This window comes from Gordonia jinhuaensis, assembly GCF_014639795.1.
GTDB classification, from domain to species: Bacteria; Actinomycetota; Actinomycetes; order Mycobacteriales; family Mycobacteriaceae; genus Gordonia_B; species Gordonia_B jinhuaensis.
In genome coordinates this window covers 1-57,671 of the sequence record NZ_BMGC01000003.1, presented here as the reverse complement: position 1 = coordinate 57,671, position 57,671 = coordinate 1, and the positions used below count along the sequence as shown (strand labels likewise).

Sequence of the window (57,671 nt, the reverse complement as noted above, 5' to 3'; positions counted from 1 at the left end):
GATGCGACGAACATTCGAAAAGTATTGGCGCGGCTGGGGTCAATGGTCGGTCTCGTGGACCAACAGCGTGTTGTCCGGAATTCCGGCACATGTCGAGAAGGTCCTCGCCGAAGCCGACGGGCTGCCCACGCTCGCCGATGCGGTGGTCCGCGGATTCGACGATCCACGCACCGTACAGGGGTGGTGGTTCGGCCCCGCCGATGCCGAACGCCTCATCGAGTCGGCGCGTCGTGAGGAACGATCACGGTTCACCGCCCGTGAACTGCGCCGCGCACTGGGGCACTACGCCACTGGTGTGGCCGTCATCACCGCGGTCACCCCGCAGGGCCGCAAGGTGGGGATCACCGCCAACTCGTTCACCTCGGTATCCCTCGATCCGCCGCTGGTGTCGTTCTGTCCGGCGCGAACAGCGCCGAGTCTGGCGGACTTCCATGCGGCGGGTCGATTCGCGGTCAACATCCTCGCCGCCGACCAGCATGACCTCTCGCGTCAATTCGCCACTCCCTCACCGGACAAATTCGACGGCGTGGCCTACACCCTCAGCGATTCGGGAGTGCCGTTGCTCGATCGCGTCGTCGCCCGGTTCGAGTGCCGAACCGTCCAGCACGTCGACGCCGGCGATCACGTGATCGTCCTGGGACAGGTGGAGGACTTCACCGCACCCGGTGGGGATCCGCTCGTCTTCCACTCCGGGGGGTACCGGCTCGTCTCCACCCACCCCGACTACACGTGAACCGCACACAGTCGTTTCACCCGAACACCTTTCACCACGCACACACGCCACCTGCCAGAAACGCCACCGTCTTGACCACTCGTGAAGGAGCAGACGACATGTCCGACGCCGTGACCACCACCGGAATACACACACCGGGGGCACACACACCCGGGACTCACGACACCGCCCGCACCGAGCTGTCGGCATTCACCGACGCGCTCAGAGATGGCACTCTCGACGTGGTCGACCTCACCACCCCGCTGAGCAGTGCCACCCCGGCGTTGCGATTGCCTGCCCCGTTCGTGAACCTGATCGACTTCAGCCTCGAGGAGGTCAGTGCCTACAACGAGCCGGGACCATTCTGGCGGCACAACAACATTCACACCGGCGAGCACATCGGTACACACGTCGACGCACCGATCCACTGGGTCACCGGACGCGATGGTCACGATGTGTCCCAGATACCGGTGACACGTCTGATCGCGCCCGCTGCGGTGATGGATCTGCGCGCACAGGTGGCCGCCGATCCCGACTACCTGCTGACCGTCACCGACGTCGAAGAATGGGAGCAGACCCATGGCCGACTCACCGACGGTGTGTGGTTGCTGCTGCGCACCGGGTGGGAGACACGCGGTCACAGCGCGACCGAATTCCTCAACACCGACGACAACGGTTCCCACACACCGGGTGTCGATGTCGACTGCGCCCGGTGGCTGGCCACCGAACGACCCGTTGCCGGGCTGGGTGTGGAGACGGTGGGTGTTGACGCCGGACTCGCCGGCGGATTCGATCCGGCCTTCCCGGTGCACAACTTCTTCCTCGGCAACGACAAGTACGGCCTCACCTCGCTGCGCAATCTCGGACGACTCCCCGCCACGGGCGCGGTGATCGTCGTCAGTCCGCTGCCGATTGTCGGCGGAACCGGCAGTCCGGCACGGGTGTTGGCCATAGTCGACAGTCATACCGCGTCAGTGGACAGTCACACCGCGTCATGAGCCGCGACAGTGATGTGGTGGTGATCGGTTCCGGCATCAACAGTCTCGTCGCCGCCGCCGAATTGGCCCTCGCCGGTCGCTCGGTGACCCTGATCGAACGCAACCGGACACTGGGTGGATTCATCGACTCCGGCCCGCGCACGGTGACGGGATTCGTCCACGACACCTACTCCTCGTGGCACCCACTGTTCGTGTCGTCGGCCGCATACGGTGCGCTCGGAGAGGAACTCTCGGCACGCGGCCTGCGATATCGCAACACCGACGAGGCACTGACGGCCGGGGTGAACTCGCACGGCTGTGCGGCGATCGCCTACCGCGACCCCGAGCGCACCGTCGCCGGATTCGACCAGACATCCGACGCGGACGCATATCGGACGATGCTCACCGAGTTACACGTCCACGGACCGGCCGTGTTCGGCGCTCTCGGCACCGAACTCGATCGACGAGGACTTGCGGCATTGGCCGTCTCGACAATCCGATCCCAGCGATCCGCCACGGAAGATCTCGTACGCGAAGCACTGTCGTCGGGACGGAGCTTTCTCCAGTCTCGGTTCTCGGGTTCGGAGACCGACCGGCTGTGGTCGCCGTGGCTGTTACACGCCGGGCTGACCCCCGATTCGGCAACCGGCGGCGTGATGTTGCCGGTGATGGCGGGCACGATGCATCAGTTCGGCCTACCGGTGGTCGAAGGCGGAGCGCGCAACTTCGTGAACGCCTTTCATCGCATTCTCGCCGACCACGGCACGCAGATGGTCCTGGGCGACGCGGCAACCGAGATCGTGATCGCAGACGGCCGGGCAGTGGCGGTGCGCACCGCGAACGAGGAGTACCGCGCAGGTCTGGGCGTCGTCGCCTCGGTCACCCCGCAGGCGCTCTACACACAGCTGCTCGCCCCAGGCACCGTCGACGAGCGGACGCGCGCGGCGGCGCGGTCGTATCGATTCGGTCGGGGCGCCATGCAGATCCATCTCGCTCTCGACACACCGGTGCCATGGGATGACGCACGGCTCGGGGCCGTCCCGCTGATCCATCTGACCGCGGGAGCCGCTTCCATCGCCGTCGCATGCGCCGAGGCGAGTGCGGGGTTGCTGCCACGCCGGCCAACCGTGGTCATCGGCCAGCAATGCGTGCTCGACCCGTCGCGCGCACCAGCGGGCAAGGCGACGCTGTGGATCCAGCTTCAGGAGGTCCCGTATACGCCGGTCGGCGATGCCGCGGCGCAGATAGACACATCCGACGGTTGGACCGAACAGGTGCGCACCGCCTATGCCGACCGTGTCATCGCCCAGATAGCCGAGCTGGCAACAGGATTCGAGCGAACCATCCTCGGACGCGACATCATCGCGCCGACGGACCTCGAAGCACACAACCACAATGCGGTCGGTGGTGATCCCTACTGCGGGAGCGCCGAGATCGACCAGAATCTGCGCTGGCGTCCGATCACCTCACACGGTCGCCATCGCACCGACATCGACGGCCTGTGGCATATCGGGGCGGCCACCCATCCGGGGCCGGGCCTCGGTGGGGGATCAGGCCATCTCGTCGCACGCCAGATCATTTCCGGCGGTTCCCGTCGGCGCCTGAGGAGGCTTCTGCCATGACCGGTTCGATCACCACCGACGCGTCAAACACCGCCGAGTCGGCACAGCGCTGTTACGGACCCACCGTAGCCGACGTCGTCGGTCGCACACTTGCCGATCTCGGGGTCGGGCACGGTTTCGGTGTGGTGGGCAGCGGCAACTTCGTGATGACCAATGCATTGCGCGCAGGCGGTGTCGACTTCACCGCGGCCCGTCACGAGGGTGGGGCGGCGACGATGGCCGACGCCTACACGAGGATGTCGGGCCGTGTCGGTGTGGTGTCGCTTCATCAGGGATGCGGCTTGACCAACGCCGTCACCGGTATCGCAGAAGCGGCCAAGAGCCGTACACCCATGCTCGTGCTCACCGCGGACGCGCAGGCAGACGCCCTTCGTTCGAACTTTCGCATCGAACAGGATGCGCTCGTGCGCAGCGTCGGCGCCCTCTCCTTTCGCGTGTACTCCGCACAGACTGCGGTCACCGATGTGATCCGCGCTTACCGAGCCGCGGTGACCGGCCGGCGAACTGTGGTACTCAACGTGCCCATCGACATCGCCGCGCAGGCTGCCGATGTCGAGGGACCGATCGTCGCCGACATCACCGTTGCCCGGTGCCGACCCGCTGTCACATCCGTCGCAATGTTCGCGGACATCCTCCAGCACGCACAACGCCCCGTCTTCGTCGCCGGACGGGGAGCACGGGGGGCCCGCGAGGAGATCCTTGGTCTCGCCCACAGCGTGGGCGCACTGGTTGCCACCTCGGCTGTCGCCAACGGGTTGTTCGCCGGCGCCGACGTCGACCTCGGCATCTCCGGCGGATTCTCCTCGCCCACCACGGCGGAACTGATCGCCGATGCCGATCTCGTCGTGGGGTGGGGATGCGCGTTGAACATGTGGACCACCCGGCACGGGCGTCTGATCGGCGCGGCGAAAATCGTCCAGATCGACGACGACAGCGATGCGCTCGGCGCTCACCGACAGATCGACCTGGGGATCCTCGGCGACTGCGCGCTCACCGCGACCGATGCGCTCACCGAACTCGGAGAGCGCAGGCACAACACCCGGGTCGGATATCGGACACCCGAGGTGCTCACGCGGGTGCGGGATTCGGCACGCTGGCGCGACGTCGCCGTCGACGACTCGTCGACCGACGAGCGCATCGACCCGAGAATGCTGACGATCGCGCTGGACGACCTGCTGCCGCGCGGGCGGTTGGTGTCGATCGACTCCGGGAATTTCATGGGTTACCCGTCCACACACCTGTCCGTGCCCGACGAGTTCGGCTTCTGCTTCACCCAGGCGTTCCAGTCGATCGGCCTCGGCCTGTACACAGCACTCGGCTCTGCGTTGGCCCGTCCGGACCGGCTTGGTGTGCTCGGTACCGGCGACGGCGGTTTCCTGATGTCGATAGCCGAGCTGGAGACCGCGGTCAGACTGCACATCCCGCTGGTGGTGATCGTGTACAACGACTCCGCCTACGGTGCCGAAGTGCACCACTTCGGGGATGCGGATATGACGACCGTGACCTTTCCCGACGTCGACATCGCCGCCATCGCACGGGGATTCGGGGCCGTCGGAGTGACGGTGCGTCGCCTCGGCGATCTCGACGCGGTGCGGGACTGGGTTGCCTCGACGGGCAACGCTGACCGATCCAGACCGCTGGTCATCGACGCGAAGATCACCGACGACGGCGGTGCGTGGTGGTTGACCGAGGCGTTCAGCGGGCACTGACGTTCAGCCGACCTGACCGCTCGCGGCTTCAGCCTTCAGCGCCGCCCGATCAACGACCCGATGATCCCCAGGACGAAGGCCACGACACCGCCGATGCCCACGTAGAGGGCGATGGTGCGCAGATCGGCGGCGGCATGGTCGATGAGGATGTCGGCAACGGTACGGGCAGAACTCTCCGCGTCGGAGACCTCGTCCTTGGCGCGCGAATCGACGACAACCGAGCCGACGAACGACACCGCGGCGGCGACGACCACCCCGAGTCCGAGCACCGAGAGTGTGAAGCCCCGGCGCCTGGCCACCAGCAGCGCGCCGAGTGCGGCGATGACGAAGGCCGCGAGACTCACATAGGCCCAGGTGCGGATCTGACCGCTCACCTCGTGATAGCGGCCGGCCCGCAGGCCGCTGCGCTTGCCCTCGTCGAGTGGAACGGTGATCTTGCCGGGCAGACTGATGCCGCTCAGGTTCGCGGTGTCCAGAGCCCGGCGGACCATCGAGGTGAGGTCGAGCTGCAGCACCCCCTCACGCTCGGCGGTCGTGGTCGGTTCGTCGAACAGGTAATCGTGCTGCTGTGCGACGGCATCACCGAAGTCATCGGGGAACATCGACGACGAGACATAGCGGTCGGCCGCACTGCGCACGAGTGAGGTGGGTGTCGCAGCACCCATGAGGTCGTCGACCTGCCGCACGATCTCCTCGGACACCGCCGACTGGAGATCTTTGTCGTGTGCGGCGTCGACGGACATCGTGCGGAATCCGTCGCGGTCGATCACCTTCTGCGTGGCCCACATCGACGGCAATGCGATGACGCAGGCGACCACGGCGACCAGAACGAGCAGTGCCGACAAGAAAGTACGCATGCTCGCGGTGGCTCCTACTCGCCGATGGTGTCCCGGGCGCGGCTGACGATGAGCGGGTCGGGTTCGCTCACGATCTCGTGGTCCTTGCCCTCGTATTCGAATTTGCTGAGCACATAGCGCATCGCGTTGATGCGGGCGCGCTTCTTGTCATTGCTCTTGACCACCGTCCACGGTGCCCAGTCGGTGTCGGTCGCCGCGAAATTCGCTTCCTTGGCCGCGGTGTAGGCATCCCACTTGTCGAGGGAAGCGATGTCCATCGGCGACAGCTTCCACTGGCGGACCGGGTCGACCTGGCGGATCGCGAAGCGAGTGCGCTGTTCCAGCGGTGTCACCGAGAACCAGAACTTCACCAGACTGATGCCGTCGTCGACGATCATCTTCTCGAATCCGGGAGTCTGACGCATGAACTCCTCGTACTGCGCGTCGGTGCAGAACCCCATCACCCGCTCGACACCGGCCCGGTTGTACCAGGACCGGTCGAACAGGATGACCTCACCGGCGGACGGGAAGTGCCGGATGTAGCGCTGGTAGTACCACTGAGTCGATTCCTTCTCGGTGGGCTTCTCCAGCGCCACCACCCGCGCGCCACGTGGGTTGGTGTGCTCCATGAACCGCTTGATGGTGCCGCCCTTGCCGGCGGCGTCGCGCCCCTCGAACACGATGATGTGGCGCTGTCCGGTCTCCTTGGACCACTGCTGCAGCTTGAGCATCTCGATCTGCAGCAACCGCTTGGTGGCCTCGTATTCCGAACGCTTCATGCGCTCGTCATAGGGGTAGTCCTCACGCCAGGTGTCCACCACGTTGCGCGTCGGCAACGTGATGAGCACCGGATCGTCGTCGTCGTTGTCGTCGACCTCGAAGTTCGTGGTGTCGTGCAGGTCCACGAGATCCTGCAGTGCCTGGCGGCCCGAGACCTTGCTGAAGTCGGGGTAGAGGGGTGCGTCGATGTCGACCTGCGGTGCAGTCTCACTCATGAGGTAAGCGTAAACGCTGATGCACGACTACCCGACGCCGAAATCATCAGCGCGGCTGGGTTACCTGACCCACAGGCTTCACGCCGCCGGTCGGATCGCCGAGCCACAGCGAGCCACCGCCGAGGCAGAACTGCCCGCTGGTCGAGTCGAAGGCACCGGCGAAACCACCGGCGCAGCGCGCGCCGCCGTCACCGGCATAGGAGCGGCCGCCCCAGCCGGCCAGTGCCACCGACACTCCGCCGTTGTGTGCGCGGGCCAGCGAGTTACCACCGGGGCCGGTGGTGACCGAGAACGAGTAGCCGCGGGTGTCGGCACCTGCGAGCGCGCTGGAGTTGGGCTGCATGTTGATCGCGTTGGCGTTACCGCCGGTCTTGGCGACCGCCACGGCCATACCGCCGTCCCCGAGGTTCATCGCGCGCGCCGAGCTGGTCGCGTCGGCGATCGCACCGCAGCCACCGTCGTCGGTGAGGTGATGTTCTTGAGAGTTCGCCGCCGAACAATTCGGTGCGGCCTGTGCCGCACCCTCCCCCAGAACCGCCAAAGTCGTTGCAGCCGAACCAATCAGCCCTACTGCAAGAATACGGCGGGCCAGCCGGCCCCGGCCGCTTCGACGACTTGCTCCACTATTTCCGACGACCACGCCGCGAACACCCACGAACCACTCCACCTGTTGCTGTCGATCTGACACCCGCACTCGGTCGGGCATCACGAGGCTACCCTCCCGCCGACCGCACACCCGGCTCCGACGGCATCGGTCAGGTAACGAATTCAGGCGGCGGCGGTGCGGCGTTGCACTTCCTTGGTGAGCCCTTTGGCCGCAGTGTCCACGGCGATCTTCTGACCACGCTTGACCACGAGGCCGGGCACCTTGATCTTCAGGTCGATCTCCAGGGTGAACTCCACATGAGATCCGTCACCACTGGGTGTCACCTCGTAGCGACCATGTTGTGTGTCAAGGATTTTCGACTCCACCAGCTCCCACTCACAGGTGTTGTCGGTCCACGAGTAGCGCAGCGTCTGCTGGTCGGAGAGGCCGATCATCGACACCTCGATGCGTACCAGTGACGGCCGGGAATCGTCGTCGCGTTCGAGCACCTCCACCGACTTGTGCGGGTCCGACCATTCGGGCAGCGATTCCACGTCCAGCAAGACGCCCATCACCGCATCCGGGGTTGCCTCGATCTCGAAATCGGTCTTCGCGCTCACAGTCATGGAAGTGCAATCTACCGGTCGGGGCGCTCGCCTCGACGCAGGTTCGACAAACGCTTCCCGGCACGTCACCGGTGACCGGAGGCGGCCGGTGGTGGTCAGTGTGTGCGGCGCTCGAGCCGCAGCGGCCACGCCTCGTCGGGGATGTCACCGATGGTGCAGGGCCGGTCGACGGCGGTGAACCAGCCGCGGTAGTGGAACACCTCGCCGATGATCGGGTTGGTCACCACGGCCTCGCACCGAAAGCGGTCCTCGTCGTCCTGCCACCATTCGCGATACCGCATCGAGAGTTCGAGCAGACCGCGCAGTCCGATGTTGGGGCCGACGGTGCTCGTCCAGCGCATCGGTCCGGTCTCGAGAAGGAGTCCGCCGTCCACGGTCACCGAGGGGGTGATCGGGTAGAGGTATTCGGGTCCGTCGCCGAAGTAGTCGACGAGTCCGGTCGGGTCGTCGACGAGCACCGAGTTGAGGTACTGATCCCCCGGACCGAAACCGAAGGTCCGCAACACCGCGAGGCATTCGCGGCCGAGTTCGTCGCGGTAGCAGTAGTTGCCCTGTTCGAAGGGCACGAGCCGGCTCGAACGGATGGCCAGCGAATGCCGCCGACGATGGAAACTCTTCACCGGACCGGGCAGCTTCGGCGAGCAATACACCGAGTCCATGATCCCGCTGACCATCTGCGCGACCCCCGACGCGGAGTCGATGCTGTAGCGCCACTGCAGATTGGGGTGCAGGTTGTCGAAGTCGCCTCCGAGTGCTGTGCGATAGACCGCGGTCATGGCCCGAAGATCACCCCCGTCGCAGACATCTCCTCGGCCGACCGGTCGTCGGCCATGGACCGTCGTGAAATGCTCACATACGCGACAATCCGGCCCGGACCAGTACCGTACTACGCCCTGCGCGCGGAGTCCGGCGGTTGCGCGAGGAGATGCCGACCGGTCGTCGGGACGCGCCGATCCGGCTGTCGCGGCTCAGGCCTGTCGCAGATCAGGCACTGACTCGCCGCTCGACCCGGCCGTCGGTCCCGATGATCTCCCGATCGATGTCGAGTCCGGGGTTGGCGCGCAGCCGGATGCGATCGGCGCGGTAGAGGTCGCGCCCGTACACCAGCGCCGTCCCGGCGGCATCCGTCATCTGTGCGGTGATCGACAACAGCGGCGCGCCGACGGGCACACCGAGCCACGCCGCCTGGTCGTCGTCGGCGGGCACCACCTCGATCGACTCGCTCGCCGACTCCGCATAGAGCCCGTAGCGGACCTGGACCAGCTCGCAGAGCGATCCGCCGAGCGGTTGTTCGAGCAGGTCGGGCACCTTCGCCGCGTGCATACATGCCCATTCGAGCGAGAGCGGAAGGTCGTCGGCCGAGCGCAACCGGTGGACGGTGATGACGGGCTCACCCAGCGCGATACCCAGGGTGGTGGCCTCCAGATCCGTCGCCGGCCGTCGCTCGGTGCCCAGCACCCTCGTGGTCCTGACCGGCTGCGCACCCTGGACCGCGACGTCGACCGCTGCTATCGGCGCGGCATCGCGCGTGACGATGTCGTGGCGTATGAAGGTTCCCCCGCCACGACCGGTCCGGCGTTCGATGATTCCCGCGTGCGCGAGCGGCAGCAGCGCGCTGCGCAGCGTCGACCGCGAGACCGAGAACAGCGCCGCCATTTCCCGTTCGGAACCGAGTCGATCCCCGGGTGCGAGCTGACCCGAGGCCATCATCGCCATGATCTGTCGCCGTACGTTCTCCGCGACAGGTCCCCCCTGCGTTTCCTGCATTGCTTCCCCCACAGAAGCCGGCCGTCGAGCGGCCGGTGTGTATGTCGACCGGCACCCCCGTGCCGGTCGATGAACCGAATCAGCCGGAGGCCGCCATCGCCGCCTCTCCCACAGCAATGGACATTCCGGTGTCCGTCGAGGCGATCACTCGCGTCGACACGTCACATGCATCGGCCAGCCAGTGACTGTCCGACACATAGCGCTGCGCCACATCTGCTGTACCGCAGGCAAATCCGTCAGTGACCACGCGGGCGATGTCGGCCTCGGGATGTGTGCCGATCCACGCCGTGAGCATCAGCCGGCGAAGCATCACGAAGGTCGGGACCATCGCCCGGTGCACGTGGTCGAGCACGCGAACCGATCGGTAGCCGCGCATCCACTCGGCGATCATCTCCTCGGCCTCGTCACTGCCCTCGATCCACGAGACCACTGCGGCGAGGTCGGCGAGCAGCCATGTCCAGCCCGAGTCGTCGAAATCGATGACCGTGATCTCGCCGGCGTCGTCGAGCATCAGGTTCGAGTGCCTCAGGTCGGCATGGACCAGTCCGAACCTGTCCGGCGTCGTCCCGTAGTCGCGCAGACGGGAGGCCACGAGCCGGACAGCCGGAGCGATCGCCGCCGCGTACTCGGGTGTCATCCCTGGCGCATCCTGCCATCTCCCCCAGCGTCCGGCGGCACCGAGTGTGGTCGACAGATCCCAGCGGAACCGCGAGAAGTGTTGTGGCACAGTCCATGACCGCACATGGTCATGCATGGTGGCGGTGATCTCCCCGAGGTCGCGATAGCCGATGGCATCGGGGCGCTCCTCGGCCGTGGCGCCCTCGATGAAGCCGAAGGCCGAGACGAACCGGGATACCTCCGACCCACCGGGACGTACGTCGATCACCCGCTCGCCCGAGAGCGCCGGCACCACCTGGGCAGTGGCGATGCCGGTGTCACGGCGCAGTGCGGTCATCCAGTCGAGTTCGGACTCGATTGCCACCCGCGAGTGATAGCCGGGGCGGTGGACGCGCAGGACGATGCGCTCGGTGCCGTCCTCGGCCAGGAAGGTGGCGTTCTCGCTCATGCCCAAGCAGGTGAGACGAGCATCGGCGAGGCCGAAAGCGCTCGCCGCGACCGCGGCGAATTTCTTCGCGTGGTCCATCGACGTCGTCATGTCACCTCCTCGCAGGCCATACTGGTCGACCGGGACGACATCATTCAACCCGACAGATCTCGATTCGACACGACAGATCTCGCCGCTGTGTCGGCATTGATCACGCGGCGGCGACCAGATACTTCGCGCGCAATTGCTCGAGTGCGTCGTCACCGAGCCCGAGGCCGTCGACGAAATAGCCCTCGATGTTTCCGAAGTGTACGTTAACTTCATCGAAGGATGATTCGAGATACGCGGGGTCGACGCCCAGCACCGGCAGCAGCGAATCCGGGTCGCCGCCCGCCTCGGCGAACCGGTCGAACAGCGGTCGCAGTGCCGGGAGCAGCCGTTGGTTGGTGAGCAGATAGTCGTCGAAGACGTCGTCGCGCGAGACACCGAGCAGCGTCAACAGTGAGGCGCTGGCCCAGCCGGTCCGATCCTTGCCGGTGGTGCAGTGCACCAGTGCCGGTCCGAGATGGTCACCGAGGATGCCCTGGTAGAACCGCCGGTAGGCGCTGACGGCACTCGGCAGGGTGATCATCTCCCGGTAGGTCTGCGCGACGTGCGCGGCGATGCTGCCATCCGAGAGCGCGGCACTCGCCTGGGCCACCGACGACGGATCGGTGAAGATCTTCCCGAGATTCGCCGGGATCGCCGATGCCAGGTCGGCCAGGACGTCCAGATGCACGTCGGTCACCGCAGGCATGTCGGGGTCCGGAAGTTCGGTGCGTTCGGCGGCCGAACGCAGGTCGTACACGGTCGCGATACCCAGATCGGCGAAGGCCGGGATGTCGTCGTCGTCGAGAAAGCGGAAGTCTGTCGAGCGGTACAGCACTCCTGATGCGACCCGCCGGCCGTCATGTCCGAGGTATCCGCCCAGGTCACGCAGATTCGGCAGGCTGGGTACCGGACTCGGTGCACCAGGGGCAGTCTGCTCGGTGGTTGTCTGATCGGTGGTTGTCTGATCGATGGGATCGTCATGCGGGGTCGGGACGGCGCACACCCCGTCGACACACACCGGAGCCGAAGCGTCACCGATCATCTGGAAGCTGGGGTTGGGCGGATTCTCGGCCATGTCAGGCATCCTCCCCGACCGGCTCGCCCGACGCCGCATGTTCGGCGGCGACGGTGCGCAACACGTCGGCGAACACCTCGGCCGGCTGTGCACCCGAGACGCCATAGCGTCCGTCGATCACGTAGAAGGGGACACCGTTGATGCCGTAGCCGCGCGCGGTGTCGATGTCGGCGGCCACGGCGTCGGCGTACTCGCCCGTCGTCAGCGCCGCCAGCGCGGCGTCGCGATCGAGTCCGATGTCGGCGGCGAGATCGGCGAGGTCGTCCACATGACCCACGTGAGCACCTTCGGTGAAGTACGCCGAGAACAACCGCTCGGCCATCTCCACCTGACGACCCTGCGACTTGGCGAAGTGCAGCAGCTCATGCGCCTTGAGGGTCTTGGTGTGACGCACCGAATCGAAGTCGTAGTCCAGACCCTCTTGGGCGGCGATCCCGCTCACCTGGGCGAGCATCTGCTTCACCTGCGCCGGTGGCATGCCCTTGTGCTGGGCGAGAAAGTCCAGCTCAGAGCCCTCGAAGTCGACAGGAGTATCCGGCGCCAACTCGAAGCTGTGATAGGTGACCTTCACCGAATCGGGATCGCCGAACTGCGCCACACCGGCTTCGAACTTCCGCTTTCCGATGTAGCACCACGGGCAGGCGATGTCGGACCAGACGTCGACAGTGACTTGACTCATGTCGGTGTCAACGTGCGCTGGTGGAGGCGCATTCCGCCCGACAGAACACGGCGTCCGACACCAAAGCCCTGACACAACAACCGTCACCCATCTCCTGAAACAAGACACGGCGTCACGTCGTGTCATTCACGTGAATGATCTTGGGCTTGTTCGTGATTCGGTGTTGTTTTCCCTTGTCGGGGTGGGTTTTTCTCGGTAGACTCGAACATGTATTCGATAGATGGTTCGACTCTTGTTCGTCCACCGGGAGGGGGTTCCGATGTCTCTAGTTGAGTCAGAGTCTGTTGGCGTGGAGCCGGATCTCTCGGTGTTGGGGCTGCCCGAATCTCTCGATGAGGTGGATGCCGCCGGTCTGGGCGAGGTGGTCGTTCGGGCGCGACGTGCGGGTGCGTTGATGGAGTGGCACCGATTGCGGGCAATGGCCGAAGTCTTCGAACGACTGGTCGCGCCGTATGCCGAGGAAGACCGCCGTGTCTACGACGCCCACACCCGCGCGGCGAACGAGATCGCGATGATGCTCGGTCGCAGTCAAGCCGGCGTGGAAACCGAGTTGATGGACGCCGCGCACCTGTTCGCAGGCCTGCCGCAGGTCGCGCACTGCCTGCATGACGGGGTGATCACCGGCGGACATATCCGCACGATCATTGCCCGCACCGCACTGGTCGGCGGCCAAGAGTATGCGCCCCTGGTCGATGGTGAGTTGGCGGAGGCGTTGCGGCGGCAAGGGAGCTGGTCGCTGCAACGCCTGCGGGATGTGTGTGATCGGATCGTGTTCCGCCACGACCCCGCCGCGGTGCGTGAACGCCGCAAGGCGTCGGAAGAAAGCCGTCGGGTGTGGGCCGAGAACGCGACCGACGGCATGGCTGTGCTGCATGCCTCCATGACCGCCGAAAACGTGCGCATCGCCGCAGCCCGTGTCGATGCCCTCGCGAACAGTGTGTGCGACGCTGATCCGCGACGTGACGGGGCCCGCCGGTCGGATGCCGTGTTCGCACTGTTGTCGGGGGACGTGTTCGAGTGCCAATGCGATCGTGGTGACGATTGTGATGCCACGATTCCCGCGCCGGCGATGGTGCAAGCCGCTGAAGCGCAAGTGATCATTCATGTGATTACCGAGGCCGCGACCCTGCATGATCCGGAGCCGGAAGCGACAGAAGCTGCTGCTGAGGCCGACGATGCCGAGCCCGCACTGTTCGACGCCAACGGCGCACAACCCAGCACAGAGACTCGCGAATGCCACAACACGGAATCTGCTGATTCTGTTGCTGCTGAACCAGAGTCGGCAGCCGAGTCCAGTCCTTCCGACGAGGAGTCGGCACCCACGAAGCCCGAGCCCACGACCAAGCGAGCCTATTCCCCGCGCCACTCCGGCGTCGGGTTCATGGCTGGCTACGGTGTGATCTCCGGTGACTACGTGCGGGAGTTGGCGAAACGCGCCGGGGCGGTCATCAGACCGATCAACCCCAACGGCACGCCGTTGCGTCCGCACCTACCCTCAGACCCCTACCGGCCCAGCACCGCGATGAACCTGTTCATCCGAATCCGTGACGGCTACTGCACGGTGCCCGGCTGCGACAAGCCCGCTTTCGCCGGGGATCTCGATCACGTGCATGAATACGACCACGACAATCCCGCGGCTGGTGGCCAGACCACCGCGGCAGGGCTGGCCACGAAGTGCCGGATGCATCACCAGATGAAAACCGACGGTGTGTTCCTCGACGACCAGTACATCGACGAGAACGGCAAAGCCCGACAGGTCTTCTACACCCAGAACGGTGCAACCATCCACGGTTACGCCGAATCCGGCGATGACCTGTTCCCAACTCTGCGGGACATCACCTTCACCGACCCCGAACCACCGCCGAAACACCCACCACCACAACCGAACACCCCAGAGTCACCCACCAGACGCCGACCACGCCTGGCAGACACACACGCCCGCCGACGCCAGGAACGAGAACGCAACCGCCAACACCGCGAACACGCAGGCAAAGAACAACAGACCAGCGCCGCCGATGACCCACCACCATTCTGACGGTGGTGAGTCACCGCGGCGAGGCCGCTCACCGTCCGGTGTCAGACCGCCAGCGCCTCACCGGCAGGGTTCTCGCCGGCAGCGTTGAGGTCGTGTCGCGACATGCGGATGGTCACCGCCGATACGATCAGCGCGAGCGTCATGAATCCGGCTCCCCAGTAGAAGGCCACATCATAACTGGCGATGCTCGCGGCCTTGAATGCAGCCGGATCCACCGGAACCGGTTGCCCTGTTGAGGGATTCACCGTCATGCGAGAACCGTGATGATGGGCGAGAGCACTGGCGACGATCGTCGACAACAGGGCCAGCCCCACCGAACCTCCGATTTGCTGCGTGGTGTTCAGCAGCGCACTACCGACTCCCGCATCCCGATGATCGATGCGATGCAGACCGACACTCTGCATCGCCACGAACACCAAACCCATGCCCAGCGCCATCAGGATCTCCGAGGGCAGAACGTTGGCCGCCCACGTCGAGTCGGAGTCGAGCTGCGCGAGCAGCACCAGCGCGACAGCAGCCAGCGCGGTCCCCGTCAGCATGAGCGGCCTCGGACCGACCCGCGGCAACAGGGAACTCGCCGCCCCCGCAGTGATGATCAATGTCACTGGGAAAGGAAGGAACAGCAGACCGGCGTCAAGAGGCTTGTGCCCTAGGGTGTTCTGGAAATAGAAGCTCAAGAACATGAACATCGCGAACATCGGGATCGGTACGATCAACGACACCAGATACGCACCGCCCCGGTTGATCTCACCGGGAATACGCAGCGGCAGAAGCGGATTCGACACAGTCGCCTCGATCGCGACGAACGCCACCAACAATACTGCCGCAGCCACGAACAGCCCGATAGTCGATGCAGCACCCCAACCGACTTCCTCGGCGCGGGTGAAGGCGTACACCAACGACACCAGACCGGCCGTGACGGTTACGGCACCCGCCAGATCGTAGCCACGTTGCGTCACCACCGGACGATCGTGCACCACCAGGAACAACGCGCCCACCGCCGCGACCAGCGCGATCGGGGTGTTCACCAACAATGTCCACCGCCACGACAGGTACTCGGTCAGGGCTCCGCCGGCGATCAGACCGATCGCCGCACCCCCACCGGAGACAGCCGCGTACACCGCGAAAGCACGTGCGCGATCGCGGTGATCGGTGAAGGTGACCGCGATCAGCGCCAACGCGGCAGGCGCGAGCATCGCCGCGAACAACCCCTGCATGGCGCGCCCGGCGAAGAACGACGCCGTGTTCCACGCCAATCCGGCGAAGGCCGAGGTCACCGCGAATCCAGCCAGGCCGATCAAGAACATTCGTCGACGACCCAGATAGTCGGCGAGCCGCCCACCGAGCAACAGCAGGCCGCCGAAAATCAATGTGTACGCCGTCAGCGCCCACTGGCGACTCGCGTCAGAGATGTGTAAGTCCCTCTGCGCGTAGGGAAGTGCGATGGTGATGATCGTGGCGTCGAGCACCACGATCAGCTGGGCCAACGCAATGATGCCCAGCGCCCACCACCGGCGCGACGAGGAACGAGCGGCCTCGTGTGCGGGTGCCGTGGCGCCTCCAGAACGAGCGTCAGGCTCAGTGGCCGTAAAGGGTTCAGAAGATTCAGTGAGGTCAGAAGATTCAGTGGTCACAGCGTTCTCGAATCGTCTCGATGGTGAGAGATGACCGACGTCGACGGCGGTCGTCCGCACGGCCCGACGTGGTAGCTCACTCGGACACCCTGCGGGGTGACCCAATAGTGGCAGAGTCAGACAGAAGTCGTCAACAGACAATTTGCGGAATCAGACATATGGCTGCTTCTGTCGAAAAATCGCGGTCAGCGGACTAAACTGCGGCACTGTGAGCACAGTCGAGTCCTCCCCCGGAAGACCTGTGGTCCCGGGACTGCGTGAACGCAAGAAGCAGCAGACTCGCGACCGGCTGGTCGCCGAGGCGCTACGACTGTGCGAGGAGCGGGGATTCGACAACACCACCGTCGAGGACATCGCCGAGGCGGCCGACGTCTCCCCCCGCACGTTCAACCGCTACTTCTCCACCAAGGAGGACGTGGTGCTCGCCCCCGCCGACGACATGATCACCGAGGTGCGGACCGCGCTGGCCGCCCAGCCGAAGACCGGCGACGAGATCGAGGCCCTGGTCAACTCGCATCGCCAGATGTTCGGCACCGAGGGCGACGCCGCCGAACGCTCCGCGCGACTGCTGCGCATGCAGCAGATGAACCGCATCATGCAGACCGCTCCCTCGGTCAATGCGCGCGGACGCGAGATCGGTGAACGCAAGATGGCAGCCATCGGCGACGTGGTCGCGCAACGGATGGGGCTGCCCCCCGACGATCTGCGCGTGCGCGTGATCATCTCCACATGGTCGACACTGATCCATCTCGCGCTCGAACGGTGGGACTGCTGCCCCGACTCGGGGAACTCCGACACCGCAGCTGCGATCGCCTCACTCGACGAGACCTACGCCGCGTTTCGCGCGATCTCGGGCTGATCGACGCGACCGGCAGACACCCACAGGGCCAGACACCACAGAGAGCCAGACACGCCGAAGGCCGGCCACCCATCGGGTGACCGGCCTTCGGTTGTGTATTGCGTTGTGAGCGTTGAACTCTGATAGCTAGATCAGAAGCCCCTCCTCGTCGAAGACGAGATCAGAAGCCCATGCCGCCCATCTCGTCGCCACCCGGCATAGCCGGAGCCGGGTTCTTCTCCGGCTTGTCAGCGACAACGGCCTCGGTGGTGAGGAACAGAGCCGCGATCGAAGCTGCGTTCTGCAGCGCCGAGCGGGTGACCTTCACCGGGTCGTTGATGCCGGCAGCGAGCAGATCCTGGTACTCGCCGGTCGCGGCGTTGAGGCCGGTGCCCAGCGGGGAGTTGCGGACCTTCTCGGCGACCACACCGGGCTCGAGGCCGGCGTTGATCGCAATCTGCTTGGCCGGAGCCGACAGCGCCACGCTGACGATGTTGGCACCGGTGGCCTCGTCGCCCTCGAGCGACAGGCCGGTGATGGCCGGCTCGGACTGCAGCAGGGCCACGCCACCGCCGGCGACGATGCCCTCTTCGACAGCGGCCTTGGCGTTACGCACGGCATCTTCGATGCGGTGCTTGCGCTCCTTGAGCTCCACCTCGGTGGCAGCGCCGGCCTTGATCACCGCAACACCGCCGGCGAGCTTCGCCAGGCGCTCCTGCAGCTTCTCGCGGTCGTAATCGGAATCGCTCTTCTCGATCTCGCCGCGGATCTGGGCCACGCGTCCGGCGATGGCCTCGGGGTCGCCCGCGCCCTCGACGATGGTGGTCTCGTCCTTGGTCACGACGACCTTGCGTGCCTGGCCGAGGAGTTCGATGCCGGCGCTCTCGAGCGACAGGCCGACCTCTTCGCTGATGACCTCGCCACCGGTGAGGATGGCGATGTCGGCCAGCATGGCCTTGCGGCGGTCACCGAAGCCCGGAGCCTTGACGGCGACGGACTTGAAGGTGCCGCGGATCTTGTTGACGACCAGGGTCGACAGCGCTTCGCCGTCGATGTCCTCGGCGATGATCAGCAGCGGCTTGCCGGCCTGGATGACCTTCTCCAGCAGCGGCAGCAGGTCCTTGACGGTCGAGATCTTGCTCGAGACGAGCAGGATGTAGGGATCCTCGAGGACGGCTTCCTGACGATCTGCATCAGTCACGAAGTAGCCCGAGATGTAGCCCTTGTCGAAGCGCATGCCCTCGGTGAGCTCCAGCTGCAGCCCGAAGGTGTTGGACTCCTCGACGGTGATGACGCCTTCCTTGCCGACCTTGTCCATGGCCTCGGCGATGAGCTCGCCGATGGACGGGTCGCCTGCCGAGATACCGGCGGTAGCAGCGATCTGCTCCTTGGTCTCGACCTCCTTGGCGCTCTTGAGCAGCGACTCGGTGACCGCGTCGACGGCCTTCTCGATGCCGCGCTTCAGGCCCAGCGGGTTGGCGCCGGCCGCGACGTTGCGCAGGCCCTCGCGCACCAGAGCCTGGGCGAGAACGGTGGCGGTGGTGGTGCCGTCGCCGGCGACGTCGTCAGTCTTCTTGGCGACTTCCTTGACCAGCTCGGCGCCGATCTTCTCGTACGGGTCCTCCAGCTCGATCTCCTTGGCGATGGACACACCATCGTTGGTGATCGTGGGGGCGCCCCACTTCTTCTCCAGAACGACGTTGCGGCCCTTGGGTCCCAACGTCACCTTTACTGCGTCGGCGAGGCTGTTGAGGCCCCGCTCGAGGCCGCGACGTGCCTCTTCGTCGAACGCGATCTGCTTGGCCATTGTGAAGTGATCCTCCGATAGGGGGTGACACTAAAGTTCTCTGGCCGGATTCGGTGCCCGCGACGGACGACCGGACGTGTCATGTGGGACCCGATCTCACCGTCCCGACCTAGCACTCGCAGTACGTGAGTGCCAAGGTCGTTTCTAGCACTCGCCACTGGTGAGTGCAAGGTCAAGCGGAAGGCGTGGACACCACGGTTATCCACAGGCTACGAGTGAACGACTGTTGCCGCCGCCGCACGGCGACCAGGCTCGGCAGATATGACCCCCGACATCGCTCGACTGCTCGCGCAACACCGCGGCGTGTGCAGCGTCCGGCAGCTCACCCGCGCCGGCGCCAACCGCTCGAACATTGAGTCTCTCGTACGCCGCGGCGAGCTGGACCGGCTGCGTCACGGTTGGTACCGCGGCCGCGTGTTCGACCCCGACGTAGCGGCGGCCGTGTCGGCCGGAGGTGCGCTGACCTGCGTCTCGGCGTTGCGCACCCACGGTGTCTGGGTTCCCGGGTCGGATCGGACTGTCTCCGGGACGGTCCACGTGCGCACCAGCAGCCGGGGTCTCGACAGCCCTCGGATGTGTCGCAGCTTCGGCCGCGCACCGGCAGTCGACGCAGCGCTGGACGCCCCGGAGGTGGCACTGCGCTACGCGGCGAAATGTCTCGACGCCGAAGGATTGATCGTGGTGTGCGACTCGTTGGTCAACGTGGGGCTGATGAACCTCGACGAGATCCGGTCGGCGCTGCGTGCGGCGCCCGAGCGGATCGCACGACTGCTCGACCGATGCGACCGTGCCGAATCGGGGACCGAGACGATGGCCCGGGTCAGGTTGCGCTCGAAGCGACTGGTCGTGCGACCCCAGGTGACGATCGCCGGTGTCGGCCGGGTCGACCTGCTGGTCGGCGACTCCCTGGTGATCGAGATCGACAGTCGCGCCCACCACACCAGCTCACACGACTACGAAGCCGACCGCGAACGCGATCGCAAGCTCATTGCCATGGGGTATGTGGTGCTGCGAATCTCCTACAACCAGGTGGTCCACGACTGGCCGGCAGTGGAATCGGCGATCGACGACCTGATCCGCCGACGTGCACACCGTCGCCTACCCCCGGCTTCCTGAGACCACCGGCTTCTTGGGTACTGCCGCCCGTATACAAATCAGTCACCTGAGCGGGCCGTTGGCGACATATATCGACAACGACTCGCTCAGGTGACCATTTTGCGCACTGTACGGATCAGTCGAACATCGCGACCACGTCGGCGACCAGCTCCCGAGCGTGATCGGCGTCGGTGGGGATTCCGAACACCACGTGGTGATACAGCGGCGCGATGATGTGGTCGAGGATCTGCCGGGCCTGCGGCACCCGCTCGCCACGAGCGGCCGCCCGCGCGACCATCTGCTGCGCCTGTTCCTGGCGGATCCCCCAGCACGGACACTCCACGAGTGCGCCGCTGCGTCCGGCCACCATCGCGCGCAGGTACTCCACACGCTGCGGTCGGGTGATGTCCTCGACGATCGCCACTGCCCACAGCTCGAGTTCGCCGCGCAGATCACCGGTGTCGGGCAGCGGCTCGTCATCTCGGGTGAGCGCGGCCACCGCCACCTCTTCGAGCAGCGCTTCCATCGACCCCCAGCGCCGATAGATCGACGAGGGATTGACGCCGGCCCGCTCGGCGACCTGCGGAATGGTCATCGTGTCGCGATGCCCCTGCCCGCTCAGCGCGCCGACAGCGGCGTAGACAGCCTGCTGCACACGCGCGCTCCGGCCACCCGGACGGCGCGCGACGTCGGCGTCACTACGCGCACTCGTGGTCGTCATGCCGCCCATTATTGCAAAGAACTTTGCATTAGGACACCACTCTCCGTAAGGTCTCTAATGCAATCGTCTTTGCATTAACTCGCTCCATCGCCGCACGCGCACCTTGTTCAGCAGCTTCGAGACAGGACCCGGATGACTTCGACCCGGATGACTTCGACATCAGCCACGCCACCACGGCGACTGCACCCGACCATCGCGTTCGGGGTCGTGGGGTTGACCTATATCGTCGTCCTGTTCACTTCCGCCGCCCCGAGCCCCATTTACCCTGTCTACCAACAGCTCTGGGGATTCTCCTCATTCATGGTCACGGTGGTCTTCGCGGTGTACGTCGCAGCACTGCTGGTCACCCTGCTCACCGTGGGCTCGATCTCCGATCACGTGGGGCGCAAACCCGTTCTGATCGTGTCGCTGGCGGTGCTCATCGTGAGCATGGTGGTCTTCATCGAAGCGAGCAGCCTGGGCGAATTGATCGCCGCGCGCGTGGTGCAGGGTCTGGCAACGGGTGCGATCCTCGGCACGCTGAGTGCCACGCTGCTCGACATGGCGCCGTCGGAGCGTCTGGGCACGCTGGCCAACGGATCGTCACCGGGCCTGGGTCTGGCGACCGGATCGATCCTCGCCGGGGTTCTCGTCCAGTACGCCCCGGCACCGCGTGTGACGGTCTATGTGGTCGCCGCGGTGATGATGGCACTGCTCATCCTGGTGATCCTCGCGATCCCCGAATCCTCGGCACGCATCGGATTCGAATCCCGGCGCCACCTCGCCACCACCCTGCGCCCCTCGCTGTCACTACCGGCAGAGGCCCGCGGCGCCTTCCTGGCGGGCACCCCCGCGATGATCGCCACGTGGGCGCTGGGCGGACTGCAACTGTCGCTGGGGTCCTCGATCGTCGCCCGCATCTTCGGCATCCACAATCACGCGGCCGCCGGAATCACGCTCGCACTCTTCTTCATCTTCAGCGCCCTGGGTGCCGCGGGGACCATCCACCTCGCACCGATGCGCAAACTCGCCGTCGGATACCCGGCCCTGTTCATCGGCGTCTGCTTCACCCTGGCGGCCGTGGAGACCGAGATGCTCGCACTGTTCGTGGTGGGCGGGCTGATCTCGGGGGTCGGCTTCGGCGCAGGCTTCTCCGGAGCCACCGCGATGATCAGCGCGGCAACCGCACCCGCCGACCGCGGCAAGGTCTTCTCGACCATGTTCATCGTGGCGTACACCGGCTTCGCGCTTCCCGCGGTGATCGCCGGAATCCTGGTGGAACACATCGGCCTGTCGGCGACCACAGCCGGCTACGCGGTGTTCGTCATGGCGTTGGCCGTACTCGCATCGGTCGCCGCGATCATGATCAGGCGCTCCGCGCGCCGCACCGCACCCGGCCGCGAACCGACACTGGTCACAGCGTCGGACTGTGAGACCGAATGCGCCGCGACATCACGTCCGGGTATCTGAGTCCGACAATATAGGCGTACGGCATATCGGGGTTAGGCAGATGCCACCGTCGTAGTTGCAAGTACTCGTGTGAGTCGGGCCCGCGACAGGGTAATAAGGGTGTATGCACCTGCAGCTCACCGATGACGAGAAAAAGTTCCGGGACGATCTCCGTACCGTCCTGACCACGAAGATCCCCAAGGAGATCCGCGAGCGCGTCGCAGCAGGCAAGACGAACCTGCCCGACGACCTCATCACCACTCAGCGCATCCTCAACGCCGAAGGTCTGGCCACCCCCGGCTGGCCGCTGGAATGGGGCGGCAAGGACTGGACGCCGGGCCAGCGCAACATCTATTCCGACCAGTTGTCGCTCAACTTCGTCCCCGACCCGCTGACCTTCAACGTCAACATGGTCGGGCCGGTCATCGCGACCTTCGGCTCCCAGGAGCTCAAGGAGCGTTTCCTCCCCAAAACCGCCAATCTCGACATCTGGTGGTGCCAGGGCTTTTCCGAGCCCGAAGCCGGCTCCGACCTCGCCTCGCTCAAGACCCGCGCCGTACGCGATGGCGATCACTATGTGGTCAACGGGCAGAAGACCTGGACCACCCTCGGGCAGTACGCCGACTGGATCTTCTGCCTGGTGCGCACCAATCCGGACGCCCCGAAGAAGCAGGCCGGCATCAGCTTCCTGCTGATCGACATGAACACACCCGGCATCGAGGTCCGTCCGATCCAGCTGATCGACGGCGGTTTCGAGGTCAACGAGGTCTGGTTCAACGACGTCCGCGTCCCGGCGGAGAATCTGGTCGGCGAGGAGAATGCCGGCTGGACCTACGCCAAGTTCCTGCTGGGCAACGAGCGCACCGGTATCGCCCGCGTGGGATGGACGAAAACCGTTCTCGCCGAGGCCAAGGAGCGTGCCGCGACGACCAAGACCGCGACCGGCACACTGCTCGACGACCCCCTGTTCGCCGCACGGCTGGCCGAACTCGAGAACGAACTCCTCGCGCTCGAACTGACCCAGCTGCGCGTGGTGTCGTCGTCGGCGGAGGGCAAGCCGAATCCGATCTCGTCGCTGGTGAAGCTGCGCGGCAGTGAACTGCAGCAGCTGGCGACCGAACTGCTCGCCGAGGTGGCCGGCCCACGCGGACTGGCCGTCAACGCCGACTACCTCGACACACCCGAGTGGGCGCAGCAGTCGGTGCCGGAGTACCTCAACTACCGCAAGGTCACCATCTACGGCGGATCCTCCGAGGTGCAGCGCGGCATCATCTCGTCGTCGATCCTGGGCCTCTAGACCCCGGTACCCGGTCGCGACGCGACCCGGTCGACGGTCTCTGCCACCACCTCTGACATCTGGAGTCACACAATGGATTTCACACTCACCGAAGAGCAGGTCATGCTGCGCGACACCGCGCGCGACGTGTTCTCCACCTATGACATCGAGAAGCTGCGCGCCGCTGAGACCAGCGGCGTGGGCTGGGATCCGAAGATCTGGGCCTCGCTGGCCGAGATCGGCATCCTGGGCCTGCCGTTCGCCGAGGACGCCGGCGGCACCGGCGCCGGACCGGTGGAGGTCTCGGCGATCATGGGCGAGATCGGCCGCAGCCTGGCACCCGAACCGGTGCTGCACGCCGCCTACATCCCCGGCGTACTGATCGACCGCGCCGCCGCCGGTGACCGCCGTACCGAACTGCTCACCGAGGTCTCCGAGGGCCGACTGCGCCTGGCCTTCGCCCACGAGGAGCCCGACGACCGCTGGCCGAGTGCGGCAGTGGAGACCTCGGCGACCGCGGGCAGTGACGGCGTGGTGCTCAGCGGCAAGAAGTACCCGGTGTTCGCCGGCGACACCGCCCACAAGTTCGTGGTGAGCGCCCGTCGCGCCGACGGCTCGATCGGCCTGTTCCTCGTCGACTCGAACGCCGCGGGCGTGACGGTCGGCGGATACCACTCCTTCGACGGCCGTCGCGGCGCCGAGATCGTGTTCGACCAGACCCCGGCCGTCGAACTCGCCGAGGGCGACCAGACTCCGGCGATCGCCTACGCCGAGGCATTCGCACAGACCGCGCTGTGTGCCGAGGCCGTGGGTGCGATGGCCAAGGCATTGGAGCTGACCACCGAATACCTCAAGTCGCGCAAGCAGTTCGGTGTGACGCTGTCGAAGTTCCAGGCACTCACCCACCGCGCCGCCGACATCTACGTGCTGCTCGAACTGGCCTCCAGCATGAGTCTGTACGCCACGGCGTCACTGGCCGATGACGATCTCGACCCGCTGATCTACAGCCGGGCCAAGCTGCAGATCGCCACGTCGAGCCGCAAACTCGGCCAGGAGGCGATCCAGCTGCACGGCGGTATCGGCATGACGGCCGAATACCCGGTCGGTCATTACGTCGCCCGCCTGACGGCGATCAGTCAGACACTGGGCAACGCCGACGCACACCGTGCCACCCTCGCCGCCCATGTCGGCGAATACGACATGGTGACCGTCACCGACTGACCTGAGGCGATCAAAACCTGACACACCGAACGCCGCCATGGGAAACCATGGCGGCGTTCGATGTTCTGAGGGCTGCTCAGCTCTGGGGTCAGGCCTTTTCGTAGGTGAGGCAGTTCGCGGTGTCGGCGTTGTCGCCGGAACCGATGCGCACGGCCACGGCCGAGCATTCGAGGTTGACGTTGTGCTTGCAGTCGACGCGCTGGCAGGCACCCACCTGCGGCGCGGCCACCTCGAGACCTCCACGGGTGGACAGCGGGATGAACGTGGAGCAATCGGCGGTGCCATTGGTGCCGCCGACGCTGATGGCGAAGGCGTGGCAGTTCTCGTCGGTGTTGTACGAACACTCGCTGACGGTGCATTCGGTGATGTGCGGCATTTCTGCGGTGGTCATGGCGAACTCCTCGGCTGCTGAATCGGGTCTGGCGACGGTGGGATGGTGTCTGGCGACGGCGAGATGGTGTCTGGCGACCGCGGGCTGGCGCTGGACGCCGGCGTCACGACCAACGCTAGACGGCCGAAAGTCCCACCGCCAGCAAGTTCAGCCTTACCTGAGACGATGCGAATGATGAAGTAAGGCAAACCTTTTCACATGAATCTCACGCGACAATGACTCGACCGAGTTCCCCCGAAACCGGCGAACCGGACGCCGTCGCAGGTCTGTGAACACCTTCCCTCACTGCGCAATACCGTTGCGTTGTACGCGGTTTCACCGCGTCGGCTGACGTAGGGTATGGCTGACCCGCAACTGCCGCGATGAGCCGGCCGGCCACACAGGAGACACGAATGCTCGAGACCATGCGGCACAACATGGCCGATATCGCCGGTTACGGTGCCGTCGGCGTGTTGCTGATGATCATCGGCTTCTGCGTCGTCGACCTGATCACCCCGGGCAATCTGCGCCACCAGGTGTGGGTCGAGCGCAACCGCAACGCCACCGTCCTCGTCGCCTCGGCGACCGCCGAAGTGGCGCTGATCGTGATCGGCGCGATCAACGCGCGCAGCGGCGTGCTGTGGGAGGGAATCGTCGAGACGCTCGTCTACACGGTCATCGGGCTGGCCATCCTGGCGATCTCGTTCTTCCTCATCGACATCCTCACCCCCGGCGACCTCGGCGAGATGATGGTCGACGAACAGTGGCATCCGGCGGTCTGGGTGATCGCCGTGGTGAACATCGGCACCGGCCTCATCCTCGCGACGGCCGTCAACTGACACCGGCCGTCAACTGACACCGGCCAGGAGTTGAGTCCCGGTTCCCCACTCCTTTCGTCGATGCCACTCCTTTCGTCAATGCCAGTTGTCACATAAGGTGACACGGGTCATATCGGACATCCGGCGTACAGCCGGGCGACGGGGAGGAAATGGGAGATGGCGGCACCACTGATCGAGGGATCGATCGACATCGACGCGTCACCGGAGAAGGTCTGGGCGGTGATCTCCGACCTGTCGCGTATGGGTGAGTGGAGCCCGCAGTGCCGCAAGCAGATCGTGCGGGGAGGGCCGGTCAAGGTCGGCACCAAGACGATCAACATCAACCGTCGCGGTCTGCTGGTCTGGCCGACGACCGCCACGGTGGTGCGATACGAGCCGAACAAGGAGATCGCCTACCGCATCAACGAGAACAACACGGTGTGGAGCTACACGATCACCCCCAACGGCGACGGGGTGCGTCTGACCGAACGTCGTGAGGCACCTGAGGGCACCACCAAGGTCTCGCAGTTCCTCGTCGACAAGGTGCTCGGCGGGGAGAAGGACTTCGAGGCGGAGCTCTCCCGCGGCATCGACGACACCCTCGCGCGGATCAAGACCGCCGTCGGCTGAGCACATCGGCTGAACGCATCGGCTGAGTACGACGGCCGTGCGTGCCCCGACCTGTCAGGCGTTGAGCTTCTCCACCAGCGCCGGCAGGTCGGCCACCGAGTCGATCACATGGTCGGGCACCGGACCGAACTCGTCGCGCTGCAGCCGGTGCAGCATCTCGGGCCGGAACTTGCCGGTCCGCACCAGCGCACCCTGCAGTGCCGAGGCCTGCGCGCCGAGTACGTCCGAATGCATGTCGTCGCCCACCATCAGCACCGCGGTGGGATCGACACCCATCATCTCCACGGCGGTGCGGAAACCCAGCGGGGACGGCTTGCCCACCGCACGGATCTTGCGACCAGCGGCCTTCTCCAGGCCCTCGAGGTACACCCCGGTGTCGATCCGCAGCCCCGCGTCGGTCGACCAGGTCATCGACCTGTGCATCGAGATCACCGGCACGCCGCGCAACATCAGCTCCAGCACACGCGAGAGCGCAGCCTGGGTGAACACCTCACCGGCGCCGCCGAGGACCACCACCTCAGGATCCTCATCGGGTCCCACGAGGTGCACACCCTCCATGTCGGAGCTGATCTCACCCTGGTTGAGCACCCAGGTCCGACGCCCCGGGTAGTGCGCCATCAGGTATTCGGCGGTGAGTTTGGCCGCGGTGAGGATCTCCGAGGCAGCCACGTCGAATCCGGCGGCCGTGAGCCGATCGGCGATCTCGCCGCGCGAGAGCGAGGTGGTGTTGGTGAGGAACATCCGGGGGATCCCCAGACCGGCGAGTCTGCGCAGCGCATCGACGGCTCCGGGCAGCGCCTCCCACGACGTCACCATGACACCGTCGATATCGAGCAGCAGCCCCTCCACCATGGATCAAAAACTACCGCCGCGAGCCCGGTGACGCACCCTCACCTGGCATGCTGAATCACATGGGAACCACGACATCGAACCTCGTCACACGTGTCGATTCGCTGATGGAACAGGCGAAGAAGGACCTCACCGAACTCGTCGCGCACCGCTCGGTTTTCGAATCACCCCAGCTGCGAGCCGAATGTGCGGCGTCGGCGCAGTGGGTGGCGGCAGCCTTCGGCGAGGCCGGCGTCGACTGCCAGGTGCGCGAGACCTCCGACGGATCCCTGGCCGTGATCGGCCACCGCCCCGGCGCCGCCGGCGCACCGACGGTCACCCTCTACGCCCATCACGACGTACAACCGGCCGGTCCGCTCGATCTGTGGCACAGCGACCCGTTCACGCTCACCGACCGCGACGGCCGCTGGTTCGGTCGCGGCGCCGCGGACTGCAAGGGCAACGTGATCGCACACCTCACCGCGCTGCGCGCACTGCATTCCGACCTCGACTGCGGCCTGCGGGTGGTGATCGAGGGTTCCGAGGAGGCCGGGGGTGAGGGGCTCGAGGATCTGGTGCGCGCCGAGCCAGGTCTGTTCGACTCCGACATGATCATCATCGGCGACACCGGCAATGTCGCCGCGGGCACACCCACGCTGACCACCAGCCTGCGCGGTGTGGCCAATGTGCGCGTACGCGTGGACACGCTCGAATCTGCCGTGCACTCGGGGCAATACGGCGGTGCGGCCCCGGACGCTCTCGCCGCACTGATCGCACTGCTGGCCACGTTGCGCGACGCGCAGGGCAACACCACCATCGACGGTGTCGAGGCGAACCGGACCTGGACCGGGGCACCATACGCACAAGCCCAGTTCCGCAGCGATGCAACGATTCTCGACGGCGTGGATATCATCGGCTCGGGTGAGGTCGCCGACATGGTGTGGGCGCGACCAGCGATCACCGTCATCGCACTCGACGCCCCGGCCACCGACGACGCGGTTGCCGCGGTGCGCCCAGTCGCCTCCGCGGTGCTGAATCTACGCGTGCCGCCGGGTGAGGACCCCGCAGCACTCCAGCAGGCGCTGGTGGCCCATCTGCACGCACACGTGCCGTGGAATGCGAAGATCACCGTCACCGCCGAGGCCACCGGCTCCCCGTTCTCGGCCGCCACCGACGGCCCCATGTATGCCCACCTGATGTCGGCGATGAGCCAGGCCTACGGTGCCGAGGTGGTGTTCTCCGGTCAGGGCGGCTCGATCCCGCTGTGCTCGGCACTGGCGCAGGCCTCCCCGCGCGCGGAGATCGCACTGCTGGGTGTCGAGGAGCCGCGCTGCCGCATCCACGCCCCCAACGAGAGCGTCGATCCCGACGAGATCCGGCGTACCGCACTGAGTGAGGCGGCATTCCTGCTCGCGCTGTCGGCGGGTGCGGATTCGTGACCGGTGCCGATACCGCACAGCAGAATGCGCTGCGTCCGGTTGACGAGCACCGCCGACGCGTGGCCGGGCTGATCCCGGCGCCGCGCGTGGTCGAGATGGCGGTGGACCAGGCGCTGGGCCGGGTGCTCGCCGACGATGTGATCGCGCCGCAGTCGCTGCCCGGCTTCGACAATTCGGCGATGGACGGTTACGCGGTGCGCGCCGCCGAAACCATCGGCGCCACAACAGAATCGCCGGTCGCCCTGCCGGTGACCGCCGACATCCCGGCCGGTCGTACCGACGAGCTGACCCTGGAACCCGGTGCGGCACACCGAATCATGACCGGAGCACCGATGCCGGCCGGTGCCGATGCGGTGATCCCGGTCGAACGTACCGACGGCGGCACCACGCGGGTGGCCATCGGCGCACAGGTCTCCGTCGGCGCCTCGGTGCGCCGTGCCGGATCCGACATCGAGGCGGGCGAGGTCGCGTTGCGCGCCGGTGCCACGGTCACCGCCCCGGTGATCGGCCTGCTGTGTGCCCTCGGGCTCGCACATGTGCGGGTGTACGCACCGATCTCGGTGGTGGTGCTGTCCACCGGCTCCGAACTGGTGACACCGGGAACCCCGTTGCGCCACGGGCAGATCCACGAATCCAACGGTCCGATGCTGGTCGCCGCGCTGACCGAGGCCGGCGCGGATGCCACCGCGATCCACTTCGTACCCGATGACGTCGCGGCGTTCCGCGCACGGCTCGACGAGATCATCGCCACCACCCGAGTCGATCTGATCCTCACCTCCGGCGGTGTGAGCGCCGGCGCCTACGAGGTGGTCAAGGACGCCCTGACCGGACCCGACGTCGAATTCGTGAAAGTCGCCATGCAGCCGGGGATGCCCCAGGGCAGCGGGCACTACCGGGCCGCCAACGGCACGCGGGTACCGATCGTGACACTGCCCGGGAATCCGGTCAGTGCCCAGGTGTCCTTCGAGGTGTTCCTGCGAGATCCGGTGCGCGCGAGCATGGGGCTGGCCACCGGTCGGCCGCGTATCACCGCCGAGCTCACCACCGGACTGTCGTCACCGAAGGGGAAGCGGCAGTTCCGCCGCGGCATCGTCGTCGCCGACGAGCAGGGCACGCGCGTCGAGCCGATCGGGCCGCCCTCCTCTCACCACATCCGGTTCATGGCCTCGGCCAATGCGCTCATCGACGTGGCCGCCGATGTCGAGACGCTTGCGGCGGGAACGCCTGTGGAGGTCATGCTGATCAGCGAATGAGCCGGTAGCCCATGCCGGCCTCGGTGATCAGATGGCGCGGATGTGCCGGGTCGGGTTCGAGTTTGCGCCGCAGACCCGCGAGATAGACACGCAGATAATGGGATTGGCCGCCGTAGGAGGGTCCCCACACCTCGTGCAGGATCTCCTTCTGCCCGACCAGCTTTCCCTCGTTGCGTGCGAGCATCTCCAGGATCCCCCACTCGGTGGGGGACAGATGCACAGGCTTACCTTCGCGTGACACCTGTTTGTTGGCCAGATCGACGGTGAAGGACTCGGTGACCACCACCGGCGAATCGGTGGCCGCGTGCGGCGCGGCACGGCGCAGCGCCGCGCGCAGACGGGCGAGCAGCTCCTCCATCCCGAACGGTTTGGTCACATAGTCGTCGGCGCCGGCGTCGAGAGAGGCGACCTTGTCGGCGGCGTCGGTGCGCGCCGAGAGCACCAACACCGGAACCTCACTCCACCCCCGGATACCGTGCAGTACCTCGAGTCCGTCGATGTCGGGCAGACCCAGATCCAGGATCACCGCCTGCGGATGACCCGCCGACACACCACGCAGCGCACCCTGGCCGGTGTCGGCGGTGATCACGTCGTATCCACGGGCGCGCAGGTTGATCCGCATGGCGCGCAGGATCTGCGGCTCGTCGTCGACCACCAGCACGCGCGGGCCGGGCGGGGGCTCCGGGGTGCCATGGGCCGGGGCGTTACGGGAAGGGGACGCGTGGGGATCAGTCATCGACGGGTTCCTCCTTGCCGATCTCGATCCGGACGGTCAGCCCGCCACCGAGCGTGTCGACCAGATCGATCCTGCCACCCATCGCCTCGGTGAACCCCCGCGCGACCGACAGACCCAGCCCCACCCCCGACGACGAGTTGCGGTCGCCCTCGGTGGTGAACGCGTCGAAGGCGTGTTCGCGCAGCGAATCCCGGATGCCCGGTCCGTGGTCGATCACGTCGATGCGGCAGCGATAGCGATCGTCGGCGTCGTCAGCGACTCCACCGACCCCAGGGGCATGCGGATAACCCAGCGAGGAGGCGATGATCTCGACCGTGTCGCTGCCGCCGCCCTCGGCATGGCTTCCGTCGCCGTGACGCAGCGCGTTGTCGACCACGTTGACCAGCACCCGCTCCAGCAGACCCGCATCGGCCCAGACGCGCTCGTCGTCGACATCGATCACCAGCCGCTCGACCGCATGCGGCGCGTGGGCAGCGATGCTCGCGGTGACGCGTGCGGTGACCTCCGAGAGGTAGACGTAGGAGAAGCTCGGGGTGATGACCCCGGCCGCGAGTCGCGACGAGTCGAGGAGGTTGCCCACCAGCGAGGTGAGGTCGTCGGCGGACTCATCGATGGTCGCGAGCAGTTCCTCGGTGTCCTCCGGCGAGAAGGACACGTCGGTGCTGCGCAGACTCGAGGCGGCCGCCTTGATCGCGGCGAGGGGGGTACGCAGGTCGTGGCTGACCGCGGTGAGCAGCGCCCGCCGCAACCGGTCGGTCTCGGCCAGCGCCACGGCCGCCGACGCCTCGGCGGCCAGTCGACGCCGCTCCAGCACTCCCGCGGCCTGCAGCGCCACCGCGGTGAGCACGCGGCGGTCCTCCGCGCCGATGCGACGACCGGCCAGCAGCAGCTCCACGTCGTCGTTACCCGGTACGGCGATCACCGTGTCGGCGGCCGACGGTTCGGTCGGCGGCTGCTCGCCCACCCCCGCCTCGACCACCCTGTCGGAGTGCGTGCCGTCCACCCCGATCGTGCCCTGCCCGGTCGTGCGCACCAGCGACACCGAGGTCTGGTCGTAGGCCTCGCGGACGCGTTCGAGCAGCGCGTCGAGTCCCGCCCCGCCGAGCACCGCCCCGGCGAACGTCGCCAGCAACTCGGCCTCCCGCGTCGCGCGGACGGCTTCGGCACGCCGCCGCGACACCGAGTCGACGAGTGCGGCCACCGCGATCGCGACCACGATCATCACCACGATGGTCAGCGCGTTGTTCGGGTCGGAGACGGTCAGGGTGTAGCGCGGCGAGGTGAACAGGTAGTTCAGCAGCAGACCCGACAGCACCGCCGAGGCCACCGCGGGTCCGATTCCGCCGAGCAGCGACACCGCGAGGATCGCGATGAAGAACACCGCCGACTCGCTCGACACGTTCATCCACCGGTCGACCAGATAGATCAACGCCGCGGCGACCAGCGGCACCACCACGGCGAGCACCCAGCTCAGCGGGCGGTGCAGGCGAGTACCTCGGATGTCGAGGCGGCGCTGATGGCGATCCTGTCCGTGAGTGACCATGTGGACATCGATCTTGCCCGAGTTGCGCACCACCGCCGAACCCACACCTTCGCGCAGGAACCGCTGCCACCGCGACCGCCGCGAGGTGCCCAGCACGAGCTGTGTGGCGTTGACGCCGCGTGCGAACTCCAGCAGCGCGGTGGGGATGTCCTCGCCCACAACGGTGTGCATCCGCGCACCGAAGCCCTTCGCCAACTCCTCCAGACCGGTCAGCGTGCGACGCTCCGGATCGAGCAGACCGTCCCCGCGCGCCACATGCACAACCACGACCTCGGCACTCGACCGTGATGCGATCCGCCGCGCGCGACGGATCAGCGTCGCCGACTCCGGACCGCCGGTCACCGCGACCACCACACGTTCGCGGGTCTCCCACGTGTCGGTGATGGCATGGGAATCGCGGTAGCGCGCCAGGGCGTCGTCGACTTGGTCGGCCAGCCACAGCAGTGCGAGTTCGCGCAGCGCGGTGAGGTTGCCGGCGCGGAAATAGTTGGCCAGTGCACCCTCGGCCTGCCGAGTCCGGTACACCTTGCCGTCGGCCAGCCGCTGGCGCAACGCCTGCGGGGCGATGTCGACCAGCTCGATCTCGTCGGCGGCCCGCACCGCCTCGTCGGGCACCGTCTCGTGCTGGATCACCCCGGTGATCTGGGCGACCACGTCGTTGAGACTCTCGAGGTGCTGGATGTTGATGGTGGTCCACACCTCGATACCCGCCGAGCGGATCTCCTCGATGTCGATCCAGCGTTTGGCGTTTCGCGACCCAGGCGCATTGCTGTGCGCCATCTCGTCGACCAGCGCGATCTGCGGTGCCCGCGCGATCACCGCATCGACATCGAGCTCATGCAGTTGTGTGCCGCGATAGGTCACAGTGCGTTCGGGGATGTGTTCGAGGCCCTGGGTCATCGCCTCGGTCGCGGCACGGCCGTGGGTGTGGATGACCGCCGCGACGACATCCACACCCTCGGCCGCCTTGGCGCGGGCTTCCTCGAGCATCTCGTAGGTCTTGCCCACACCCGGTGCTGCCCCGAGGAAGACCCGCAGCGCACCCCTGGTCTCACTCACCCCCCGATTCTCCCATGGACCTCAGGGTGCACGGTTGCACCCGGCCCCGAGCGCCTTGTTGACCTCGAGAACGTTCACCCGAGGCTGCCCGAGGAAACCCCACTGCCGTGAGTCGGTGTGCGCGGCGATGATCGAACGCACCTGATCCTGCGTGCGGCCGGTGACCCGGGCGATGCGGGGCACCTGCAGCGCGGCGTAGGCCGGGCTGATCGCGGGGTCCAGACCCGATGCCGAGCCGGTCACCGCATCGGCAGGCACCGCCGATTCGGCGACACCCTCACGTGTGGCGATCGCCTTACGGCGCGCGGTGATGGTGGCCGCGAGATCGGGATTGGCGGGCCCGAGATTCGAGGCGCCCGAGGCCGACGGGTCGCCGGGCGCCATCGGTGTGTCACCCGAGCCGGCCACGCGGGCATGCAGGTAGGGATCGGGCTCGCCGGCCTTGACCTGCGGGTCGATTCCGAGCAGCGATGAACCGATCACACATCCCTGTGCCGACACCCTCGAACCCTCTGCCATCGACGAGTCGATACGCGAGAAGGCCCACACGGCAAGCGGATACAGCCCGCCCAGGAGAACCGTTAGCAGGACCATCATCACGATCGAGACGACGATCTGACGCGCCCACCCCGTCGGGGTCGAGTGTGCGGCAGAGGTGTCCGAGGAATGCGGTGATGCTGGATCCCCATGTCGTGGATCCCCGGGTGTTGAAGCATTGTTCGACGTTGCGAGAGTCATTGTCTATCATCCCATTCCGGGGAGGAAGCGGACCACGAGGTCGATCAGCCAGATGCCGATGAACGGTGCGATCACACCGCCGAGTCCGTAGATGAGCAGGTTGCGTCCGAGCAATCGCGACGCCGACGACGGCCGGTATTTCACACCGCGCAGCGACAGCGGGATCAACGCCACGATGATCAGGGCGTTGAACACCACCGCCGAGACGATGGCCGACTGCGCCGAATGCAGATGCATGATGTTGAGCCGGTTGAGCGAGGGGTACACCGCACCGAAAAGCGCGGGCAGGATCGCGAAATACTTCGCGAGGTCGTTGGCCAGCGAGAACGTGGTGAGCGCACCACGGGTGATGAGCAGCTGTTTACCGATGGCCACGACGTCGATCAGTTTCGTGGGATCGCTGTCGAGGTCGACCATGTTGCCGGCCTCCTTGGCCGCGGCCGTACCGGTGTTCATCGCCAGCCCCACATCGGCCTGGGCCAGCGCCGGCGCGTCGTTGGTGCCGTCACCGGTCATGGCGACCAGTCGGCCCCCGGCCTGCTCGGCGCGGATCACCTCGAGTTTGTCCTCGGGGGTGGCCTGGCTGATCACGTCGTCGACACCGGCCTCGCGGGCGATGGCCGCAGCGGTCACCGGGTTGTCGCCGGTCACCATGATCGTCTTGATACCCATCGACCGCAGCTGCTCGAAGCGCGCCGCCATCCCGGGCTTGACCACATCCGACAGGGCGATCACACCGTAGGCCTGTGCGCGGCCGCCGGTGCCGTCGGGAGCGGCGATCTGTACGCCGACGACCAGCGGTGTGGCGCCCTTCGACGAGATCGCCGCGACAGCGTCGAACACCTCGGTCGGCATCACGCCGCCGTTCTCACGGATCCAGCCGTCCATCGCATCGGCGGCGCCCTTACGGATACGCGTCTCACCCGCCGGTGAGCTCAGATCCATCCCACTCATCCGGGTGTGCGCCGAGAACGGCACGATGACAGCGGTTTTCGCGTCGTTGCGCAGAGCGTCGACGTCGACACCGTAGTCCTGCGCACACAGGTCGACGATGCTGCGGCCCTCGGGCGTCTCGTCGGCCAGGCTCGATCGACAGACCGCGTCGACGAGTTCCCCGGTGCTCACCCCGGGGGCGGCGACGAACTCGGTGGCGCGTCGGTTGCCGAAGGTGATGGTGCCGGTCTTGTCCATCAGCAGGGTGTCGATGTCACCGGCGGCCTCGACCGCACGTCCGGACGTGGCGAGCACGTTGTGCTGCACGAGCCGGTCCATCCCGGCGATACCGATCGACGACAGCAGTGCGCCGATCGTGGTGGGGATCAGACACACCAGCAGCGCGATCAGCTTGATGGCACTCGGTGCCGACCCGGCATAGGACTGCATCGGACCGATTGCGACCACGGCGAACAGGAAGACGATCGTCAGGCTCGCGAGCAGGATGTCGAGTGCGATCTCGTTGGGGGTCTTGCGCCGCGAGGTGCCCTCCACCAATGCGATCATCCGGTCGACGAAGGTGTGGCCCGGTTCGCTGGTGATGCGCACGACGATCCGGTCGCTCAGCACGGTGGTGCCGCCGGTCACCGAGCTGCGGTCACCGCCCGATTCGCGGATCACCGGTGCCGACTCGCCGGTGATGGCGGACTCGTCGACGGTGGCGATACCGTCGATCACATCGCCGTCGCCGGCGATGGTCTCACCGGCCTCGACCACGATCTCGTCGCCGACGGTGAGCTCGGTTCCCGGCTTCTCGACGATCCGACCGCCCGCGGTGATGACCCGGGCAACGCTGTCGCGCTTGACCTTTCGCAGACTGTCGGCCTGCGCCTTACCGCGACCCTCCGCCACCGATTCGGCGAGGTTGGCGAAGATCACCGTGAACCACAGCCAGAAGGCCGTGACGAAGGCGAAGATCGACGGCTTCAAGATCGCCAGGATCGTGGTGATGATCGACCCCACATACACGATCATCATCACCGGGTTGCGCGCCTGGGCGCGGGGGGTCAGCTTGCGCATCGCCGCGGGGAAGGAGGCGATCAGCGCACGCGGGCTGAACGCACCACTGCCGACGAGTTCTGGCGAATCATCGCTCGCCGGAACACCTTCGGTGTTCTCCACGGGCGTTGTGACCTCGACGACCGTGTGCATAGGGGAATCCTCTGTTTCTGAACGAGATGTGGTGACCGTGCCGGCGCGAGTGCTCTTGTCGCTCATGACAGGGCCTCGGCGATCGGACCCAGCGCGATGGCCGGGAAGAAGGTGAGGCCTGCGACGAGCACGATGGTGCCGCCCAGCAGCGACGAGAACAGCGCACCGTGGGTGGGCAGGGTTGCGGTGGTGGCCGGGCGGGAACGCTGTGCGGCGAGCAGACCGGCCAGCGCCAGGATGAACACGATCGGCAGGAAACGTCCCAGCCACATCGCGACACTCAACGCGATCTGATACCAGGGCGAGGTCACGGTGATCCCGCCGAAGGCGCTGCCGTTGTTGTTGGCGGCCGAGGCGAATGCGTAGAGCACCTCGGTGAATCCGTGCATCGAACTCGCACTGCCGTGATCACCGCTGTTGCCCATCGCCGAGACCGCCGAGGGGATCGCATAACTGATCGCCGCGCCGGTGAGCACCAGGATCGGCATCACCAGGATCGAGAGGGCGGCCATCGTGATCTCCTGCTGGCCGATCTTCTTGCCCAGCAGATGCGGGGTGCGACCGACGAGCAGTCCGCCGACGAACACCGCGATGATCGCGAACACGAGGATGGAGTACATCCCCGCGCCGACACCGCCGGGAGCCACCTCACCGAGCAGCATGTTCCACAGCAGCGCACCGCCACCGCCGGCGGAGTAGCTGTCGTGTGCGGAGTTGACCGCACCCGTGGATGTCCCGGTGGTGGAGGTGGCGAACAGCACCGATCCGGGGATGCCGAACCGCTGCTCTTTGCCCTCCATCATCGAACCGGCAGCGTCGGCGGCGACGCCGTGAGTGCGTGACTCCAGCACCCAGATCACCGTGAGCATCGCACCCCAGATGACCGCCATCACCGACAGGATCGTGTAGCCCTGACGCTGATCCTTGACCATCGTCCCGTAGGTACGCACCAGCGCGACCGGGATGACGAGCATCGCAATGATTTCGACAATGTTCGACAGCGGCGTCGGATTCTCGAACGGATGCGCCGAGTTCGCGTTGAAGATGCCGCCGCCGTTGGTGCCGACCTCCTTGATCGCTTCCTGGGAGGCCGCCGGTGCCAGCACCGCATGCTGGCGGGCGCCGTCGATGCCCACGAAGTCGAAACCGGCATGCCAGGACTGCACCACTCCCTGGGTCAGCAGGATCAGCGCGACCAGGAAGGCCAGCGGCAGCAGGATCCGCAGTGCAGCACGGGTGATGTCGACCCAGAAGTTGCCCAGGTCGTCGCGTCCGCGGGCGGCGGCGATGCCACGGATCAGCGCGATCGCGATCGCCAGACCGACGGCCGCCGACACGAAGTTCTGCACCGCCAGACCTGCGGCCTGGGTGAGGTTGCCCATCGTCAGCTCGGGCGAATACGACTGCCAGTTGGTGTTGGTCACGAAGGAGACCGCGGTGTTGAGTGCCACGTAGGGCGTCACCGAGGAGTGGCCGCCGTTGGCGGGCACCACACCCTGCAGACGCTGGATGAGGTAGAGCGCCAGCACGCCGACCAGCGAGAACGACAACGCACTCACCGCATAGCTGCCCCACGTCTGCCCGTGGCGCGCGTCGATCCGAGCGATGCGATAGAGCCCGCGTTCGACGCGCAGATCCTTCTCGGAGGTGAAGACCCTCGCCATGTAGTCGCCGAGCGGGCGGTAGGCCAGGGCGAGAATCAGCAGCACCGCACCGACCTGCAGTGCGGCGGCGAGTCCAGCGCTCATCCGTCGAACCGCTCAGGGAAGACGAGTGCGGTGAACAGGTAGATGACGGTGAGCGCCGCGATCACCAGCAACACGGTGGTGACGACGCCGTCGACGGTCACCGCCCCACCCGCTTTGCCACCAGACGCAGCACGAGGACACAACAGGCGAACACCGCCAGCATGACCACGACACTGATGAAATCAGCCATCGAATCTCTCCCACGGACATGACCGGATGACCTTGCGCATCCGGTTCGACCGAGTGATCGTGCACCCGAGAGAGAGGAACCGAGGACCGCGTTTACGTCGCTTAGACGCGCTGACCGGCGATCTTGACGCGATCTATACGCCCGCACCCGATCCGGCGTTAACGCGGTCGGGCGACTCGGGGGTTCAGCTGGTGGTGGTACCCGACTGGGCAGAACCGGACTGGGTGGAACCGGACTGGGTGGGAGCGGACTGGCCGGAATCTGATCGGCCCGGGGCCCCCGGCATGCCGTTCATGCCACCGCTGTTCATGCCCCCGCCGTTCATGCCACCGCCGTTCATGCTGCCAGGCATACCGCTCTCGCCGGTGCCACCGCCGGACGTGCTGCCGCCTCCGGGGAATCCGCCGCCCATGCCACCGCCGTTGCCTCCGGGCCCGCCGAATCCGCCGGGACCACTGCTGCCATGTGTGGAGGTGGAGTGGCCGGCCCAGTAGCCCGCGCCGAATCCGATGCCACCGAAGACCACCGCGACACCGATGGCCGCGGCGATGACGGCGTTCTTGACGTTGACGGTCGACGTGACCGAGTGGGTGGTCCCGGCCGGAGTACCGGCGGTGCCGGGGATATCCGAGACACCAGAGCCATCCGGGGCGGCCGACGTGGTGGCGGCTTCGGGATTGCTCATGCTCGTGTTGCTCATGCTCGTGTTGCTCATGGTCGGGGTGTCACCTCGTGGTCGCGCCCCGACACATGCTGTCGGGGTCATCGACGGTGATATTCACCCACACTGCCACGCCGCTGTGGCGAACCTGGGAAAGCGCTGTCCGCGAGGTCGATACGCCGATCAGCCCTTGCTGACCTGGTAGAACACCGAGTTCGGACCGCCTGCGGCATTCGGCGTGGCACCGACGGATACGTAGTAGGTGACGCCGTCTCGCTTGCGGGTGTAGGTGTCGACCTTCGCGCCGCCCTGGGTGGCACTGCTGTTGCGCGTGTAGCCGGCCGCCTCGAGCTTCTTCTCGGAATTGGCCAGCGCGTTGCCGGAGCCCGCGTCGCCCTGGATGGTGAAGTTCCAGCCGTCTGCGGCGTCGCCGCCCGCCGACTGCACGAGTCCGTCGAGCAGCGGCACATCCTCGCGCGGGAAGTCCGCGGGAATCGGGGCGCCGGCGATCTGCGCCGACGACGAGGCGGCCGAGGACTTGTCACCTCCGCCGCCGCACCCCGCGAGCGCTCCCGCCCCGATGACCACCATCGCCGCTGCCGCCACCCCACGGCCGATCCACCCGGTCACTCCCCCACCCCTTCGTCGTACTTCCCTGTCGACACGCTGCCCTGTCGTCGTCACGCCGGTCACCCGCCGCACCTGCGCCGAGACACCGCAGAGTCAACTCCGCCACAAAAGGGACGAAGCGGACACGATTTCGCGGGAGGCAGGGTCACTGATGTTCCGAGCTGCGCCAACGGTAGACTACCGAGGTCTGTGTGGCGACACATCGCCGTCCCGGGTCGTCTCCGGTCCTCCCTGCGGAGTCGGGCGAGGTTCGTCCCGCGCAGTCACTCGCACATGCCCGCCGACAACCGACGGAGAGCAATTGGTCGCAGTCCTGGTCGTCCTCATCGCCACTGCTGCCCTTGCCCCGTTCGTGATCTCCTGGCTCGGCGGTCGCGGTTTCTACGTGCTGGCACTCGCCCCTGCCTACGGATTCATCTGGGTGTGCACGCACTGGCCCGGGTCGGGCCCCCCACACGTCGAGACGATCACCTGGGTCACCGCACTCAAGATGGACATCGTCTTGCGGATGGACGATCTGGCCGCCGTGATGTGTCTGCTCGTGCTGGGCGTCGGCGCATTGGTGCTGTGTTATTGCGCGGAGTACTTCACCGATGTCCGCAGGCGGGTCGCGGGCTTCGCCGCCGAGATGGTGGCCTTCGCCGCGGCCATGTTCGGCCTGGTGCTCTCCGACAACATGCTGGTGCTCTACGTGTTCTGGGAGATCACCACTGTCCTGTCGTTCCTACTCGTCGGCTTCTACGCCACACGCGCGACCTCACGGCGGGCGGCCACGCAGGCCCTGCTGGTCACCACCGCCGGCGGTCTGGCGATGCTCGTCGGCATCATCATGCTCGGCGAGCGCGCCGGCAGTTATCTGCTCTCCGACGTCATCGCACATCCGCCGGCCAACGGCGTGTACCTGTCGGTGGCCATCGGTCTGATCCTGGTCGGCGCCTTGAGCAAGTCGGCGATCGTGCCGTTCCACTTCTGGCTCCCGGGAGCCATGGCCGCACCGACGCCGGTCAGCTCCTATCTGCACGCCGCGGCGATGGTGAAAGCGGGCATCTACCTGATCGCCCGGCTCGCACCGGCCTACTCCCACATCCCCACCTGGCAGATCCTGGTGATCGGGCTGGGTTCGGTCACCATGGTCCTCGGCGGCTGGCGGTCGCTGCGCGAATACGACCTCAAACTCATCCTCGCCTTCGGCACGGTCTCCCAGCTCGGCTTCATGGGGGTGCTGCTGGGTATCGGCGATGCCAACGTGGCCGTGGCCGGACTCACCATGCTCATCGCGCACGCCCTGTTCAAGGCGACCCTGTTCATGAGTGTCGGCGTGATCGACCACTCCACCGGCACCCGTGACGTGCGCAAACTCGCCCGTCTGGGCCGTCGCGTCCCCCTGCTCGCCGGTATCGCGACACTCGCCGCGGCGAGTATGGCCGGCCTCCCCTTCACCATCGGATTCCTCGGCAAGGAGACCGCGTTCGCGTCGGTGTGGGACACCCATGCGCTGTCGGAGTGGCAGGCCCACACCGTCGACATCGTGCTGGTGGTCGGATCGGTGCTCACCTTCGCCTACTCGGCGCGGTTCCTGTGGGGCGCCTTCTCCGACAAGAAGCGCAAACGCCCATCGCCGGCGGTCGCCGAGATGCACAACCCGAACCTGGCCTTCCAGCTGCCCGCCGCGGTGCTCGCGGTCCTCAGCGTGGTCGGCGGATTCGCCTATCGGGGCGTCGACGCACTGGTCGAGCCCTACGCCAAGACCGTCCCCGACTACGGCGAGGAGATCGAACATCTCTCACCGTGGCACGGCTTCACCATCGCGGTGGTGTTCACCATCATCGTGATCGTCGCCGGCACGGCACTGTTCCTGGCGCTGCGGTCGCGTCGGATCCGCCTGCGGTGGACACCGCTGGGCAACGCCGACCGCATCTACGACTCGGTACTGCGCGGGGCCGACTCCGCATCCCAGGCGCTGACCGCCCGCACCCAGAGCGGTTCACTGCCGGTGACCCTGGGCATCATCCTGCTCACGCTGATCATCTTGCCCACCGTCGTGCTGTTCCTCGGCGCGCGCAACCGGCTTACGCTCCACGGCTTCGACTCGCCGCTGCAGGTGGTGGTCGGCCTGATCATGGTCGCGGCGGCGGTGGCGGCGACGGTGATGCGCAACCGTCTCGCGGCAACACTGGTCGTCGGCGTCACCGGCTACAGCCTCGCGGTGCTGTTCGCCGTGTACGGCGCCCCCGACCTCGCACTCACCCAGTGCCTCGTCGAGACGCTGACCCTGGTGATCTTCGTGTTGGTGCTGCGCAAGTTCCCCGCGGAGTTCGAACCGCGGCACAACACCGGATTCAAACCGTTGCGCGCGGTGATCGCACTCGCCTTCGGTGCACTGCTGGTGGTTCTGGGCCTGTTCGCCGCGGCCGCACGCAGCACCGAACCGCTGCACGTCGACCTGCCCGAAGCCGCCTACAAGTACGGCCACGGCGCCAACGCGGTCAACGTGCTGCTGGTCGACACCCGCGCCTGGGACACCCTCAGCGAGGTGTCGGTGCTGCTGGTCGCCGCGACCGGGGTGGCGTCGATGGTGTTCCGCAACCGCCGGTTCGGGTCGGCGCCGCGAGTGGCCGACGCAGCCCGCCTGCAGGCCGACAAGGGAACGCTGCCCACCCGCAACGACATCGACAACCGGCCGACGTGGCTGCGCGGCTCCACCTTCCGCGACCCACGGCACCGCTCGATGGTCCTCGAAGCCACAACCCGCCTGCTGTTCCCCACCATGGTGGTGCTGTCGCTGTACTTCTTCTTCGCCGGTCACAACGCACCCGGCGGCGGCTTCGCCGGCGGCCTCACGATGGGCATGGCGCTGGTGTTGCGCTACCTCGCCGGTGGTCGCTACGAGCTGGGCGAGGCGTTGCCGATCGACGCCGGCCGCATCCTCGGACTCGGCCTGGCCATCTCGGTGGCCACGGCACTCGGGTCTCTGTTCGCCGGGGCGCCCGCCCTGTCGTCGGCGGTGATCTCCTTCGACATGCCGGTGTTCGGCCACGTCAAGATCGTCACCGCACTGTTCTTCGACCTGGGGGTCTACCTGATCGTTGTGGGGCTGGTCCTCGACATCTTGCGCAGCCTCGGCGCGCGCCTGGACATCGAACCGACGCCGCGGATGTCGGCGGAGCGCCGCCGCACCGCACCCACCGCGGGCGACTCGGTGGAGGCGAGCCGATGATCATCAACCTCGGTCTGCTGGTCGTGGTGGCGCTGGTGGCCGCCTGCGGGATGTACCTGATCCTCGAACGCAGTCTGGTCAAGATGCTGCTGGGCCTGCTGCTGGTGGGCAACGCGGTGAACCTACTGATCCTCACCGTCGCCGGCGCGGTCGGGAATCCGCCCATCATGGGACGCACCTCCGACAACCGGCACAACGACAGTGACGCACTCGCCCAGGGCATGGTGCTCACCGCGATCGTCATCACCATGGGCATCGCCGCCTTCGGCCTGTCGCTGGCCTATCGCCTCTTCGTGATCAACACCGACGACGAGATCACTGACGACCCCGAGGACGTGAAGGTCCGCGAACGCGCCCTCACCGACGCCCCCGACCGGGACCGCAGTGACAACCGCTTCGGCGAGGACACCCGCGGCGGCGACCTCTTCGACGACGACGGGAACCCGATCACCCCCGCCGAACTCACCCGCAGACGCCGGGCACACCTGAGCGCCGACATGCTGCCTGCCAGCGAGGAGACGCCCACCGCCGAGACGGGAGACGACACCATCACCGACGCCGCGGGTACTCCCGACCCGACCACCGAGGACCGGTCATGACGCTCGATCACGACCTGTTCTCCATCCTGATCGTGTTGCCCACGCTCGTCCCGCTGGGCGCGGCGGCGATCACCCTCATCCTGGGCCGCAACCCCCGACTACAGCGCGCGATCACCGTCGCGGCGATCCTGGTGGTCTTCGTCGACGCCTGCCTGCTGCTCTACATGACCAACCGGGACGGCACGTTCGCGCTTTTCATCGGCGGCTGGGGTTCCAAGGGCTATCCGAACGGTCCGCTGGGTATCACGCTCGTCGCCGACCAGCTGGCCTCGGTGATGCTGGTGGTGTCCTCGGCGGTCCTGTTGTGCGTGATGCTCTACGCCGTCGGACAGGGCATCCGCGACGGCGACGACCGGCAGCCGGTGTCGATCTTCCTGCCCAGCTACCTGATCCTGTGCGCCGGAGTGTGCAACGCCTTCCTCGCCGGCGACCTCTTCAACCTCTACGTCTCGTTCGAGGTGCTGCTCGCGGCGAGCTTCGTGCTGCTGACCCTCGGCGCGAGTCCCGACCGGGTGCGTGCGGGTATCGCCTACGTGATGGTCTCGATGGTCTCCTCGGTGGTCTTCCTCGTCGGGATCGCTTTCGCCTACGCCGCCACCGGCACCCTGAATCTCGCCGAGATGGCCCTGCGCCTGCAGGACGTGCCCGACGGCACCCGCAACGCCCTCTACGCGGTGCTGCTGGTCGCATTCGGCATCAAGGCCGCGGTGTTCCCGCTGTCCACGTGGCTGCCCGACTCCTACCCCACCGCACCGGCACCGGTCACCGCGGTCTTCGCTGGCCTGCTCACCAAGGTCGGCGTGTACGCCATCATCCGGACACAGACGCTGCTGTTCCCGAGCGGTTCGATGGACAATGTGCTGCTCGTGGCCGGGCTGCTGACGATGCTGATCGGCATCCTCGGTGCGATCGCGCAGACCGACATCAAACGATTGCTGTCGTTCACCCTGGTCAGCCACACGGGCTACATGATCTACGGGATTGCGTTGTCGAGCCGGTTCGGATTGGCCGCAGCGATCTTCTACGTCATGCACCACATCCTTGTGCAGACCACCTTGTTCCTGGTCGTCGGTCTCATCGAACGGCAGGCGGGGTCGGCATCGCTGCGCCGACTCGGCGGTCTGATCGCCAGCCCGCTGCTGGCCGCGCTCTTCCTCATCCCGGCGCTCAACCTCGGTGGCATCCCGCCGTTCTCCGGGTTCATCGGGAAGGTCGGCCTGATCGAGGCGGGCGTGCAGGATGGCAGTGTGCTGTCGTGGATCCTCATCGCCGGGTCGGTGATCACCAGCCTGCTCACCCTGTACGTGATGGCCCGCGTGTGGACCAAGGCGTTCTGGCGCCCGCGTGCCGACGCCCCCGACGGCGACCTCGCCGACGCACGCCCGTCGGCACTCCTGGACGACTCCACCGACATCGCCTTCGACGATCGCGCCGACGTCGGCCGGATGCCCATCGGCATGGTGGTCCCGACGATGCTGATGGTCGCGGCGACCCTGGTGCTGACGATTTGGGCCGGACCGATCATGAATTTCAGCGAACACGCCGCGAACGACCTCAAGGACCGCTCCATCTACCTGCAAGCGGTACTCGGAGGTGACGGGTGATGGGCCAGCCTCGGGACGCCGGACAGAACCCCGATCCGGGCGACAAGCGCGTGCGGCGGATGCTGCACAACGCGTGGCGGTTCGGATTCATCGCACTGGCCTGGTCGCTCACCAGGTCGGTGGTCTGGTTGAAGAACCATCTCGCGATCAACCGGTGGCTCGGCGCCGACATGCGCGTGATCGGCCTGCGGCTGTGGTCGATCGCGTGGCTGGTGTTCGTGTGGATCCTGTTGTGGGGGACCATCTCGTGGGCCAACGTCATCACCGGTCTGGTGGTGGCGATCGGGGTGGTGACCATCCTGCCGCTGCCGCGCGTCGCGGTGGAGGGCCGCATCCACATCCTGCCGATGATCGCGCTGACCATCCGGCTGGTCGTCGAATTCTTCATCTCGTCGGCGCAGGTGGCGTGGCTGGCGATCCGCCCGGGCCGCCAGCCGATGGGCGCGGTGCTGCGCGCCCGGGTCCACATCAAATCCGACATGGTCCTCACACTCGCCGTCGACTACCTCAATCTGGTGCCGGGCACCATGGTGGTGGAGATCGACCACCGGCGCCGGCTGCTCTATGTTCACGTCATCGACGTGAGTTCCCCGCAGCAGGTCGAACGGTTCTACTCGATGCTCACCCGCACCGAGCAACTGTTCATCAGTGCGTTCGAACGCGACGACGAATGGCGGCCGAGCCCCTATCACGGCATTGACGACGAGTTCGGGGTGACCGCACGCCACATGAGCCCCGGATCGGAGGACGTGCACCAATGATGGTCGTCTGGATTATCTGCGCCACGCTTCTGCTGACGGCTGCGGTACTCGCGGCAATCCGCATCCTGCGCGGCCCCAACACCCTCGACCGGCTGGTCGCGCTGGACACCGCGGTCGCGATCGCCATGTGCGGACTCGCCGTCTGGGCCGCCTACAGTCTCGATTCCACGGTGGTGCCGGCGATCGTGGCACTGTCACTGTTGAGCTTCGTCGGGTCGGTGTCGATCGCCCGGTTCCGCGTCCGCGACGACGAGGTCGGCAGCGACGAGTCGGGCTCATGATCAGGGCAGGCAGGGCTGGAAATTGATTGCAGACATCATCGTGGCGGTGTTCATGATCGTCGGGTCGCTGATGGCGCTGACCGCGGCGATCGGCGTGCTGCGTTTTCCTGACACCCTCACCCGGATGCACGCCGCCACCAAACCGCAGACCTTCGGACTGCTGATCATCCTCATCGGTGCGCTGATCAAACTCGGCAGCAGTGTCGACTCGGGGATGCTCGTGTTGTCGGGACTGTTCATGATCATCACCGCCCCCGTGGTGGCACACCGCATCGGCCGTCTCGCTTATCAGGAGCAGCGCATGCGCGACAACCTGATCGAGACCGACGAGATGGAGACCGGGCGCAGTGACTGATCTGCCGACCTCGCGGGTGTCTCGCGGCGCCGGCCTCGGGCAGGTGGCCGCACGCTCGATCGGCAGACATGCCCGCACACGCGTGGCCACACTCGGTCGCGACCCCGACGAGGTGGCGCGCCGCATGCAACGCGACGCCCTGACCACCGCCGACGAGTTGGTCGACGTGCTGGGGTCGATGAAGGGTGCGGCGATGAAGGTCGGGCAGATGCTCTCGCTGCTCGATCTCGATCTCATACCCCCGGAGTCCCGCGATCAGTTCTCACGCAAACTCGCCGTGTTGCGCGACACCGCACCCGCGGTGGACGACACGATCATGCTCGACAGGCTGCGCACATCCCTCGGCGCGCGGATGAGCGCATTCGCCCACATCGACACCCCGGCGGTCGCGGCGGCCTCGATCGGGCAGGTTTACCGGGCGGTGCTGCGCGACGGGCGCCAGGTCGCGGTCAAGGTCAAATATCCCGAGATCGACACCATCATCGAGTCCGATCTCCGCAATCTCTCGACCGTACTGCGCATCTCACGACGCCTGCTCCCCCACACCGACATGGACTCGATCATCGGCGAGGTGACCGGTCACCTGCGTGAGGAACTCGACTACATCCACGAGGCGCGGATGCAACATCAAGTGGCCCAACGGTATCGGGGCCACCCGTTCATCCTCGTTCCCGATGTGGTCGAGCAGCTGTGTACCCGAGACGTTTTGGTGACCGAATACGTCAACGGGGTGGGATTCAACGAGATCGTCACCCTCGATGCCGACACCCGCAATCAAGTGGGCGAGACGATCTACCGATTCTACTGCGGCGGAGCCTATCTCGACGGCGGGTTCTGCGGCGATCCACATCCGGGCAATGTCCGGCTCGCCGACGACGGCAGGGTGGCCTTCCTCGACTTCGGTCTGTACAAGACGATGCCGGCCCGATCCACCGAACTCGAGCGCAGTGTGCTGCGGTGCGCACGCGCCGGCGATGGAGATGCACTGCGAAAAGTGTTGAACGAGGCCGGGATACTGGTCTCCGGGGACGATCTGAGCTCGGCCGAGATCCTCGCCTACATTCGAGATGCCGCGTGGTGGCACATCGATGACGCCGTCCTCACCATCACCCCGGAGGTGGCCAACTCCACCTTCGTCGCCGCGGTTCATCCGTCGTCACGACATTTCGGCGACGCGCGCCGGCAGTCACTGCCCGAGGACCATGTGTTCGCCCGTCGCGCGGAATTCCACACCTGCGCTATGCTCGGGCAACTGCAGGCCACTCACAACTGGTTCCGCATCGAGGCGGAATGGCTCGACAACGCGATTGCCGGTACCGAGCTCGGAGAATTCGATCAGCACTGGCGATCCGGGCGCTAGTTTTTGTCAAAGTTCACAAAACCGGCGTCGTGGACGGGCTGCGTGTCCTAGTGTGGTGGAACACAAATATTCCGTGCGGCGCGGTGGGGCCGCCGAACGGCTAGCTGGGGAGTTGTTCGAATGTCGGTTGACTCGTATTCCGCGGTGCCCATCGGCACCGAGATGACCGAGGCGCCGCACCCGGCACTGACCGTGGCCGGGGTGCCCGCGTCGGCAAGCCTTCGCGACACCGTTAGCCTCGCATCACAATTGGTCGGTCACTTCGCCGACAACGTCGCCGCCTGCCACACCCTGCCGGGTGAGGAGATGCGCGGCGATGTCACTCTCATCACCCAGATCTGCCTGCAACTGGCGATCGACATGCTCGACAGCGGGCAACTGCCCGACGAGTCGGAACTGACCACCATCCGCGAGTCTGCGGCGCAGTGGGCCCGCGAAGGTGTGCCGTTGGGCACGATCCTGGTGACCTATCACGAGGGGATGCGGTTCGGCTTCGAACTCGTCACCGACAAGGCGCGCTCCGATGACGTCGGCGATCTCGTGTCGGCAATGAAGTTGCTGATCGAGCTCCTGAGCCTCGTGACGCGCACGGTCGCCTCCGCCTACGTCGAAGAGCAGCGACTGGTGGCCGGCGCCCATCACGCCGCGGCACAGACGTTGGTCTCGGCGTTGCTGTCCGGACATGCGACGGCGTCGCTGGCACGCCAGACCGGCGTGACGGTCGCCCCCCGCTATCAGGTGGTCGCGCTGACGGTCCCACCGCATCCCGACGAGCACAATCCTCGGTTGAACTCCACCACCGTGGCCCGCCGCAAACTGCGCAGGCTGCAGGCGGCGATCGGCGATCTGTTCACCTCCTCGGCGCTGTATCTGCTGTCGATCTCCGGTGGCACCCTGCTGATCCCCGATGACGGTTCGGCTCCACGGATCACCCCCGAACGTCTGGCGCAGCTGTCGTGTGTGGCCGAGGTCCCGGTGACCGCAACGGTGGTCTGCGGCGCGACCGACCAGATTCCCGAACTCTCCGAGCGCGCTCACGAATTGATGGATCTGGTTCGTGCCATCGGCAAGCCCGACGGGCTGTACGGGCTGGCCGACCTTCTCGTCGAATATCAGATCACCCGTCCCGGCCCCGCCCGGGCACATCTGGCCTCGCTGCTCGAACCGCTCGACAGTCATCCCGAGCTTCTCGACACGCTGCGCACCCATCTCGCGACGGGTCTCAACCGCAAGTCGACCGGACGGCAGATGCACATCCACCCCAACACCGTGGACTACCGGTTGCGGCGGATCGCGGCGACGACAGGTATCGACCTCGCCTTCCCCGAGGGGATCTCACGCGCTCATGTGGCACTGCTGGCACGCGATCTCGAAGGCGGCTCCGGCGGCGAATGAGCCACCGCCGCATCGACACCCGGCGCTCACCGCAGTTCGTCGACCACCGACCCCACGACCGCGCGCAGATCACCGGCTCGCGCATACACCTCGTGCTGACGCTGATAGGCGCCCCGGCGCCGCGGGATATCGGCCACCGCGGCGAGCTCGTCGGCGCAGTGTAGTTCTTGCGCAACAGGTTCCAGACGCACCAGTAGTCGCTCGAGATCCTCGGTCACGAGCTCCTCGGTGAGGTCGGAGTCGAGGATCACCACCGCCTCGAGCCCGTACCGCGCTGCGCGCCACTTGTTCTCCTGCACCAGCCAGGGCGCCATATTCGGCAAGGTCTCACCCGCGTCGATGCGGTGGTCGAGGTCGACAACCAGACAATGGATGAGCGCCACGAGTGCCGAGAGCTCGGTCATATTCGACACACCGTCGCAGACCCGCACCTCGATCGTGCCCAGCCGCGGCGCAGGCCTGATGTCCCAACGGATCTCGCTGATGTCGTCGATGATGCCGGTGGTCTTCTGATCGGCGACGAAGGCTTCGAACTCATGCCAGTTGGCGAACTGGAACGGCAGCCCCGCGGTGGGCAGCTGCTGGAACATCATCGCGCGATTGCTCGCATATCCGGTGTCCTGTTCGGACCACATCGGCGAGGACGCCGACAGCGCGAGCAGGTGCGGATAGTGACTCAGCAATGCGTTGAGAATCGGTAAGACCTTGTCGCGGTGACCGATCCCGACGTGCACGTGAACGCCCCAGATGAGCATCTGACGCCCCCACCACTGCGTGCGCTCGATCAGCTCGGCGTAGCGGTGCCCGGGAGTGAGCAGCTGGGTGGACCACTGGGCAAAGGGATGAGTGCCCGCGCCGTAGAGGTCCACGCCCAGGTCGTCACCGACCGCGCGCACCGCGGCCAGTGCAGTCGACAGGTCGTCCATCGCCTCGGCCACGGTGGTGCACACCCCCGTCACGAGTTCGACCGTGTTGCGCAGCAACTCGTGATGGATACGGTCGCGCAGCGTGTCGTCGACCGCACGGGCCCGGTCGATCAGTTCGGCTGCGGTGTTGGACAGATCGCGGGTCTGCTTGTCGACCAGTGCGAGTTCCCACTCCACGCCGAGCGTGGGTGCCGGAGAAGCGTTGAACTCGATCGGCTCGATCACGCGAGGCGAAGGTGTGGCGGCCATGTCGGTCGTCGGTGCGTCGTGGTCAGGCCGGGGCGGCCGTGACACAGCTCTCAGGCGGCGCCGATGACGCCGCAGGCGACGGCGGTGGATGCGTCCTGCGCACCCGAGGACTCGTCGGTGACCACCACGGTCTTGCCGGCGAGGTCGTCGAGCTTCACCGCGTCGGTCGACGTGACCAGTGCACCCGCGCCGTTGGCGTTCACGTTGACGTTGATGGTGCCCGCCGAGGCGATCGGGCTGCCTGCCGACGCGAAGTCGTCGGCGGCGACGCAGGCGTTGAGCTGATGGATCGCCAGTGTGTGCTCACCGGGCCGCAGGTTCTCGAGCTTGATGTCGATGTGGGTGGCGCCGGAGTCGTTGCCGAAACGTACGGTGCCCGCAGAGGCGCCGCTGGTGGTCTTCAGCGATGCCGTCACCACACCGCCGGCTCCGGTCGTGGCCTCGCCGGTGGTCGGGGTTTCCTGCACCGAGGCGCCGGGAAGCGCGGCTTCCTTGTCGACCACCGACGGGGTCGTGCCCTTCGACGAGGTGGGATCCTCGCCGTTGTCACAGCCGGCGATGACCAGGCCCAGTGCCGCAACCGAGACGGCGGCGATACCGACACGAGCAATTCCGGTGCGGCCGTGTCCGAGTCGAGCAAGCGTTCGGTGCGTCATGTGCGTGCGAACCCCTTCGTGGCGTCGATGTCGTGCCCGGACGGATCGACCGCCGTCGGCGGCGTCTGTGACCGGCACGCGAATCATATCCTCATCGGCCCTCGCGTCTCGCACTCCCCGCCGCCGGCGCCGGATCGGCGGGAGGCGTGGTCGTCATCAGCGCGAGACGACCACCAGCGCCATGCCGCTCCGGCACAGGGTGAACGACGACGGACGTGCGTCGGTGCTCACATTGCCGAGCGACGAGGCCAGTGCAGTCGCGGCCGCACGCTGTGAGCTGGTGTAGAACACCGTGTTCTCGGTGATGCTCGGACTGCTGAAGTTGCCCACCGAACTCACCTGGTAGCCGAGGCCGGTGACCTTCTCGCGGTAGTCGGTGGCCAGGCCCGAGATCGTGCCCGCGTTGTAGATACACACATCCGGCGCGTCGGCGGGAGCGACGCTCGCCGAGGTCGTTCCCGAGGCATCCGCGGCATCCGAGGACGGGGCAGATTTCTCCGTGCTGGGGGCGGCCGAGGTGGTCACCGCGGATTCCGAGGCAGCCGCCACCGGCTTGTCGGAGGAGCTCGTCGAGGCGAGCGAATGCCAGCCGAGGCCCACGAAGACGATGGCCACGGCCAACAGGACCATCGCCGCGGCACGCAGCGGAAGCTTGTTCGAGTCACGATCGGAGTTCATCGAGTCCACACCATAGTCGAGCGCACGCCGGGTCCGACGATCGAAGCGAATCCGACAGCGCCTCAGTCGGTGATGTCGAAACCGAGCCGACGAGCCGCACGTGCCTTCTGCCGGCTGGCTCGGAGTCGGCGCAGACGTTTGACCAGCATCGGATCGGCGGCGAGCGCTTCAGGACGATCGACAAGAGCATTGAGGATCTGGTAGTAGCGCGTCGCCGAGAGCCCGAAGAGTTCCTTGATAGCCTCTTCCTTGGCGCCGGCGTATTTCCACCACTGCCGCTCGAAGGCGAGGACGTCGTGTTCGCGGCGGGTCAGCCCGTCCTCACCCACCGAATTCGGGTCGACGGACGGGCCGTTCGCATTCCCCTGCGCCGCAGCGTCGTTGTCGTTGCCTGCTGCCTGGCCGGACTGCTTCTGGCTTCGCGCAGTTGCGCCGTCCATCTCGCTCCCTCGCGGTTTGGGTTCTTCACATCCATCACCGGTTCACGCACACCTGCGGGCCGCGCGACGAACTACATCGGTGTGGTTCGTCAATATCTAACCACGCAGCAGCTCACGAACCGGCGCCCGACACGATGAGCGGGGCGGCCGGCCGGCGGTGAGTTCAGCGCGCTCTGCCGCCACCTCGACGCAGGTGCCGGGAAGGGTGCGGACGAGGCGGCATCCGGGAGCATCGGGTGCCCCAGTAATCTGTCCGGCATGGCGATTCTCCCCATCTGCATCATCGGTGAACCTGTTCTGCACAAGCCGACCGTGCCGGTGGAGCTCGACGAGAACGGCCGGCCGTCGGCCGAGACCGTCGCCCTGCTCGACGACATGTTCGACACGATGGACGCTGCCCACGGGGTCGGCCTGGCCGCCAACCAGGTCGGCGACGACCGGCGGATGTTCGTCTACGACTGCCCCGACGGCGAGGACCGCTCGGCCAAGCGCCGGCGCGGCGAGGTGATCAACCCGGTGTTGGAGACTTCCGAGATCCCCGAGACCATGCCCGACCCCGAGGACGACGTAGAGGGGTGCCTGTCGGTGCCCGGCGAGCAGTTCCCCACCGGTCGCGCCGACTGGGCACGGGTGACCGGCGTGGACCGCAACGGAGACAAGGTCGAGATCGAGGGCCACGGCTTCTTCGCCCGGATGCTCCAGCACGAGACCGGCCACCTCGACGGTTTCCTCTACGTCGACGTACTCATCGGACGCAACGCCCGCGCCGCCAAGAAGACCATCAAGCGTGAGGGCTGGGGCGTGCCCGGCCTGTCGTGGACACCGGGGACCGTGGAGGACCCGTTCGGCCACGATGACGACGACGAAGACTGACGCCCGGTGAGTTCGGGACCGTCGTGATCGCACCGATGATCGGCGACCGGGTGGTCGTCCGGTTCCGGCTGGCCGAGGGTGCGCCCGCCGATTGGCGCAACGCGCAGGGCGCACGGCTGTCCGACGTGACCGGTGTGCTGGTCGACGACGCCGACCCGATGCTGGTCGAGCGCGACGGCGAATCGGTCGCCATTCCGCGGCGACTGGTCGAGCACGTGCGACTGCTGTCGCGACATCCGGTGCGCAACTCCGACATCCGCAGCCTCGAATATGCCGCAGCGCATGCATGGCCGGGATGCGAACAGGTCGATGTCGACGGGTGGTTCGTGCGTGCCGGTCACGGGTTCACCCGCCGCGCGAATTCCGCGGTGCCGCTGGCTCAGGGTGCCCGTCTCGATGACGAGTCCCGGTCGGCGATGCGGGCGTGGTACGCCGACCGTGGCATCGACGGACAGCTCGCGGTGATCGACCGGCTCATCCCCGCGCGCCACATCGATCAGCGCGATCTCAGCGCACCGGTCGCGGTACTGACCGCATCGCTCGCCGAGCTGACGGCGAGCGCGGCAGCCCAGGCGGTCGCGGATCAGGCGAGCGCAGGGAAGACAGCGGCGGTCGAGCTGTCGACGGTTCCCGACGACGCCTGGGTCAGCGCCTACGGACAGTCCTACCGCGAGTCCTCGAATGACGCCGCAGTGGTCGGTGATGTGGTGGCGTCGGTGGTCGACGGCTCGCTGACCTTCGCGTCGGTGCGGACCGAGGGGCGGACGGTGGCGACCGGACGCGCAGCGCTGACCCGTGGACACGACGCTCGGCTGTGGCTGGGCATCTCGGCCGTCTGGACCGCACCCGACATGAGGCGACGCGGCCTCGCGCGAGCGGTTCTGGAGAGTCTCATCGGCTGGGGATCGTCCGCCTCGGACGCCTATCTGCAGGTGGAGGCCGACAATATCGTGGCAGCCGCGATGTATCGCCGTCGCGGTTTCGGGCTCCATCACACGTACGGATATCAACGGCTCTGAGGAGGCGTCCCGGACGTGGTGCCTCGGGGCACACGGTCGCACCAGCGATGTGACCCACTTCTCGCCTTCGTCCTGCCCCTACGAGTGGCCGAGAGCAGCGGATACGGCGACCATTGAGGGCAATCACGCATGTGATCGGCGCGATCTCCCCGGCGGGTCACCCCGGGCGGGCGCGCGGCGGCGTAGTCGAACACGCGGGTCGCCGAACACTCAGGCGCGTCGTCGACGGCTCACAGCGTGCACCCAGGTTTGCGGCGAAGCATGAGGGTGTAGATCGAGACACAGCCAGAGGTAGAAGCCATGATCGCCACCGCACTTGTTCACACCGAAGCCGCCGAGATCGAGGTGTCGGTGACCGAACCCGCCGTGCTTCGGTCGGCGATCGCCATCGCCCGCGAATCTGCACAGGCGCTGTTCCGCACGGTCGACGCCGATGACGAGAACTCCGAGGTCCATGCGTTCTCGGTCGCCGAGGGTGCGCCGGTGCTGGTGAGCACCCTGCTGCACCGCGTGGTGACCGAGGCTCTGCTGGCCGCCGACCTCACCGACGGTGCCGTGCGCGCGGTGCGGCCCACCGAACAGACGCCACGGACCGGTCGGTTCGCATGGCTGCGCCGTTCGAGTGTCCGCGAGGGTCTCGAGCTCGACGATCAGCGCAGCGTGCCCAGCTGGCACCGCGCCGACATCGGCGACGGGATCATCACCCTCGAACCCGGATATGACTTCATCCTCGATGATGTCCTGCCCGCGTTTCTCGCCGACGACATCGCCAGGACACTCACCGACCGGCTCGGCTACGGAGCCAAGGTCACCGTACGCACGTCGACGGTGGAGGTGACGACTGCAGCCGGCACTGCGCCCAGCGACGGCTGGCGGATCTCGGGGATCGGGAATTCTGCTGCGCCGCTGACACTTCCATGCCAGCACGCGCTCGCGGTACGTCGCCTCGATGCACACTCGCGCATTGCGGTGCTGGCGGATTCGGCGCTGCTCGCGCTCGCAGGGTCAGCGGTCGCCACAACACATCCCGACAGTGCGGCACGGTGGCTCTCGTCGCATCGGATGGCAGGGTGCATCGTCGACGACGCCGATCGCAAGGCCTCGACACCGGAGAATATGATCGGCGCCTGGCCTGAACTCACCGAATCACAGGCCGCCTGAACGGGTTTCGGTCAGCAGTTGCAGTTGTCGGACCCGACGGCGTGCTGGCCGATACCGGGTGTGCAGCATGGGTCGCCGCGCCAGGCGTTGATGCCCTCACGAACTGCGATCACGGCAATGACAAGGGCGGCGACCGGGTCAGCCCACGACCAGCCGAGCAGGCTGTTGAGGATTAGCCCGACCAGCAACACTGCCGACAGATATGTGCACAGCAGCGTCTGTGCGGAGTCGGCCACCGCGCTCAACGAGCCGAGCTCGCGGCCGGCGCGGCGTTCGGCCCACGACAACACTGGCATGATCAGCAAACTCACCGCTGCCAGTGCGATGCCGACCGAGGAATGCCGCGCCTCGCCACCGACGCCGAGCAGGGACCGAAACGAGTCGATACCGACATAGGCGGCCAGGGTGAAAAAGGAGAACGCGATGATCCGCAGAGCTATCTTCTCGCGCCGCTCAGGATCCGAACCGGCAAACTGCCACACAATCGCGGCAGCCGAAGCGACCTCGATCACCGAATCCAGACCGAAACCGATCAGCGCCCCCGAGGACACCCTCGCGCCCTCGCTGATCGCGATGATGGCCTCGATGACGTTGTAGGTGATGGTCGCCGCAACGAACCAGCGGATGCGGCGCTGCAACGACTTCCGACGCGCACAGTCGAGAGTCGGTCGACCCACCGACGGTAGACCGAGTTCAGCGGCCATCAGCAGCATCCCTGCTCGTCGGAGTGTGGACAGCACGTCGGGTCGACTACGAGGACCAAAGCGAGCAAGTCATCCAAGGCGTGGGCGATCCGGCCATCGGTCAACTCGTACCGGGTGCGACGACCTTCGGGTACCGAAACAACAAGTCCACATCCCCGCAGGCAAGCAAGATGGTTCGACAACACCTGGCGTGACACCCCGATGTCCTCGGCCAACGCCGCTGGATACCCTCCCCCGCCACGGAGCCGCAACAGCACCTGCGTGCGCGTCGAGTCAGACAACGCGTACCCAAACCTTGTCAGCGCATCACGCTGACTCACAGCAACCGTGTCCACAAGCCACACAGTACATGCGATTCTGTATTCAGGGAATCCTGTACGACGCTGAGTCGGTGTCGCCCGATGACGCTCGATGACGAGCCAGAGAAGAAGGTGCGTCGGCGGCCCCCGCCCCACCCGTCGCCGGAGTCCTGCGGCACCGACTGTCACCTCTGTCCTGATGCAGAACCGCGCCTGATGTCTCGATACATCACACCCTGTCAGTCCGTGTCATTCACGTGAATGATCTTGGGAGTGCTCGTAATTCGGGGTTGATTTCCCTTGTCGGGCTGGGATTTTCCCAGTACACTCGAACATGTATTCGATAGATGGTTCGAGTCACGTTCATCCGCCGGGAGGGGGTTCCAATGTCTGTTGATGCAGAGTCTGCTGACGTGGAGCCGGATCTCTCCGCATTGGGACTGCCCGAGTCTCTCGATGAGGTGGATGCTGCCGGTCTGGGTGCGGTCGTCGTTCGGGCACGGCGTGCTGGGGCGTTGATGGACTGGCACCGGTTGCGGGCGATGGCCGAGGTCTTCGAACGGCTGGTCGCCCCGTACATGGACTCTGACCAGCGCGTGTTTGACGCGCATGCGCGTGCGGCGAATGAGATCGCGATGATGCTCGGTCGCAGTCAAGCCGGTGTGGAAACCGAGTTGATGGACGCCGCGCACCTGTTCGCGGGCCTTCCGCAGGTGGCGCACTGCCTGCATGACGGGGTGATCACCGGCGGACACATCCGGACGGTCATCGCCCGCACCGCACTGGTCGGCGGGCAGGACTACGCACCCCTGGTCGACCAGGAGTTGGCCAACGCGTTGCGGCGGCAGGGCAGCTGGTCGTTGCAACGCCTGCGGGATGTGTGTGACCGGATTGTGTTCCGCCACGACCCTGCCGCCGTCCGGGAACGCCGTAAAGCTTCCGTCGAGGACCGTAGAGTCTGGGCCGAGAACGCCGGTGACGGCATGGCGGTCCTGCATGCGTCGATGACCGCCGAAAACGTCCGTGTCGCCGCCGCCCGCGTCGATGCCCTCGCGAGCAGTGTGTGCGAGTCTGATCCGCGCCGGGAAGGAGCCCGCCGGTCGGATGCGGTGTTCGCCCTGTTGTCCGGCGAGTTGTTCGAGTGCCAGTGCGACCGCGGTGACGATTGTGATGCCACAATCCCCGCGCCGGCGATGGTGCAAGCCGCTGAAGCACAGGTGATCATTCATGTGATCACCGAAGCCGCGACACTCGACGAACCAGAGCCGGAGGCTGCGGAACCTTCTGCGGTTGAGGCTGATTCGGAAGCCGCTGCCTCGGCTGCCACGGTGCCGACTGCGACCGAGGTGGATGACGCCGAGCCCACACTGGTCGAGGGGTCCGATGCCGGCAGTGCCCTGGAGGACCCCGAGCCCGCTGAACCTGTTGAGCTTGTCAAGATTTTTGTGTAAGTAGTTGTGCTCGTGTGGGTTAGAGGTAGGGGTTGATTCGGTCGGGGTAGGCTAGGGCGAGTTGAGCGAGGGCTTGTTTCC

At 66.5% G+C, this 57,671-nt stretch carries 54 protein-coding genes (1 of these 54 running past the window's edge); 26 read left to right on the top strand and 28 right to left on the bottom strand.

The window, feature by feature from the left end:
• The 4 genes from IEW22_RS02895 to IEW22_RS02880 form a co-directional block, all read left to right on the top strand.
• Positions 1 to 733 carry the final stretch of a flavin reductase gene (locus tag IEW22_RS02895; RefSeq protein ID WP_188585094.1) on the top strand. Its footprint begins 1,010 nt before the window's first position, so 733 of the gene's 1,743 nt are visible here — the last part of the coding sequence; its start codon lies beyond the left edge, outside the window; the stop codon is at positions 731 to 733.
• Positions 734 to 831: 98 nt separating this feature from the next.
• Entirely contained in the window at positions 832 to 1,710 is an 879-nt protein-coding gene (locus IEW22_RS02890) for a cyclase family protein (RefSeq protein WP_188585093.1), read from the top strand.
• The gene (locus IEW22_RS02885) at positions 1,707 to 3,311 is read left to right on the top strand and encodes a phytoene desaturase family protein (protein WP_188585092.1); all 1,605 of its coding nucleotides are present in this window, start codon (positions 1,707 to 1,709) and stop codon (positions 3,309 to 3,311) included. Before IEW22_RS02890 ends, IEW22_RS02885 begins: the two co-directional genes overlap by 4 nt.
• On the top strand, positions 3,308 to 5,020 hold the full coding sequence (locus IEW22_RS02880; RefSeq protein WP_188585091.1) for a thiamine pyrophosphate-binding protein: 1,713 nt from the start codon (positions 3,308 to 3,310) through the stop codon (positions 5,018 to 5,020). The genes IEW22_RS02885 and IEW22_RS02880 overlap by 4 nt, the downstream gene beginning before the upstream one ends.
• Before the next feature lie 35 nt (positions 5,021 to 5,055).
• Here the strand turns inward: IEW22_RS02880 and IEW22_RS02875 are convergent, their stop codons facing one another.
• The 9 genes from IEW22_RS02875 to IEW22_RS02835 all read right to left on the bottom strand — a co-directional run bounded on the left by IEW22_RS02875 (position 5,056) and on the right by IEW22_RS02835 (position 12,719).
• Entirely contained in the window at positions 5,056 to 5,877 is an 822-nt protein-coding gene (locus tag IEW22_RS02875) for a hypothetical protein (protein WP_188585090.1), read from the bottom strand.
• A 14-nt stretch (positions 5,878 to 5,891) separates the two neighbouring features.
• Positions 5,892 to 6,851 (bottom strand): polyphosphate kinase 2, encoded by a 960-nt coding sequence (gene ppk2 / locus IEW22_RS02870; protein WP_188585089.1) that lies wholly within the window; start codon positions 6,849 to 6,851, stop codon positions 5,892 to 5,894.
• A 46-nt stretch (positions 6,852 to 6,897) separates the two neighbouring features.
• Positions 6,898 to 7,491 carry a DUF6764 family protein gene (locus IEW22_RS02865; protein WP_308421355.1) on the bottom strand — a complete coding sequence of 198 codons (594 nt, stop codon included), beginning with the start codon at positions 7,489 to 7,491 and terminating at the stop codon, positions 6,898 to 6,900.
• A gap of 128 nt (positions 7,492 to 7,619) precedes the next feature.
• Positions 7,620 to 8,063, bottom strand: a complete 444-nt coding sequence (locus tag IEW22_RS02860; protein ID WP_188585088.1) for an SRPBCC family protein — start codon at positions 8,061 to 8,063, stop codon at positions 7,620 to 7,622.
• Positions 8,064 to 8,158: 95 nt separating this feature from the next.
• A complete protein-coding gene (locus IEW22_RS02855; RefSeq protein WP_188585087.1) occupies positions 8,159 to 8,839 on the bottom strand; it encodes a DUF4166 domain-containing protein in 681 nt (226 codons plus the stop codon).
• Positions 8,840 to 9,047: 208 nt separating this feature from the next.
• Positions 9,048 to 9,830, bottom strand: a complete 783-nt coding sequence (locus IEW22_RS02850) for a GntR family transcriptional regulator (RefSeq protein WP_188585086.1) — start codon at positions 9,828 to 9,830, stop codon at positions 9,048 to 9,050.
• 79 nt (positions 9,831 to 9,909) lie between these two features.
• Positions 9,910 to 10,986 (bottom strand): phosphotransferase enzyme family protein, encoded by a 1,077-nt coding sequence (locus tag IEW22_RS02845; RefSeq protein ID WP_188585085.1) that lies wholly within the window; start codon positions 10,984 to 10,986, stop codon positions 9,910 to 9,912.
• A gap of 100 nt (positions 10,987 to 11,086) precedes the next feature.
• Positions 11,087 to 12,040: a tyrosine-protein phosphatase gene (locus IEW22_RS02840; protein WP_229742125.1), complete on the bottom strand. Its 954-nt coding sequence runs from the start codon at positions 12,038 to 12,040 to the stop codon at positions 11,087 to 11,089.
• A 1-nt stretch (position 12,041) separates the two neighbouring features.
• The gene (locus IEW22_RS02835) at positions 12,042 to 12,719 is read right to left on the bottom strand and encodes a DsbA family oxidoreductase (protein ID WP_188585084.1); all 678 of its coding nucleotides are present in this window, start codon (positions 12,717 to 12,719) and stop codon (positions 12,042 to 12,044) included.
• A 289-nt stretch (positions 12,720 to 13,008) separates the two neighbouring features.
• Between IEW22_RS02835 and IEW22_RS02830 the strand changes: the two genes are divergently transcribed.
• Positions 13,009 to 14,754, top strand: a complete 1,746-nt coding sequence (locus IEW22_RS02830) for an HNH endonuclease signature motif containing protein (RefSeq protein ID WP_188585083.1) — start codon at positions 13,009 to 13,011, stop codon at positions 14,752 to 14,754.
• A 41-nt stretch (positions 14,755 to 14,795) separates the two neighbouring features.
• Here IEW22_RS02830 and IEW22_RS02825 read toward each other — a convergent pair whose 3' ends face one another.
• Positions 14,796 to 16,241, bottom strand: coding sequence for an MFS transporter (locus tag IEW22_RS02825; RefSeq protein WP_229742124.1), 1,446 nt, complete (start codon positions 16,239 to 16,241; stop codon positions 14,796 to 14,798).
• A 355-nt stretch (positions 16,242 to 16,596) separates the two neighbouring features.
• Here IEW22_RS02825 and IEW22_RS02820 point away from each other — a divergent pair, with 355 nt between their 5' ends.
• Positions 16,597 to 17,247 (top strand): TetR family transcriptional regulator, encoded by a 651-nt coding sequence (locus tag IEW22_RS02820; RefSeq protein ID WP_188585082.1) that lies wholly within the window; start codon positions 16,597 to 16,599, stop codon positions 17,245 to 17,247.
• Between the two features lie 160 nt (positions 17,248 to 17,407).
• Here IEW22_RS02820 and groL read toward each other — a convergent pair whose 3' ends face one another.
• Positions 17,408 to 19,033, bottom strand: a complete 1,626-nt coding sequence (gene groL, locus IEW22_RS02815; RefSeq protein ID WP_188585081.1) for a chaperonin GroEL — start codon at positions 19,031 to 19,033, stop codon at positions 17,408 to 17,410.
• A 261-nt stretch (positions 19,034 to 19,294) separates the two neighbouring features.
• On the opposite strand from groL, the gene IEW22_RS02810 reads away from it, so the two are divergent.
• Positions 19,295 to 20,149: a type IV toxin-antitoxin system AbiEi family antitoxin domain-containing protein gene (locus tag IEW22_RS02810; RefSeq protein ID WP_188585080.1), complete on the top strand. Its 855-nt coding sequence runs from the start codon at positions 19,295 to 19,297 to the stop codon at positions 20,147 to 20,149.
• A gap of 115 nt (positions 20,150 to 20,264) precedes the next feature.
• Here the strand turns inward: IEW22_RS02810 and IEW22_RS02805 are convergent, their stop codons facing one another.
• On the bottom strand, positions 20,265 to 20,858 hold the full coding sequence (locus IEW22_RS02805) for a TetR/AcrR family transcriptional regulator (protein WP_188585079.1): 594 nt from the start codon (positions 20,856 to 20,858) through the stop codon (positions 20,265 to 20,267).
• Positions 20,859 to 21,056: 198 nt separating this feature from the next.
• Between IEW22_RS02805 and IEW22_RS02800 the strand changes: the two genes are divergently transcribed.
• From IEW22_RS02800 to IEW22_RS02790, 3 genes are all read left to right on the top strand, one after another.
• Positions 21,057 to 22,298, top strand: coding sequence for an MFS transporter (locus IEW22_RS02800; RefSeq protein ID WP_229742123.1), 1,242 nt, complete (start codon positions 21,057 to 21,059; stop codon positions 22,296 to 22,298).
• A 103-nt stretch (positions 22,299 to 22,401) separates the two neighbouring features.
• A complete protein-coding gene (locus tag IEW22_RS02795; protein ID WP_188585077.1) occupies positions 22,402 to 23,574 on the top strand; it encodes an acyl-CoA dehydrogenase family protein in 1,173 nt (390 codons plus the stop codon).
• Positions 23,575 to 23,646: 72 nt separating this feature from the next.
• Positions 23,647 to 24,774 carry an acyl-CoA dehydrogenase family protein gene (locus IEW22_RS02790; protein WP_188585076.1) on the top strand — a complete coding sequence of 376 codons (1,128 nt, stop codon included), beginning with the start codon at positions 23,647 to 23,649 and terminating at the stop codon, positions 24,772 to 24,774.
• Positions 24,775 to 24,862: 88 nt separating this feature from the next.
• Here the strand turns inward: IEW22_RS02790 and IEW22_RS02785 are convergent, their stop codons facing one another.
• Positions 24,863 to 25,165, bottom strand: a complete 303-nt coding sequence (locus tag IEW22_RS02785; protein ID WP_188585075.1) for a DUF1540 domain-containing protein — start codon at positions 25,163 to 25,165, stop codon at positions 24,863 to 24,865.
• Between the two features lie 392 nt (positions 25,166 to 25,557).
• On the opposite strand from IEW22_RS02785, the gene IEW22_RS02780 reads away from it, so the two are divergent.
• Positions 25,558 to 25,983: a DUF350 domain-containing protein gene (locus IEW22_RS02780; protein WP_188585074.1), complete on the top strand. Its 426-nt coding sequence runs from the start codon at positions 25,558 to 25,560 to the stop codon at positions 25,981 to 25,983.
• Between the two features lie 156 nt (positions 25,984 to 26,139).
• Positions 26,140 to 26,592: an SRPBCC family protein gene (locus IEW22_RS02775; protein WP_188585073.1), complete on the top strand. Its 453-nt coding sequence runs from the start codon at positions 26,140 to 26,142 to the stop codon at positions 26,590 to 26,592.
• A gap of 54 nt (positions 26,593 to 26,646) precedes the next feature.
• Here the strand turns inward: IEW22_RS02775 and IEW22_RS02770 are convergent, their stop codons facing one another.
• On the bottom strand, positions 26,647 to 27,444 hold the full coding sequence (locus IEW22_RS02770) for an HAD-IIA family hydrolase (RefSeq protein WP_188585072.1): 798 nt from the start codon (positions 27,442 to 27,444) through the stop codon (positions 26,647 to 26,649).
• A 59-nt stretch (positions 27,445 to 27,503) separates the two neighbouring features.
• On the opposite strand from IEW22_RS02770, the gene IEW22_RS02765 reads away from it, so the two are divergent.
• A complete protein-coding gene (locus IEW22_RS02765) occupies positions 27,504 to 28,859 on the top strand; it encodes a dipeptidase (RefSeq protein ID WP_188585071.1) in 1,356 nt (451 codons plus the stop codon).
• Between the two features lie 29 nt (positions 28,860 to 28,888).
• The gene (gene moeA, locus IEW22_RS02760) at positions 28,889 to 30,112 is read left to right on the top strand and encodes a molybdopterin molybdotransferase MoeA (RefSeq protein ID WP_188585242.1); all 1,224 of its coding nucleotides are present in this window, start codon (positions 28,889 to 28,891) and stop codon (positions 30,110 to 30,112) included.
• Here the strand turns inward: moeA and IEW22_RS02755 are convergent.
• The 8 genes from IEW22_RS02755 to IEW22_RS02720 form a co-directional block, all read right to left on the bottom strand.
• Positions 30,102 to 30,848 (bottom strand): response regulator, encoded by a 747-nt coding sequence (locus tag IEW22_RS02755; RefSeq protein ID WP_188585070.1) that lies wholly within the window; start codon positions 30,846 to 30,848, stop codon positions 30,102 to 30,104. The genes moeA and IEW22_RS02755 overlap by 11 nt on opposite strands.
• The gene (locus IEW22_RS02750) at positions 30,841 to 33,450 is read right to left on the bottom strand and encodes a sensor histidine kinase (protein ID WP_229742122.1); all 2,610 of its coding nucleotides are present in this window, start codon (positions 33,448 to 33,450) and stop codon (positions 30,841 to 30,843) included. The genes IEW22_RS02755 and IEW22_RS02750 overlap by 8 nt, the downstream gene beginning before the upstream one ends.
• A 21-nt stretch (positions 33,451 to 33,471) precedes the next feature.
• Complete coding sequence (locus IEW22_RS02745) at positions 33,472 to 34,047, bottom strand: potassium-transporting ATPase subunit C (RefSeq protein WP_229742121.1); 576 nt, start codon at positions 34,045 to 34,047, stop codon at positions 33,472 to 33,474.
• Positions 34,048 to 34,194: 147 nt separating this feature from the next.
• Positions 34,195 to 36,333 (bottom strand): potassium-transporting ATPase subunit KdpB, encoded by a 2,139-nt coding sequence (kdpB, locus tag IEW22_RS02740; protein ID WP_188585068.1) that lies wholly within the window; start codon positions 36,331 to 36,333, stop codon positions 34,195 to 34,197.
• Positions 36,334 to 36,395: 62 nt separating this feature from the next.
• Complete coding sequence (gene kdpA, locus IEW22_RS02735) at positions 36,396 to 38,081, bottom strand: potassium-transporting ATPase subunit KdpA (RefSeq protein ID WP_188585067.1); 1,686 nt, start codon at positions 38,079 to 38,081, stop codon at positions 36,396 to 36,398.
• Positions 38,078 to 38,182, bottom strand: a complete 105-nt coding sequence (locus tag IEW22_RS02730) for a potassium-transporting ATPase subunit F (RefSeq protein WP_188585066.1) — start codon at positions 38,180 to 38,182, stop codon at positions 38,078 to 38,080. Before IEW22_RS02730 ends, kdpA begins: the two co-directional genes overlap by 4 nt.
• 273 nt (positions 38,183 to 38,455) lie before the next feature.
• A complete protein-coding gene (locus IEW22_RS02725; protein ID WP_188585065.1) occupies positions 38,456 to 38,986 on the bottom strand; it encodes a hypothetical protein in 531 nt (176 codons plus the stop codon).
• 129 nt (positions 38,987 to 39,115) lie between these two features.
• Positions 39,116 to 39,562: a hypothetical protein gene (locus IEW22_RS02720; RefSeq protein ID WP_188585064.1), complete on the bottom strand. Its 447-nt coding sequence runs from the start codon at positions 39,560 to 39,562 to the stop codon at positions 39,116 to 39,118.
• Between the two features lie 301 nt (positions 39,563 to 39,863).
• Here IEW22_RS02720 and IEW22_RS02715 point away from each other — a divergent pair, with 301 nt between their 5' ends.
• The 8 genes from IEW22_RS02715 to IEW22_RS02680 all read left to right on the top strand — a co-directional run bounded on the left by IEW22_RS02715 (position 39,864) and on the right by IEW22_RS02680 (position 49,134).
• On the top strand, positions 39,864 to 42,779 hold the full coding sequence (locus IEW22_RS02715; protein WP_188585063.1) for a Na+/H+ antiporter subunit A: 2,916 nt from the start codon (positions 39,864 to 39,866) through the stop codon (positions 42,777 to 42,779).
• On the top strand, positions 42,776 to 43,378 hold the full coding sequence (locus IEW22_RS02710) for a Na(+)/H(+) antiporter subunit C (RefSeq protein WP_188585062.1): 603 nt from the start codon (positions 42,776 to 42,778) through the stop codon (positions 43,376 to 43,378). Before IEW22_RS02715 ends, IEW22_RS02710 begins: the two co-directional genes overlap by 4 nt.
• On the top strand, positions 43,375 to 44,982 hold the full coding sequence (locus IEW22_RS02705) for a Na+/H+ antiporter subunit D (RefSeq protein ID WP_188585061.1): 1,608 nt from the start codon (positions 43,375 to 43,377) through the stop codon (positions 44,980 to 44,982). The genes IEW22_RS02710 and IEW22_RS02705 overlap by 4 nt, the downstream gene beginning before the upstream one ends.
• Entirely contained in the window at positions 44,982 to 45,743 is a 762-nt protein-coding gene (locus tag IEW22_RS02700; RefSeq protein WP_188585060.1) for a Na+/H+ antiporter subunit E, read from the top strand. The genes IEW22_RS02705 and IEW22_RS02700 overlap by 1 nt, the downstream gene beginning before the upstream one ends.
• Positions 45,740 to 46,024, top strand: coding sequence for a monovalent cation/H+ antiporter complex subunit F (locus tag IEW22_RS02695; RefSeq protein ID WP_188585059.1), 285 nt, complete (start codon positions 45,740 to 45,742; stop codon positions 46,022 to 46,024). The genes IEW22_RS02700 and IEW22_RS02695 overlap by 4 nt, the downstream gene beginning before the upstream one ends.
• A gap of 22 nt (positions 46,025 to 46,046) precedes the next feature.
• A complete protein-coding gene (gene mnhG / locus IEW22_RS02690) occupies positions 46,047 to 46,379 on the top strand; it encodes a monovalent cation/H(+) antiporter subunit G (protein WP_188585058.1) in 333 nt (110 codons plus the stop codon).
• Positions 46,372 to 47,739, top strand: coding sequence for an ABC1 kinase family protein (locus tag IEW22_RS02685; protein ID WP_188585057.1), 1,368 nt, complete (start codon positions 46,372 to 46,374; stop codon positions 47,737 to 47,739). The genes mnhG and IEW22_RS02685 overlap by 8 nt, the downstream gene beginning before the upstream one ends.
• A gap of 120 nt (positions 47,740 to 47,859) precedes the next feature.
• Positions 47,860 to 49,134: a PucR family transcriptional regulator gene (locus IEW22_RS02680; protein ID WP_188585056.1), complete on the top strand. Its 1,275-nt coding sequence runs from the start codon at positions 47,860 to 47,862 to the stop codon at positions 49,132 to 49,134.
• A gap of 26 nt (positions 49,135 to 49,160) precedes the next feature.
• Here the strand turns inward: IEW22_RS02680 and IEW22_RS02675 are convergent, their stop codons facing one another.
• From IEW22_RS02675 to IEW22_RS02660, 4 genes are all read right to left on the bottom strand, one after another.
• Entirely contained in the window at positions 49,161 to 50,309 is a 1,149-nt protein-coding gene (locus tag IEW22_RS02675; RefSeq protein WP_188585055.1) for a glutamate--cysteine ligase, read from the bottom strand.
• A gap of 50 nt (positions 50,310 to 50,359) precedes the next feature.
• Complete coding sequence (locus IEW22_RS02670; protein WP_188585054.1) at positions 50,360 to 50,965, bottom strand: superoxide dismutase family protein; 606 nt, start codon at positions 50,963 to 50,965, stop codon at positions 50,360 to 50,362.
• A 156-nt stretch (positions 50,966 to 51,121) separates the two neighbouring features.
• Positions 51,122 to 51,643: a LytR C-terminal domain-containing protein gene (locus IEW22_RS02665; RefSeq protein WP_188585053.1), complete on the bottom strand. Its 522-nt coding sequence runs from the start codon at positions 51,641 to 51,643 to the stop codon at positions 51,122 to 51,124.
• A gap of 62 nt (positions 51,644 to 51,705) precedes the next feature.
• Positions 51,706 to 52,083 carry a DUF3263 domain-containing protein gene (locus IEW22_RS02660; RefSeq protein WP_188585052.1) on the bottom strand — a complete coding sequence of 126 codons (378 nt, stop codon included), beginning with the start codon at positions 52,081 to 52,083 and terminating at the stop codon, positions 51,706 to 51,708.
• 258 nt (positions 52,084 to 52,341) lie between these two features.
• Here IEW22_RS02660 and IEW22_RS02655 point away from each other — a divergent pair, with 258 nt between their 5' ends.
• From IEW22_RS02655 to IEW22_RS02645, 3 genes are all read left to right on the top strand, one after another.
• Positions 52,342 to 52,956: a peptide deformylase gene (locus tag IEW22_RS02655; protein ID WP_188585051.1), complete on the top strand. Its 615-nt coding sequence runs from the start codon at positions 52,342 to 52,344 to the stop codon at positions 52,954 to 52,956.
• Positions 52,957 to 52,979: 23 nt separating this feature from the next.
• Positions 52,980 to 53,975, top strand: a complete 996-nt coding sequence (locus IEW22_RS02650; protein WP_229742120.1) for a GNAT family N-acetyltransferase — start codon at positions 52,980 to 52,982, stop codon at positions 53,973 to 53,975.
• Between the two features lie 300 nt (positions 53,976 to 54,275).
• The gene (locus IEW22_RS02645; RefSeq protein WP_188585050.1) at positions 54,276 to 55,136 is read left to right on the top strand and encodes a hypothetical protein; all 861 of its coding nucleotides are present in this window, start codon (positions 54,276 to 54,278) and stop codon (positions 55,134 to 55,136) included.
• 11 nt (positions 55,137 to 55,147) lie between these two features.
• Here IEW22_RS02645 and IEW22_RS02640 read toward each other — a convergent pair whose 3' ends face one another.
• Together IEW22_RS02640 and IEW22_RS02635 are read right to left on the bottom strand one after the other, a co-directional pair.
• Complete coding sequence (locus IEW22_RS02640; protein WP_188585049.1) at positions 55,148 to 55,840, bottom strand: cation transporter; 693 nt, start codon at positions 55,838 to 55,840, stop codon at positions 55,148 to 55,150.
• Positions 55,840 to 56,175 carry an ArsR/SmtB family transcription factor gene (locus IEW22_RS02635; RefSeq protein WP_188585048.1) on the bottom strand — a complete coding sequence of 112 codons (336 nt, stop codon included), beginning with the start codon at positions 56,173 to 56,175 and terminating at the stop codon, positions 55,840 to 55,842. The genes IEW22_RS02640 and IEW22_RS02635 overlap by 1 nt, the downstream gene beginning before the upstream one ends.
• A 350-nt stretch (positions 56,176 to 56,525) precedes the next feature.
• Here IEW22_RS02635 and IEW22_RS02630 point away from each other — a divergent pair, with 350 nt between their 5' ends.
• Positions 56,526 to 57,590, top strand: a complete 1,065-nt coding sequence (locus IEW22_RS02630; RefSeq protein ID WP_188585047.1) for a DUF222 domain-containing protein — start codon at positions 56,526 to 56,528, stop codon at positions 57,588 to 57,590.
• Positions 57,591 to 57,671 lie beyond the last annotated feature (81 nt).

Bases quoted from the DNA above. Each gene is read 5' to 3' on its own strand.
- IEW22_RS02770 (WP_188585072.1), bottom strand. From the start codon at position 27,444: ATGGTGGAGGGGCTGCTGCTCGATATCGACGGTGTCATGGTGACGTCG.
- IEW22_RS02755 (WP_188585070.1), bottom strand. From the start codon at position 30,848: ATGACTGATCCCCACGCGTCCCCTTCCCGTAACGCCCCGGCCCATGGC.
- kdpB (WP_188585068.1), bottom strand. From the start codon at position 36,333: ATGCACACGGTCGTCGAGGTCACAACGCCCGTGGAGAACACCGAAGGT.
- IEW22_RS02675 (WP_188585055.1), bottom strand. From the start codon at position 50,309: ATGGCCGCCACACCTTCGCCTCGCGTGATCGAGCCGATCGAGTTCAAC.
- IEW22_RS02710 (WP_188585062.1), top strand. From the start codon at position 42,776: ATGATCATCAACCTCGGTCTGCTGGTCGTGGTGGCGCTGGTGGCCGCC.
- ppk2 (WP_188585089.1), bottom strand. From the start codon at position 6,851: ATGAGTGAGACTGCACCGCAGGTCGACATCGACGCACCCCTCTACCCC.
- IEW22_RS02665 (WP_188585053.1), bottom strand. From the start codon at position 51,643: ATGAACTCCGATCGTGACTCGAACAAGCTTCCGCTGCGTGCCGCGGCG.
- IEW22_RS02790 (WP_188585076.1), top strand. From the start codon at position 23,647: ATGGATTTCACACTCACCGAAGAGCAGGTCATGCTGCGCGACACCGCG.
- IEW22_RS02680 (WP_188585056.1), top strand. From the start codon at position 47,860: ATGTCGGTTGACTCGTATTCCGCGGTGCCCATCGGCACCGAGATGACC.
- kdpA (WP_188585067.1), bottom strand. From the start codon at position 38,081: ATGAGCGCTGGACTCGCCGCCGCACTGCAGGTCGGTGCGGTGCTGCTG.
- IEW22_RS02695 (WP_188585059.1), top strand. From the start codon at position 45,740: ATGATGGTCGTCTGGATTATCTGCGCCACGCTTCTGCTGACGGCTGCG.
- IEW22_RS02860 (WP_188585088.1), bottom strand. From the start codon at position 8,063: ATGACTGTGAGCGCGAAGACCGATTTCGAGATCGAGGCAACCCCGGAT.
- IEW22_RS02645 (WP_188585050.1), top strand. From the start codon at position 54,276: ATGATCGCCACCGCACTTGTTCACACCGAAGCCGCCGAGATCGAGGTG.
- IEW22_RS02725 (WP_188585065.1), bottom strand. From the start codon at position 38,986: ATGAGCAACACGAGCATGAGCAACACGAGCATGAGCAATCCCGAAGCC.
- IEW22_RS02810 (WP_188585080.1), top strand. From the start codon at position 19,295: ATGACCCCCGACATCGCTCGACTGCTCGCGCAACACCGCGGCGTGTGC.
- IEW22_RS02805 (WP_188585079.1), bottom strand. From the start codon at position 20,858: ATGGGCGGCATGACGACCACGAGTGCGCGTAGTGACGCCGACGTCGCG.
- IEW22_RS02890 (WP_188585093.1), top strand. From the start codon at position 832: ATGTCCGACGCCGTGACCACCACCGGAATACACACACCGGGGGCACAC.
- IEW22_RS02785 (WP_188585075.1), bottom strand. From the start codon at position 25,165: ATGACCACCGCAGAAATGCCGCACATCACCGAATGCACCGTCAGCGAG.
- IEW22_RS02765 (WP_188585071.1), top strand. From the start codon at position 27,504: ATGGGAACCACGACATCGAACCTCGTCACACGTGTCGATTCGCTGATG.
- IEW22_RS02745 (WP_229742121.1), bottom strand. From the start codon at position 34,047: ATGATGGTCCTGCTAACGGTTCTCCTGGGCGGGCTGTATCCGCTTGCC.
- IEW22_RS02655 (WP_188585051.1), top strand. From the start codon at position 52,342: ATGGCGATTCTCCCCATCTGCATCATCGGTGAACCTGTTCTGCACAAG.
- IEW22_RS02700 (WP_188585060.1), top strand. From the start codon at position 44,982: ATGGGCCAGCCTCGGGACGCCGGACAGAACCCCGATCCGGGCGACAAG.
- IEW22_RS02885 (WP_188585092.1), top strand. From the start codon at position 1,707: ATGAGCCGCGACAGTGATGTGGTGGTGATCGGTTCCGGCATCAACAGT.
- IEW22_RS02670 (WP_188585054.1), bottom strand. From the start codon at position 50,965: ATGACGCACCGAACGCTTGCTCGACTCGGACACGGCCGCACCGGAATT.
- IEW22_RS02640 (WP_188585049.1), bottom strand. From the start codon at position 55,840: ATGGCCGCTGAACTCGGTCTACCGTCGGTGGGTCGACCGACTCTCGAC.
- IEW22_RS02775 (WP_188585073.1), top strand. From the start codon at position 26,140: ATGGCGGCACCACTGATCGAGGGATCGATCGACATCGACGCGTCACCG.
- IEW22_RS02875 (WP_188585090.1), bottom strand. From the start codon at position 5,877: ATGCGTACTTTCTTGTCGGCACTGCTCGTTCTGGTCGCCGTGGTCGCC.
- IEW22_RS02705 (WP_188585061.1), top strand. From the start codon at position 43,375: ATGACGCTCGATCACGACCTGTTCTCCATCCTGATCGTGTTGCCCACG.
- IEW22_RS02850 (WP_188585086.1), bottom strand. From the start codon at position 9,830: ATGCAGGAAACGCAGGGGGGACCTGTCGCGGAGAACGTACGGCGACAG.
- IEW22_RS02845 (WP_188585085.1), bottom strand. From the start codon at position 10,986: ATGACGACGTCGATGGACCACGCGAAGAAATTCGCCGCGGTCGCGGCG.
- IEW22_RS02840 (WP_229742125.1), bottom strand. From the start codon at position 12,040: ATGGCCGAGAATCCGCCCAACCCCAGCTTCCAGATGATCGGTGACGCT.
- IEW22_RS02855 (WP_188585087.1), bottom strand. From the start codon at position 8,839: ATGACCGCGGTCTATCGCACAGCACTCGGAGGCGACTTCGACAACCTG.
- IEW22_RS02795 (WP_188585077.1), top strand. From the start codon at position 22,402: ATGCACCTGCAGCTCACCGATGACGAGAAAAAGTTCCGGGACGATCTC.
- IEW22_RS02780 (WP_188585074.1), top strand. From the start codon at position 25,558: ATGCTCGAGACCATGCGGCACAACATGGCCGATATCGCCGGTTACGGT.
- IEW22_RS02630 (WP_188585047.1), top strand. From the start codon at position 56,526: ATGTCTGTTGATGCAGAGTCTGCTGACGTGGAGCCGGATCTCTCCGCA.
- IEW22_RS02660 (WP_188585052.1), bottom strand. From the start codon at position 52,083: ATGGACGGCGCAACTGCGCGAAGCCAGAAGCAGTCCGGCCAGGCAGCA.
- IEW22_RS02835 (WP_188585084.1), bottom strand. From the start codon at position 12,719: ATGAGTCAAGTCACTGTCGACGTCTGGTCCGACATCGCCTGCCCGTGG.
- IEW22_RS02880 (WP_188585091.1), top strand. From the start codon at position 3,308: ATGACCGGTTCGATCACCACCGACGCGTCAAACACCGCCGAGTCGGCA.
- groL (WP_188585081.1), bottom strand. From the start codon at position 19,033: ATGGCCAAGCAGATCGCGTTCGACGAAGAGGCACGTCGCGGCCTCGAG.